The organism is Rhodococcus sp. NPDC056743, assembly GCF_042790355.1.
Classification (GTDB): domain Bacteria; phylum Actinomycetota; class Actinomycetes; order Mycobacteriales; family Mycobacteriaceae; genus Rhodococcus_F.
In genome coordinates this window covers 283,811-341,481 of the sequence record NZ_JBHTZI010000008.1, presented here as the reverse complement: position 1 = coordinate 341,481, position 57,671 = coordinate 283,811, and the positions used below count along the sequence as shown (strand labels likewise).

The 57,671-nt window shown below is 62.3% G+C and carries 45 protein-coding genes (2 of these 45 running past the window's edge); 28 read left to right on the top strand and 17 right to left on the bottom strand.

Annotation, left to right across the window (positions count from 1 at the left end; all coding sequences use genetic code 11):
- The 8 genes from ACFRFQ_RS20310 to ACFRFQ_RS20275 form a co-directional block, all read left to right on the top strand.
- Positions 1–64, top strand: the end of a protein-coding gene (locus tag ACFRFQ_RS20310) for a hydrogenase maturation protease (protein ID WP_378661382.1). Its footprint begins 455 nt before the window's first position; only the last 64 of its 519 coding nucleotides appear in the window; its start codon lies beyond the left edge, outside the window; it ends in the stop codon at positions 62–64.
- Positions 65–67: 3 nt separating this feature from the next.
- Positions 68–325 carry a HypC/HybG/HupF family hydrogenase formation chaperone gene (locus ACFRFQ_RS20305; protein ID WP_378661379.1) on the top strand — a complete coding sequence of 86 codons (258 nt, stop codon included), beginning with the start codon at positions 68–70 and terminating at the stop codon, positions 323–325.
- Positions 322–2,616: a carbamoyltransferase HypF gene (gene hypF, locus ACFRFQ_RS20300; RefSeq protein ID WP_378661376.1), complete on the top strand. Its 2,295-nt coding sequence runs from the start codon at positions 322–324 to the stop codon at positions 2,614–2,616. The genes ACFRFQ_RS20305 and hypF overlap by 4 nt, the downstream gene beginning before the upstream one ends.
- A 16-nt stretch (positions 2,617–2,632) precedes the next feature.
- Positions 2,633–2,932 (top strand): HypC/HybG/HupF family hydrogenase formation chaperone, encoded by a 300-nt coding sequence (locus ACFRFQ_RS20295; RefSeq protein WP_138873140.1) that lies wholly within the window; start codon positions 2,633–2,635, stop codon positions 2,930–2,932.
- Entirely contained in the window at positions 2,929–4,041 is a 1,113-nt protein-coding gene (gene hypD / locus ACFRFQ_RS20290) for a hydrogenase formation protein HypD (RefSeq protein ID WP_378661373.1), read from the top strand. The genes ACFRFQ_RS20295 and hypD overlap by 4 nt, the downstream gene beginning before the upstream one ends.
- Positions 4,031–5,101 (top strand): hydrogenase expression/formation protein HypE, encoded by a 1,071-nt coding sequence (hypE, locus tag ACFRFQ_RS20285; RefSeq protein ID WP_378661372.1) that lies wholly within the window; start codon positions 4,031–4,033, stop codon positions 5,099–5,101. Before hypD ends, hypE begins: the two co-directional genes overlap by 11 nt.
- Entirely contained in the window at positions 5,101–5,853 is a 753-nt protein-coding gene (locus tag ACFRFQ_RS20280) for a DUF6390 family protein (protein ID WP_378661369.1), read from the top strand. The genes hypE and ACFRFQ_RS20280 overlap by 1 nt, the downstream gene beginning before the upstream one ends.
- 141 nt (positions 5,854–5,994) lie before the next feature.
- Entirely contained in the window at positions 5,995–7,338 is a 1,344-nt protein-coding gene (locus ACFRFQ_RS20275; RefSeq protein WP_378661367.1) for a glycosyltransferase 87 family protein, read from the top strand.
- 90 nt (positions 7,339–7,428) lie between these two features.
- Here the strand turns inward: ACFRFQ_RS20275 and ACFRFQ_RS20270 are convergent, their stop codons facing one another.
- Together ACFRFQ_RS20270 and ACFRFQ_RS20265 are read right to left on the bottom strand one after the other, a co-directional pair.
- Entirely contained in the window at positions 7,429–8,775 is a 1,347-nt protein-coding gene (locus ACFRFQ_RS20270) for a DUF222 domain-containing protein (RefSeq protein ID WP_378661364.1), read from the bottom strand.
- A gap of 153 nt (positions 8,776–8,928) precedes the next feature.
- Positions 8,929–9,084 carry a hypothetical protein gene (locus ACFRFQ_RS20265; RefSeq protein ID WP_185993179.1) on the bottom strand — a complete coding sequence of 52 codons (156 nt, stop codon included), beginning with the start codon at positions 9,082–9,084 and terminating at the stop codon, positions 8,929–8,931.
- Positions 9,085–9,286: 202 nt separating this feature from the next.
- Between ACFRFQ_RS20265 and ACFRFQ_RS20260 the strand changes: the two genes are divergently transcribed.
- A complete protein-coding gene (locus tag ACFRFQ_RS20260; RefSeq protein ID WP_378661360.1) occupies positions 9,287–10,336 on the top strand; it encodes a biotin/lipoate A/B protein ligase family protein in 1,050 nt (349 codons plus the stop codon).
- Positions 10,337–10,402: 66 nt separating this feature from the next.
- Here ACFRFQ_RS20260 and ACFRFQ_RS20255 read toward each other — a convergent pair whose 3' ends face one another.
- A complete protein-coding gene (locus ACFRFQ_RS20255; protein ID WP_378661357.1) occupies positions 10,403–11,563 on the bottom strand; it encodes a hypothetical protein in 1,161 nt (386 codons plus the stop codon).
- Positions 11,556–12,515 (bottom strand): metal-dependent hydrolase, encoded by a 960-nt coding sequence (locus ACFRFQ_RS20250; RefSeq protein WP_378661354.1) that lies wholly within the window; start codon positions 12,513–12,515, stop codon positions 11,556–11,558. The genes ACFRFQ_RS20255 and ACFRFQ_RS20250 overlap by 8 nt, the downstream gene beginning before the upstream one ends.
- A gap of 188 nt (positions 12,516–12,703) precedes the next feature.
- Here ACFRFQ_RS20250 and ACFRFQ_RS20245 point away from each other — a divergent pair, with 188 nt between their 5' ends.
- Positions 12,704–13,312, top strand: a complete 609-nt coding sequence (locus ACFRFQ_RS20245; protein ID WP_378661351.1) for a TetR/AcrR family transcriptional regulator — start codon at positions 12,704–12,706, stop codon at positions 13,310–13,312.
- A 12-nt stretch (positions 13,313–13,324) separates the two neighbouring features.
- On the opposite strand, the gene ACFRFQ_RS20240 is transcribed toward ACFRFQ_RS20245, so the two are convergent.
- Positions 13,325–14,053: an energy-coupling factor transporter transmembrane component T family protein gene (locus tag ACFRFQ_RS20240; protein ID WP_378661349.1), complete on the bottom strand. Its 729-nt coding sequence runs from the start codon at positions 14,051–14,053 to the stop codon at positions 13,325–13,327.
- Entirely contained in the window at positions 14,050–16,083 is a 2,034-nt protein-coding gene (locus tag ACFRFQ_RS20235; protein ID WP_378661346.1) for an ATP-binding cassette domain-containing protein, read from the bottom strand. The genes ACFRFQ_RS20240 and ACFRFQ_RS20235 overlap by 4 nt, the downstream gene beginning before the upstream one ends.
- A 103-nt stretch (positions 16,084–16,186) precedes the next feature.
- Between ACFRFQ_RS20235 and dapB the strand changes: the two genes are divergently transcribed.
- Positions 16,187–16,951 (top strand): 4-hydroxy-tetrahydrodipicolinate reductase, encoded by a 765-nt coding sequence (gene dapB / locus ACFRFQ_RS20230; protein ID WP_378661343.1) that lies wholly within the window; start codon positions 16,187–16,189, stop codon positions 16,949–16,951.
- 28 nt (positions 16,952–16,979) lie between these two features.
- Positions 16,980–17,447, top strand: a complete 468-nt coding sequence (locus ACFRFQ_RS20225) for a hypothetical protein (RefSeq protein WP_138873146.1) — start codon at positions 16,980–16,982, stop codon at positions 17,445–17,447.
- A gap of 6 nt (positions 17,448–17,453) precedes the next feature.
- Here ACFRFQ_RS20225 and ACFRFQ_RS20220 read toward each other — a convergent pair whose 3' ends face one another.
- From ACFRFQ_RS20220 to ACFRFQ_RS20205, 4 genes are all read right to left on the bottom strand, one after another.
- Entirely contained in the window at positions 17,454–18,116 is a 663-nt protein-coding gene (locus tag ACFRFQ_RS20220) for a DUF3105 domain-containing protein (protein WP_378661340.1), read from the bottom strand.
- Between the two features lie 51 nt (positions 18,117–18,167).
- Complete coding sequence (locus tag ACFRFQ_RS20215; protein ID WP_378661337.1) at positions 18,168–19,283, bottom strand: NAD(P)/FAD-dependent oxidoreductase; 1,116 nt, start codon at positions 19,281–19,283, stop codon at positions 18,168–18,170.
- Between the two features lie 49 nt (positions 19,284–19,332).
- A complete protein-coding gene (locus ACFRFQ_RS20210; RefSeq protein WP_378661334.1) occupies positions 19,333–20,289 on the bottom strand; it encodes a hypothetical protein in 957 nt (318 codons plus the stop codon).
- Positions 20,290–20,402: 113 nt separating this feature from the next.
- Positions 20,403–21,563, bottom strand: coding sequence for an isochorismate synthase MenF (locus ACFRFQ_RS20205; protein ID WP_378661331.1), 1,161 nt, complete (start codon positions 21,561–21,563; stop codon positions 20,403–20,405).
- A 151-nt stretch (positions 21,564–21,714) separates the two neighbouring features.
- On the opposite strand from ACFRFQ_RS20205, the gene ACFRFQ_RS20200 reads away from it, so the two are divergent.
- From ACFRFQ_RS20200 to ACFRFQ_RS20175, 6 genes are all read left to right on the top strand, one after another.
- The gene (locus ACFRFQ_RS20200) at positions 21,715–21,945 is read left to right on the top strand and encodes a phosphopantetheine-binding protein (RefSeq protein ID WP_378661328.1); all 231 of its coding nucleotides are present in this window, start codon (positions 21,715–21,717) and stop codon (positions 21,943–21,945) included.
- 22 nt (positions 21,946–21,967) lie between these two features.
- Positions 21,968–22,420: a flavodoxin family protein gene (locus tag ACFRFQ_RS20195; RefSeq protein WP_378661325.1), complete on the top strand. Its 453-nt coding sequence runs from the start codon at positions 21,968–21,970 to the stop codon at positions 22,418–22,420.
- Positions 22,421–22,676: 256 nt separating this feature from the next.
- Positions 22,677–35,135, top strand: coding sequence for an amino acid adenylation domain-containing protein (locus ACFRFQ_RS20190; protein WP_378661322.1), 12,459 nt, complete (start codon positions 22,677–22,679; stop codon positions 35,133–35,135).
- Positions 35,135–36,148 carry a Fe2+-enterobactin ABC transporter substrate-binding protein gene (locus tag ACFRFQ_RS20185; RefSeq protein ID WP_378661320.1) on the top strand — a complete coding sequence of 338 codons (1,014 nt, stop codon included), beginning with the start codon at positions 35,135–35,137 and terminating at the stop codon, positions 36,146–36,148. Before ACFRFQ_RS20190 ends, ACFRFQ_RS20185 begins: the two co-directional genes overlap by 1 nt.
- A complete protein-coding gene (gene entS / locus ACFRFQ_RS20180) occupies positions 36,145–37,428 on the top strand; it encodes an enterobactin transporter EntS (RefSeq protein WP_378661317.1) in 1,284 nt (427 codons plus the stop codon). The genes ACFRFQ_RS20185 and entS overlap by 4 nt, the downstream gene beginning before the upstream one ends.
- Positions 37,425–38,267 (top strand): siderophore-interacting protein, encoded by an 843-nt coding sequence (locus tag ACFRFQ_RS20175; RefSeq protein ID WP_378661315.1) that lies wholly within the window; start codon positions 37,425–37,427, stop codon positions 38,265–38,267. The genes entS and ACFRFQ_RS20175 overlap by 4 nt, the downstream gene beginning before the upstream one ends.
- A 41-nt stretch (positions 38,268–38,308) precedes the next feature.
- Here the strand turns inward: ACFRFQ_RS20175 and ACFRFQ_RS20170 are convergent, their stop codons facing one another.
- Together ACFRFQ_RS20170 and ACFRFQ_RS20165 are read right to left on the bottom strand one after the other, a co-directional pair.
- A complete protein-coding gene (locus ACFRFQ_RS20170) occupies positions 38,309–39,595 on the bottom strand; it encodes an alanine racemase (RefSeq protein WP_378661312.1) in 1,287 nt (428 codons plus the stop codon).
- Between the two features lie 23 nt (positions 39,596–39,618).
- Positions 39,619–41,094, bottom strand: coding sequence for an amidohydrolase family protein (locus ACFRFQ_RS20165; RefSeq protein WP_378661309.1), 1,476 nt, complete (start codon positions 41,092–41,094; stop codon positions 39,619–39,621).
- 188 nt (positions 41,095–41,282) lie between these two features.
- Here ACFRFQ_RS20165 and ACFRFQ_RS20160 point away from each other — a divergent pair, with 188 nt between their 5' ends.
- From ACFRFQ_RS20160 to ACFRFQ_RS20145, 4 genes are all read left to right on the top strand, one after another.
- Positions 41,283–42,128, top strand: a complete 846-nt coding sequence (locus tag ACFRFQ_RS20160; protein WP_378661307.1) for a M55 family metallopeptidase — start codon at positions 41,283–41,285, stop codon at positions 42,126–42,128.
- Between the two features lie 240 nt (positions 42,129–42,368).
- Positions 42,369–43,463, top strand: a complete 1,095-nt coding sequence (locus ACFRFQ_RS20155) for a M20 family metallopeptidase (RefSeq protein ID WP_378661304.1) — start codon at positions 42,369–42,371, stop codon at positions 43,461–43,463.
- A 68-nt stretch (positions 43,464–43,531) separates the two neighbouring features.
- Positions 43,532–44,404 (top strand): GNAT family N-acetyltransferase, encoded by an 873-nt coding sequence (locus tag ACFRFQ_RS20150; protein ID WP_378661301.1) that lies wholly within the window; start codon positions 43,532–43,534, stop codon positions 44,402–44,404.
- Between the two features lie 209 nt (positions 44,405–44,613).
- Complete coding sequence (locus tag ACFRFQ_RS20145) at positions 44,614–46,233, top strand: PucR family transcriptional regulator (protein WP_378661299.1); 1,620 nt, start codon at positions 44,614–44,616, stop codon at positions 46,231–46,233.
- Positions 46,234–46,302: 69 nt separating this feature from the next.
- Here ACFRFQ_RS20145 and ACFRFQ_RS20140 read toward each other — a convergent pair whose 3' ends face one another.
- Together ACFRFQ_RS20140 and ACFRFQ_RS20135 are read right to left on the bottom strand one after the other, a co-directional pair.
- Entirely contained in the window at positions 46,303–47,199 is an 897-nt protein-coding gene (locus tag ACFRFQ_RS20140) for a serine hydrolase (RefSeq protein ID WP_378661296.1), read from the bottom strand.
- Positions 47,200–47,333: 134 nt separating this feature from the next.
- Positions 47,334–48,233: a LysR family transcriptional regulator gene (locus ACFRFQ_RS20135; RefSeq protein WP_378661293.1), complete on the bottom strand. Its 900-nt coding sequence runs from the start codon at positions 48,231–48,233 to the stop codon at positions 47,334–47,336.
- A gap of 358 nt (positions 48,234–48,591) precedes the next feature.
- Here ACFRFQ_RS20135 and ACFRFQ_RS20130 point away from each other — a divergent pair, with 358 nt between their 5' ends.
- From ACFRFQ_RS20130 to ACFRFQ_RS20105, 6 genes are all read left to right on the top strand, one after another.
- Positions 48,592–50,022, top strand: coding sequence for an FAD-binding oxidoreductase (locus ACFRFQ_RS20130; RefSeq protein ID WP_378661290.1), 1,431 nt, complete (start codon positions 48,592–48,594; stop codon positions 50,020–50,022).
- Entirely contained in the window at positions 50,019–50,501 is a 483-nt protein-coding gene (locus tag ACFRFQ_RS20125; RefSeq protein ID WP_378661287.1) for a RidA family protein, read from the top strand. The genes ACFRFQ_RS20130 and ACFRFQ_RS20125 overlap by 4 nt, the downstream gene beginning before the upstream one ends.
- A 93-nt stretch (positions 50,502–50,594) precedes the next feature.
- A complete protein-coding gene (locus ACFRFQ_RS20120; protein WP_378661284.1) occupies positions 50,595–51,278 on the top strand; it encodes a type 1 glutamine amidotransferase domain-containing protein in 684 nt (227 codons plus the stop codon).
- A 222-nt stretch (positions 51,279–51,500) separates the two neighbouring features.
- Entirely contained in the window at positions 51,501–52,895 is a 1,395-nt protein-coding gene (locus ACFRFQ_RS20115; RefSeq protein ID WP_378661282.1) for a serine hydrolase domain-containing protein, read from the top strand.
- Positions 52,896–52,992: 97 nt separating this feature from the next.
- Complete coding sequence (locus ACFRFQ_RS20110; protein ID WP_378661280.1) at positions 52,993–54,087, top strand: dipeptidase; 1,095 nt, start codon at positions 52,993–52,995, stop codon at positions 54,085–54,087.
- Positions 54,088–54,103: 16 nt separating this feature from the next.
- A complete protein-coding gene (locus tag ACFRFQ_RS20105) occupies positions 54,104–55,036 on the top strand; it encodes an alpha/beta fold hydrolase (protein WP_378661277.1) in 933 nt (310 codons plus the stop codon).
- 16 nt (positions 55,037–55,052) lie between these two features.
- Here ACFRFQ_RS20105 and ACFRFQ_RS20100 read toward each other — a convergent pair whose 3' ends face one another.
- The 3 genes in view from ACFRFQ_RS20100 to ACFRFQ_RS20090 are tightly spaced (at most 22 nt apart) and all read right to left on the bottom strand, a layout consistent with a single transcriptional unit that may run on beyond the window.
- Complete coding sequence (locus ACFRFQ_RS20100) at positions 55,053–55,718, bottom strand: response regulator (protein ID WP_378661274.1); 666 nt, start codon at positions 55,716–55,718, stop codon at positions 55,053–55,055.
- The gene (locus ACFRFQ_RS20095) at positions 55,715–56,974 is read right to left on the bottom strand and encodes a sensor histidine kinase (protein ID WP_378661271.1); all 1,260 of its coding nucleotides are present in this window, start codon (positions 56,972–56,974) and stop codon (positions 55,715–55,717) included. Before ACFRFQ_RS20095 ends, ACFRFQ_RS20100 begins: the two co-directional genes overlap by 4 nt.
- Before the next feature lie 22 nt (positions 56,975–56,996).
- Positions 56,997–57,671 carry the 3' portion of a hypothetical protein gene (locus ACFRFQ_RS20090; protein ID WP_378661268.1) on the bottom strand. Its footprint extends 153 nt past the window's final position, so only the last 675 of its 828 coding nucleotides appear in the window; its start codon lies beyond the right edge, outside the window — the gene reads right to left on this strand; it ends in the stop codon at positions 56,997–56,999.

The following is a 57,671-nucleotide window of genomic DNA, read 5'->3' as shown; positions in this document are numbered from 1 at the left end:
GGTAGTTCTCGGTCTCGTCAGATCGATGGCGGCAGATGCTGCGACCGCTGATCAGGGGGCATGAGCCATGTGCCTCGGTATCCCAGGACGTGTCGTGGCGCTGCTCGACGGATACGGCGGGCAGCTCGCGCTCGTCGATGTGGAAGGTGCGACGCGCAAGGTCAATATCGGAATGCTCGACGAGAACACCGTCGACGCTGGTGACTGGGTTGTCATCCACATGGGTTTTGCCGTCGAGAAGGTGGACGCGAAGGGCGCCGCGGAGGCGCTGGCGGGCCTGGAACTGATGGGTCGGTCGCGGCCCGCGGTCGAGGGCGAGCCATGATCACCGCCATCCGACTGCAGGTCCAGGGAGTGGTTCAGGGAGTCGGATTCAGGCCGTTCGTGTATTCGCTCGCAACCGAATTGGGGTTGACGGGCACGGTGGGGAACTCGCCCCGTGGAGTGGTGATCGACCTGGAGGGTGAAGATCTGGCGCTCGCGGAGTTCGCGACGGGACTGCAGGTGCGCCGGCCGCCGTTGGCAAGGATCGACTCGGTGGAGTGTGAGCCGGCGCAGGCGTGCGGGCGGTCCGGGTTTCGGATCGTGGACACGGACACGACAACTGCTGGGAGGACGTTGGCACCGCCTGATGTCGCGACCTGCGACGATTGCCTCCGCGACATGGCCGATCCGGGGAACAGGCGGTATCGGCATCCGTTCGTCACGTGCACCAACTGCGGTCCGCGGTTCACGATAATCGAAGAACTTCCGTACGACCGGGCAGCGACAACGATGCACGGGTTTCCGATGTGCTCGGAATGCGCAGCCGAGTATGCCGATCCCGGTGATCGGCGCTTTCACGCTCAGCCTATTGCGTGCCCGCAGTGTGGTCCAACGCTGGCTTTTGTCGATGCAGATGCAGATGCCGTATCGGTGACCGGCGAGAATGCGGTGCGACAGGCGCGAGAGTTGTTGTGCGCCGGAAAGATTGTCGCCGTCAAAGGGATCGGGGGGTATCACCTTGCCTGCGATGCCCGAAACGAATTGGCAGTACACGAACTGCGACAGCGTAAGCACCGTGCGAGTAAGCCGCTTGCGGTGATGGTGCGAGACATGACCAGTGCGGACGCGGTCGGGCGGATCAACGAGGCGCAGTCGCAGGCGCTGACCGAATGCTCGCGCCCGATCGTGTTGGTGGACAAGGCGTCGGCATACAACCTTGCGCCTTCGGTGGCTCCGGGAATTCCGGATATCGGAATCATGCTGGCGTACAACCCGATCCAAAACCTCCTGCTCGGCCTTCCTGGTGATGCAGCCGGGCCGACAGTGCTGGTGATGACGTCGGCCAATCTTGGTGGCGAACCGATCCTGTTCCGAGGCAGCGATCTGATGAGGGTATGCGGGCTCGCGGACGGGGTTCTCACCCACGATCGCCCCATTCGGGTGCCGTGCGACGATTCGGTTCTCCGTGTGGTCGACGGTCGCCGAGTGATGCTTCGCCGCTCCCGTGGGTATGCGCCACTGCCGATTGAACTGCCCTTGGACGTGGAAGCGGTTCTGGCGGTGGGCGCAGATCTGAAGAATACGTTTGTGGTGGCAGACGGAAGATCCGCCTGGCCGAGTCAACATATCGGGGACATGGGCGATGTTGCTGTGCTGGACGGGTTCACGGCGGCGCAGACGCACTTCGAATCGATTACCGGCGTCACCCCGAGTCAGGTTGTGTGCGACGAACACCCCAGATACCACTCTTCGGCGTGGGCCAGACGGCATGCGGCGGGGCGCCCGGTCCGAACTGTGGGCCACCATCACGCGCATATCGCCGCGGTGATGGGCGAGAACGGCTGCGACGGCGCCGAGCCGGTCATCGGAATGGCTTTCGACGGAACGGGCTACGGAGCAGACGGTTCGGTATGGGGTGGGGAGATGCTGCTCGCGACGTACAAAGGCTTCCGTCGTCTTGCACACCTCGGTTGCGTAGCCCTGCCGGGTGGTGACGCCGGAGTGGAACGGCCGTACCGAATGGCGCTGTCGCATCTGCGTTCGGCGGGAATCGAATGGGACAGTGACCTTCCGCCGGTTGCCGCCTGCTCGGCACGCGAACGTTCCGTCCTCGATCATCAGTTGGAGACGGGCTTCGGCTGTGTGGAGACGTCGAGTATGGGACGGCTGTTCGACGCCGTCGCCGCACTTGCCGGTGTTCGCCAAAGTGTTGCGTACGAGGCGCAGGCAGCAATCGAATTGGAAGGTGTGGCTCGTGGAATCGATTGCGGCAGTGATTACTACGTTTTCGGCGAACGCGAAGATGCCGGCGGGGTGTGGATTGCGGATCCGGGTCCGGTCATACGTTCCGTGGTTGCAGACCTACGCGATGGTGTGTCGGCAGGTGTGATCGGTGCGCGTTTTCACGAGGGCGTCGCGCGTTTGGTGGTGACCTGGGCGCAAGCAGCGTGCGGTGCGGCCGGTGTGGACGACGTTGCCTTGAGCGGAGGGGTCTTCCAGAATCCGTTACTCCTGGCGCGGACGCGGGTATTGCTGTCGGACGCCGGTTTCCGCCCGCTGACACACCACGAATTGCCACCGAACGACGGTGGCCTTGCGTACGGCCAAGCGCTGGTCGGGAGTTCGCTATGAGGTCAGGAGGGTAGCCATGTGTTTAGCCGTACCGGGACGTATCGAGTCGCTCGAGGATCGTGACGGAACCACGATGTCCATCGTCAACTTCGGGGGAGTCCGCAAAGAGGTCTGCCTCGAGTACATTCCCGGCGCCGCGGTCGGAGAGTACGTCGTCGTCCACGTCGGCTTCGCAATTCAGAGGCTCGACGAGGAATCAGCGCAACGCACACTTGCGGAGTTCGAGCACCTCGGCGTGCTCGACGAGGAATTCGGTGACGGATTTGCTCGCGCAGCCAAGGCTCTGGGAGTCGATCAGAAGGAGAATCAATCATGAAGTATCTGGACGAATTCTCCGACCCCGAGTTGGCCGGCAAACTACTCGATCAGATTCGAACACTCGCCACTCGTCGATGGGCGATCATGGAAGTCTGTGGTGGCCAGACGCATTCGATCATCCGACACGGAATTGACCAATTGCTCCCTGAGCAGATCGAGATGATTCACGGGCCGGGATGCCCGGTCTGCGTCACGCCGCTGGAGATCATCGACAAAGCGCTCGAGATCGCTGCACGACCGGAAGTGATCTTCTGCTCGTTCGGCGACATGTTGCGTGTGCCGGGTAGTGAGTCGGACCTCTTTCGGATCAAGAGCGCTGGTGGTGATGTGCGCGTGGTCTATTCGCCGCTCGACGCGCTGACCATCGCAAAGGAGAATCCGGATCGGGAGGTCGTGTTCTTCGGGATCGGGTTCGAAACTACCGCGCCCGCAAACGCGATGACCGTGTATCAGGCACACCGACTGGGCATCAAGAACTTCTCGTTGCTCGTCTCCCACGTTCTCGTCCCGCCCGCGATGGCGGCGATCATGGACTCCCCGGAGTGTCGGGTGCAGGCGTTTCTCGCCGCAGGCCACGTGTGCAGTGTGATGGGAACTTCGGAGTACCCCGCTCTGGCGCAGAAGTACCGGGTTCCTATCGTCGTCACGGGGTTCGAACCTCTCGATCTGCTCGAGGGCATCAGAAAGACCGTGCTGCAGTTGGAAACCGGCAGGTACGAAGTGGAGAACGCCTATGCGCGGGCTGTGACAGCTCAGGGCAACGTCGCCGCCAAGGCGATGCTCGACGACGTGTTCGCGGTATCCGACCGGACCTGGCGCGGCATCGGTCCCATCCCGGACAGTGGGTGGCAGTTGGCGCCGAAGTATGCGGAATTCGATGCGGAACAACGGTTCTCGGTTGCCGATATTCATACCGACGAGTCGTCGGTCTGCCGTTCCGGGGAAGTGCTCCAAGGCTTGATCAAGCCGAACGAGTGCGCTGCCTTCGGAAAGGAGTGCACGCCGCGCAATCCGTTGGGGGCCACGATGGTGTCGTCCGAGGGCGCGTGCGCCGCCTACTACCTGTATCGACGCTTGGAATTGCAGGAGGCGGGTCATGGGAGCTGACAACAGCGCGGTGGTAGACCCGGGGGCGTGGGTCTGTCCGTTGCCGCTCCGCGATTCGCCGAACATCGTCATGGGTCACGGCGGCGGTGGAGCGATGTCCGCCGAGCTGATCGAGCATCTGTTCCTTCCGGCATTCGGCGACGCGGCCGACGCGGAACTCGGCGATTCCGCTGTGCTCGACATCGGCGGCGTTCGGGTGGCGTTCTCGACGGACTCGTACGTGGTCAAACCGATGGTGTTTCCGGGTGGAAACATCGGCGATCTGGCAGTCAACGGCACGGTGAACGACCTCGCTATGGCAGGCGCACAGCCACTGGCAATGTCGACCGCTTTCATTCTCGAGGAGGGAACACCGCTCGCCGACATAGCGACGGTGGCGGCCACATTGGGCGACGCGGCTCGCCTTGCGGGAGTTCGACTGGTGACAGGCGACACCAAGGTGGTCGACGCTGGTCACGGCGACGGAGTTTTCGTCAACACTGCGGGCATCGGCATCGTTCCCGCCGGGGTCGACATCCGGCCGACCCGGGCCGAAGTCGGCGATGTCGTGATCGTCAGTGGTGACATCGGAGTTCACGGCGTGGCGGTGATGAGTTGCCGTGAGGGCCTGGAGTTCGGCACCGAGGTGCGCAGCGACTGTGCCGCACTGAACGGCCTGGTGGCGGGCATGATCGCCACCGGCGTGGACATCCACGTCCTTCGTGATCCGACGCGCGGCGGGGTTGCGGCCACGCTCAACGAGATTGCCCAGGCGTCGAATGTCGGAATTGCGCTCGTCGAACGGAACCTGCCGATTCCCGACGCCGTTCGGGATGCCTGTGGACTGTTGGGCTTGGATCCGCTGTACGTGGCCAACGAAGGCAAACTGGTTGCGTTTGTAGCGCCCGGCGACGTCGACCGCGTGCTGGACGCCATGCGTGGGCACTCACGGGGTGTCGGTGCGACGGTGATCGGGGAGTGCGTGCGCGCGCATGCCGGAATGGTGGTTGCCCGAACCGCACTAGGTGGTAACAGGGTAGTGGATCTCCCTGCCGGTGAACAGCTTCCGCGGATCTGTTGATGACCGGCGTTCACGTTGCCGGCCCGGCACTGTTTGCGAGGTACGCGTATCCGCCGAACGAATTGGGCTATTGCGGGGCCGACGATCCGTCGGCGCTGTTGCGTCAGGCGACGGGAACGGTCACAGATCAGGACCGCAGCCGGGCGCAACAATTCGATGGTGCGTGGCCGTATCTCGAGGCACTGGCCCGGGGAGTGGGTGTCGACGATCCACTCGACCCGCGAGTGATCGAGGCCTACTGGTTGGGTGGGCCACTTCTGGATTCAGTGAATTCGGAAGAGCTGGTGGCGTACCTCCGAAGCGAGTTCGGGAAGCGCAACGACATTGGATTGCTCTCGGATCTGGATGGCCGAGATCGTGCTCTTGCGCATCACAGTTTTCATGTTCTTGTGGTGTATCCGTGGGTGCGGCTACTTCGGAAACACGGTGCGGTGCCACTTTCCGTCCTGCAGAACTGCCGAATCAGGTGGGGGGAAGTGTGCGACGTAGGTGACGAGTATGCCGAGGTGATGTCGTCGCCGCTCGTATTCGACGGTAACCAACTCACCCGCGGCCCTGAGACGATTGAACCCGTGCGGTGGAACATCGACGGCATTCCGCTTGGTCCCGCTCCCGTGCGAGGGAACCTGGTGGCACTGCACTGGGATTGGCTGTGCGACACCATTTCGGCGACGCAAGCTGGTGCGTTGGATCTTGCCGAAGAGTCGGCCCTCGAGATCGTCAACCTGCGACTACGCGAGCGCACAGTGTAGACGTGTGCCGGTCTGGTCCGGTAGCGAATCAACGCGCCTGGAACGCCCATAATTTCCTATTCGCTGTTTCGGGTCGTAACTTTGTCCTGGAGTCGTCCGTGTCACGGGGTCGAGACGGCATCCAGGAAGGGACTGTTGGGCATGCGCACCGGCACCAGAGATCTACGACCTTCGGAGTCCGCTGAACCGGGCAATCGCGTTAACCGGCAGTTTCCCGCTCGATGGTCCACGCTCGGCGTTGTTGCCCTGGTGTCCATCGCAGCGACGGTTTTGCTGTTCACGACCGTAAATCCGCGGACGCCGTTGACCGGTTTGTTCATGGGTGGTGTCGATCTGGACGTGTATCGCGATGGTGCCCGTCGTGCGGTATCAAATCTCCCGCTGTATACCGAACCGGTCATCCACGATCTTCTGTACACCTACACGCCGTTCTCGACGCTGATGTTCGTGCCGTTCGGCTTCCTGCCGGGTGGGGCCGACAAGTACATCTGGATGGGATTCAACGTCGTTCTGCTCGTCGCCATCATTGCGTTGTGCTGGCGAATGCTCGGATATCGCATCGACCGCACCATCGTTGCAGTCTCGATCTTGTTGGCGGCTGCGTCTGTGTTCTTCGAACCGGTGCGATCGACGCTGTACTTCGGACAGATCAACCTCGTGCTGATGGCACTTGTCCTGTGGGACGTCTCGCGCAGTGAGCAGAGTCGCCTCAAAGGCATCGGCGTCGGCATTGCGGCCGGGATCAAACTGACCCCCGCGTACTTCGTGCTCTACTACCTTGCTCTCCGGCAGTGGCGCGCCGCAGCGGTTGCCACCATGACGATCGCCGCGACCGTCGGGGTGAGTTGGGCGGTGCTGCCGAAGGATTCGTGGCAGTACTGGAGTGAGACGTTCTTTGACTCCACGCGCATTGCCGACGAAGGCCACGCAGCAAACCAGTCGCTGCGCGGGGCACTCACACGGATTATCGGCGGACCCGCACCCACCTGGTTGTGGTTGCTTCTTGCAGTGGTGGTCGTCGCCGCGAGTATGTGGGTAGCGGCCCGTCTGCATCGGTCCGGTGAGAAGCTGCTTGCGGTCACCGTTGCCGGTTTCACGGCAGTAGTGGTCTCACCCTTCTCGTGGAGCCATCACTGGGTGTGGTTTGTTCCACTGCTCGTCTGGTGCGTGCACCGAGCCCTGACAAACGCGTGGTGGTGGCTGGGCGTGGTATCGCTGTTCGGTGTTGCGGGATCCTGGGCATATCAGTTCCCGGGCAGGTTGGTTGTCGGGTTCTATCTGTTCCCGGGGACGTGGGTGCCCTGGAACGTTGTTGTGAACCTTTACCTCTGGGTCTATCTGGCGGTTCTCGCTGTTGCCGCCGTTGTTGCCATTCGCTCGACTCGGGATGACTCGCAGAACCTCGCACTCGCCCAGGCCGTGCAGGCACCCGTCGTAGGAATTGTTGTTCCCGTGCCCACGCCGACTGGCGAGATTCCCGCCTGATTGAGGCGATGCGCATGCGTGTGGGCTTCGCATCGTCTTAGCTGGTGATGCGAAGCCTTCACGCGGTACGTGGTTCCGGCAGAGCCGGTTTCAGTCTCGGTGGACTGGTCCTTGGCGGGTGGTGGAGCGTCGGCGTCGTTGTTTCGGGTCGATCGCTGCTGGTGGGATGAACCAGGGTTTGTGATCGGAACCCATTTTGATTTCCCAGATACCGCGGAACCCGCTGGTGCTGTGAATCAACGTGTGGTGGCTCCGGCAGAGCAACACAAGGTTGTCCATGACAGTCAAACCGCCCGTCGACCAGGGTTCTATATGGTGCGCGTCGCACCAGGCGGGGACGGCATCGCAGTTGGGGAATGCGCAGCCTTTGTCGCGGGCGATCAACGCAATGCGTTGCTGGGCTGTGACAAGGCGTTTGAGTGGGGTCACATCCAGGGGTGCACCCGTGCCGTCCATCAGGACGGTCGAGAGCATGCAATCGCACGCGAGCATCCGGGTTCTGCTCACACTCAGTGGTCCCATCCACGGCATGTACCCGACATCGAGATCCTCCAACACAGACTCGTCGTCGACATCCGGCGCGTCTTCATCCTCGGCTCGCACGGTGGCGCATTCATGATGCTCGGCAAGGTCTTTCGCGGTGATGTGCACATTCACATGCGGACGTTGACCACCGTCAATGCCGGTGGCGGCGTTGTCCAGATAGCGGCGGATCAGTTCCGTGAACGCGTCGGCGGTTCGTTTTGCTGCCGACCGCGCATCCGGGGTCCCGTCCGCGGCGGGTTTGGGCATCGACAGACCTGACAGCGCAGACAGGAGCATCTCGCCGGTGAGTGCGTCGAAATCGCCCTTGATCACGACCCGACCGTTCAACGTCGGCGCGATGCGTAACGCATTCAGATCATTATCCTCACCGGGCGGAGGCTCGTCGGATTCGAAGATCCGCTCCAGAACAGCAATCGCATACCGCACCTTGACAGTCGTAGCCTCTACTCCGGATGCGGCGGCAAGAAGAGTTTTCAGGCTTGGTATTAATGCGATGTCCGGCATCCCTTTTGGCGGGGATTCACAGAACGCGGCGATCAATGCCGCATGATCGAGCGAGAGATCACCGGCCTCGAACTGCGCCGCAATATCCGGGAAGCCGCGGAGTGCGGCACCGAGAGCGGCGATCTTGTTGCCGGCCGAGTTCTGCAGCATCGTATTCGCCGCCAACCACCGACCCACACCCCGGTAACAGAGCACCTGCTCATCGGGATTGAGTGCCAGCTCGTCGATCGCGGCAACCCGAATTGCTTCCAACCGAAGAATTTCCGCAGACACCGACACCGCAACATTACGAACCTCAGCCGGACGTAACCGCCACAACCTGCCACGCACACCCACAGCAGAACCGGCTACAACATCCCCCACCGCAATAGAATCAAAAACCGTCATCAAGGCCTCCCCACCCGTGACCTCAATCATACTCGAACATTCATTCGAATCAAGGGATATATCGGGCACATTTGGCCCAGGGTGCTATGTCGACGTGGTCAATGAAGTGAGGCGAATGATGTTCGCATTCAAAAGTGTTGGCAGCAGTTTCGGTCAGTCCAACGACGCGCACGCGGTGCACCATGGCCGACCGTCGACACCGTCGATTCGATGTGACGGATCGATGCGCGCGGCAAGAATGCAGCTCTCGTTGTCGTGGTAGACATCGAGATCGGAAGGAACCGTCGAGTGAAACGCCGGGACCTTCATGTGCACCTCCGTTGTGGCTCGTCAGGATTCGAGCCGAATCTGTCAATGGTCCCACTGCCGGGATCGTTTCGCGCAGCGCGCGGCGCGGACCACCGGGTGCTTTGTCTCACTGGCGCTGCGATGTGTGACCCCGCCCTCCGTCTCTTGCGGTGGTGCGCAATGTGGGTTCCTCGGTGAAACCGAGCGGCGCTAGGCTGAACAAATGCGCGGAGAGTACAAGGTTCCAGGCGGCAAGCTGGTTGCAGTCGATGTCGAGGTCGAGGACGGGCAGCTGTCCCAAGTCGCAGTTTCCGGTGATTTTTTCCTCGAACCGGACAGTGCGCTGGACGACATCAACGGAGCGCTGACGGGTATGCCGGCAGATGCCAACGTCGAACAGCTCGCGGACGCCATCATCGCCACCCTCGACGAGTCTGTGTCGATGATCGGGTTCACCGCGGAGTCGGTTGGCATTGCGATTCGTCGCGCCCTCGGTCACGCCACCAGTTGGGCGGACCACACATTCGACGTCATTCCGCCGGTGGTCCTCGATCCCGCGATGCACGTGGCGTTGGACGAGGTCATCGCGCGTGAGGTGGAGTCCGGTGAGCGTCCACCCACTTTGCGCTTCTGGGACTGGGATTCGCCGCTGGTCGTGATCGGCTCGTTCCAATCCGTACGCAATGAGGTCGACTCGGAGGCCGCTGCGCGCCACGGTATCGGTGTTGTGCGCCGAATCTCAGGCGGCGGTGCAATGTTCATGGAGCCGGGCAACTGCATCACGTACTCGTTGGTGGTGCCCGCGTCGTTGGTGGAGGGACTGAGTTTCGAACGGTCGTACGCCTTCCTGGACCAGTGGGTGATGGGCGCACTTGCCGAAGTCGGAATCACCGCGCGCTACGTGCCGCTCAACGACATCGCTTCGGACAAGGGCAAAATCGCGGGCGCCGCGCAGAAACGGTTCGCAGACGGGACGGTTGTCCATCACGTGACCATGGCCTATGACATCGATGCGGAGAAGATGACGCAGGTTCTGCGAATCGGCCGAGAGAAGATGTCAGACAAGGGAACCAAGAGTGCGGCCAAGCGAGTAGACCCGCTCCGTTCCCAGACCGGAATGACGCGCGCTGCGATCCTGACTTCGTTCGAAAACTACTTCCGATCGCAGCACGACACCCGCACCAGTGCCTACACCGAATCCGAGCTCGCACAGGCACGTGAGCTGGTGGAGACCAAGTTCAGCACGGAGAAGTGGACGCACCGCGTGCCGTAAGGTGCGTCCACTGAACCTGTGCGTCTAGCCCTGTGCGTCTAGCAAGACCGGGGCGTCCAGCTCGAGTTAGGCAGTGTGAGGAGCGGGTTGCTCCGCAGTGGATGGAGTGACGCCCGCCGCGGCACTGCGACGCGTCACGGTGAATGTTGCAGTGACGCACAGTATTGCGATGACAAAGCACGCCAGCGTGTACCAGAGATTTCCGATCGGGTCTCCATTGCTGGTGGCACCGTCGACCGCACCGAAGAAATCGGGTAGGGCCGTGGCCCAGAGAATAGCCATGATGCACAGGTACACCACGCTGTAGTACTGGACGAACGTGTTGGTGTACGGGGGAGCGTCCGACGGTTGCGAGCGCAATCGCGTCCATTGGCGGACCAGAAGCACAATCGCAACGACTGTGAGCACCGCCAGTTCTGCGGCGTAGAGGAACCCGCGGAGGGTGTCACTGCCCGCGCCGAATACCGTCGCGGGTATCGGCAGGATGAAAGTGCCCAATGATGCCAGGACGCCGATGACGATTGTGCGCCAGACCAATTGGAGCCCGGTGAAGTGTGTGCCGCTGTCGACGTGTCGGCCGACGAAGAATTGCACGCAGAATGCCAGCGACATCGGCCACAAGGCTGCGAAGACAACCACGCTCGGCAGCGGAACAGCGTCGAACATCGGTTGGTTGATCGGGTTTTCCGTCGACCACTCCCACCAGCGAAGCTGCGGTCCGAGGTGGTCGAAGATCTCGTAGAACGCATGGTGGACGAAGCCTACGCAGACTGCGCCGGCGAGCACACCGTAGCGGCGGAAAACGCCCAGCATCTTGACGATTTCGAAGGCCAGCGTGGCCATTAGCGGATAGATCGCGACGATGTAGAGGGGGAGTCTGCCCCACAGGAAATCGACGGTGAACACGTTGTGCGCAAACATCGTATCCACGTGCTGCTCGATGCCGAATGCTGCGGGAAAGTACAGCGGCGGTTCGATGATGAAGAGGTAAGCGGTGGCGCCGAACCAGAGTACGAGGTTGGTGGGATCGCCGTTGCGACGCAAGCGCACTATCGCGAGGATCAGCGCGAGCACCGAGCCGATGATGATGGTCCACTCGAGGACTGGCAGGGTCCAGTTCTCCAACCCGAATGGATTGCGGAACTCGACCAGTCCGCCCGCTTCCGCACAGGAGAAGCCGAGCTCCGTAGCGAGTTGATCGAACGTGGGTGAACAGAGGTCAGCCATTAGTCGACCGCCCTGCGGTAGTCGATTCAGTACCGTTCGATTCGGCTGTGTACCAGCGTGTTACGTCGTAGCCGGCTTCGAAACGCTTGAACCACACGTCGGCCAAGGCGGGCAAGTTCTCGTTGGCGGGGTTGTGTTTGGGCAACTGGCTGCGAATGACTCCCTTCAAAGCAGTGAGTTGCTCGCCGAGTGGCAGGACGTCGAACGCGCGAGACATCGGGCCGTTGTCCTGCGCTTCGAGCATCGGCAATCGCCTGCGTAGAAACTGCATGTTGCGGTACGACGCGAACATCGCCATTGCGTCGACCTGCCGATCTTCCAGTGGCACATGCTTGTTGAAGCCCAGCGAGGCCAGTCGGATCACCTTCATGACATGCTGGAAGATCGACGGGGCCATGCGCATTCGGTAGAGATCGCTGCCGACAACGGAGTCGAAGATGATGAGCGCCGAACTCCGGTGTTCGACTTCCTCGACGAAGTGCCAGATGAACAGTGAAGCAACCCTGTCGTCTCCGGGGCGGAAGAGTGCTGCTTCGTTGTCGAGCATCAGCTTGAATACCGAGGTGAAGGTGGCTTCGAGGTCGGCGGTGTACGCCAGTCGGTAGTTCACCGACTTCTCTGCTGTGAGCTTGTCGAACTCTCCGACAACTTCGTCGAGAGTTTCCTGCAGGCCGGGGTATCGCCTGATCAAGCCTTTGACGTGCTGGCGGTGAGCCGAAGAATGCTGCCCCTCTTGGCGCATGAAGGCGTCGGCCTCCTCGGCGACTGCTCGATCCTTCAATAGCGGTTTTGTTTGCAGGATGAGCTTGACGATCATCTTCTCGAAACCGATGGCCAGGAACGAGACGGCATTGGCCATGCTCGAGAAGGCTGGATTCTCCTCGTTCCACAGGAAGGGGACGTCGTAGTCCTCGAATGCAAAATTCATCTTTCGGACGTGTAGATCAGTCACTTCTCGAAACCTCGTCTTTCCGGAAGGGTCGGGTAAGTGGCCACCCGGATGCCCCGAAAGCCACGCTTTTATTGTGACCATACACAAATTGGTTGTTGTGTATGGTCACAATTCCGTGATGCGCGCAGAAATGCTGCCGACGGGCAGTGTTAGCCTGAGATTCTCGATTCGAGTGAGGAACACAGGCAGTGGCGCGAAGACGTGGGTGGGGCGGAAATCCGCCAGTCGATGATGACGACGCAACTCATCGAATCGTCACCGCAGCAGTCGATTTGATCGGACAAACCGGTTCGGCAATCAGCATCGCCGATATCGCGGAGTCACTGGGCGTGATCCGTCAAACGGTGTATCGGTACTTTCCCAACTCCGATGCCCTGATGCGCGCAGCGGCAATCGCATCGGTCGCCGGATTTCTCGATCGGCTCACTGCACATGTGAGCGGCATCGAAGATCCCGTCGAGGCGATGACCGAGGGCGTTGTCTACACGTTGACCGAGGTCCGCAGAATCCCGCATCTCGGCATCTTGCTGACGGGAACGTATTCGAATCTTCACCCCGACGGCCTTACGTCCGATGAGGCTCAAGCCTTCGGAATCGCGATGATCAACCGCTTCGACGTTGATTGGCAGCGGTACGGGTACGACGACGCGGCGCTTCGCGAACTCGTCGAGTACGTCCTGCGCACCATGCAGTCGTTTTTCATCTCCCCTGGCAACCCACCTCGGAGTGACGACGAACTGCGGCAATACCTGCGACGCTGGATGGGCGCTGGGATTACTGCCCAACCAAAGTCCTAGGTGGCCGAAGTCTCAGATAGCGGTCAGTGCGATCGCTCCGGCGCATGCGATAACAACGATGGTGATGGCGACCAGATCGGCCCGACGCGGGCGCTTCGGATAGGCGGCGATCAAGCCGGTTCCACCGCGTGCGGAGATAGCCTCACCCATTTCGGCGGACCTGCGGATCGCCACCGACATCGTTGTCGTGATCAAATCGATGATCGTGTTGTCTGACGCGCTGTGCACCACACCCTTCGGACGGAGTCGGCGAGCAGCGGCCAGGGTGACCATTTCCTCGATCAGAAGAGGGAGTGAGCGAATGCAGAGCGCTGCCGTTATGGCCCACTCGTCCACTGGGATTCGCAGGAACCGTAGCGGGCGGCCCAAAGTCGCCAGCGCGGGAGCGACGTCGCTCATCGACGTGGTCCATGCCAACATCAGTGAGGCGCACAGCAATACGATCCCGAAGGTGATCGCCCGAAGATAGAGGTATACCGCGTCGAGCCCGATCGGGAGATTGACCAGGGCGCCGCCCAGAAGAAGCAGCCCGATCCACCACGGTGGCCGCGGGATTGCCGTCGGAGGTATACGACCGATCGCGGCGGTGGCGACCAGCAGTCCGGTGATCACGGCAATGGACGGCCACGACGGTGCAATCACCATGACCAGGCTGATGAGAACCACGGCAATGATCTTCGTTCCCGCCCACAGGCGGTGGATCGGTGATGTGGTGGGGACTTCGCGCAGGAGTGTAGTCATCGCCGGGTCTCCTCCAGTGTGACGGGGTTTTCGGTCAGGACACCGTCACTGAGATGAATTGTCCTGCTGCACACACTGTCCATGCCGTCGACGTCGTGTGAAATCACGACCAGCGCGGTGCCGTTGCGCCTGATCCAGGTCAGGACGTTGATGATGGCTGCTCGGCCGGGTGGGTCGAGGCCGGCGAGTGGTTCGTCGAGAATGAGCATCTGTGGCTGACGGACGAGCAGACCGGCGAGCACCACTCTGCGCATCTGCCCGCCGCTGAGTTGATCGATGCTGCGACTGGCGAGGCGACGGTCGAGTCCGACGGCGTCGAGTGCCCAGGAAACCTGGGTGGACCCGATTTCGGGCCCGCCCGCGGCTTCGATGTCTTCGGACACTGTTCGACGTTGCAGTTGCAGTCGCGAGTGCTGGAAGGTCAGACCCACCGCACCCACCTGGCGGGCAACGGGTTTGCCGTCGAACAATGCCGTGCCGGACGTGGGGACGGTCAATCCCGCCATGATCCAGGCCAAGGTGGACTTTCCAGAGCCGTTGCCGCCCAATACCAATACGCCGTCACCGGAGCCGATGGTGAGATTGACATCGGACAATGCCGTACGCGACCACGGAGTGCCATTGTTGTATGTGTGCGAGAGATGCTTGATCTCGAGGAGAGCTTTGGTGCTGCGCTGCCAGTAGGCGGGCGAAGCAGGCTGTCCGGTGCCGACCATCCAGCCCGGCTCATGTTCGATCTGCCGACCGTTCTGTAGCTGGATAACGCGGTCGGCGCGGCGGGTGTCTGCCTGATGATGGGTGACCAGGACAACCGCCATGTTGTGGCGGCGGGGGAGTGCTGCGAGCAGTTCCACCAGTTCTTCTCGTCCGGTGCGATCGACCATCGCCGTAGCTTCGTCGGCGATGAGCAACGCGGGACGCCGCGCGAGGGCTGCGGCGACGGCCAGACGTTGCATCTCGCCACCCGAGAGTGACGACGTTTCACGCATCGCCATTCCGCCCAGTCCGACCTCGATCAAGAGCGCTTCGATGTCCGGAAGGTGCTCGGGTTGCAGGCCCCACACCACGTCGTCGGCGACGCGGGTTCCGAGGATCTGGCTTTCGGGTCGCTGCAGGACCACCGCTGTACCACCATGGTGTCCGAGACCCGCGGAGCCAGGTCGAACCAGGAGGCCGCTCGACGGTGCCCGTCCGGCGAGAAGGCGCGTCAGAGTGGATTTTCCGGAACCGTTGTGGCCGACGACGGTGACGAATTCGCCGCGGTCGATCGAGAAGTTGATGTCCGTCAATGCCGGAGACTGCGAACCCGGGTAGGTGAAGCCGACGTGTTCGAGTGTCAGCGGCAGCGGGTTGATCGCCCGGTCGTCGGGCGTCGTTGCCAGCGGATCCACCGTAGGCAGTGCAGCCAACCGATCGAGAACGGCGCCGAGAACAAAATAGGAGACGACGGTACTGATGATGATGCCCAGCGTGGCGGACGCGGCAATCCAGATCCACCAGTAGTCGATGACGGCTCCGATGCTGTTTTCGATACCTTCCGCGACCCCAACCAAAGAGGGAGATTTTTTGAGAATTGCCGCGACACCGCGAACTGTGTTGTCGAGTGAATCCAACAAGAGGTTTCGCAGGGGCGAGAGAATGAGGAGTACAACGATGGAGAACAGGGACAGGAGCGGCCCGACGACACACGACGCCAGTAGTGCGGAAAGGAATCCGCGTCCCCGCCGTTTCACATTGCCGATAATTCCGCCCAGCAAGGCGCAGAGTGCAACTGCAGAGGCAGAACCCGATCCGGCGGCAACAAACGCGACCGCGGTGGCAGCAACGCCGGACGCGACGACAGCGCGGATCCGGAACCGTTGAGCAACGATGCCCATCGGAACAGCGGCAACAAGATGGAGTGCACTTGCCAGGGGAATAACCGTCGCGATGACGGAAAGAGCGACCGTGAATCCAGCCATCACGGCACCGGTCGCCACCTCGAGTGGACGCAAGTTGCCGGTTGGCTGAGTTTCTGGGCGGTTGCTCACCAACTCCAGTGTGCCAGTCGTGACGAAACTCCTGTTGCACTGATGGTGAGCCCATCTGCCCGGTTGCGTAGGCTTTACCTCACAACAATGCATCGGACGGAGCGTGGAAGACGTGAGTGCAGCACCCATCAGGGTTGGGGTTCTGGGAGCCAAGGGCAAGGTCGGCCAGGCAATCTGCGCAGCAGTCGAGGCTGCAGCTGATCTGGAACTGGTTGCGCAGGTAGATACCGGCGATCCGATCGAGACGTTTGTCGACACCCGCACTCAGGTCGTGGTCGACTTCACACATCCTGATGTCGTGATGGGAAACCTGGAGTTTCTCGTAGCCAATCGCATTCACGCCGTGGTCGGCACCACGGGCTTCGACGAGAGTCGGCTTGCCGCGGTGCAGTCGTGGGTCGACGCCCAGCCCACCACCGGCGTCCTGATCGCCCCCAACTTCGCGATCGGCGCTGTGCTGTCGATGCGCTTCGCGGCCGCTGCGGCCCGGTACTTCGATTCCGTCGAAGTTATCGAACTGCATCACCCATACAAGGCGGACGCCCCGTCGGGCACCGCGTACCGAACGGCGGCGATGATCGCAGCGGCGCGCGCCGCAGCTGGTGTCGGCCTGAGTCCGGACGCCACGACCACCGAACTCGACGGCGCCCGCGGCGCCGACGTCGACGGTGTTCGCGTGCATTCGGTGCGCATGGCCGGGATGGTTGCACACCAGGAAGTCATTCTGGGCACGCAAGGCGAGACGCTCACCATCCGTCACGATTCCATCGACCGAACCTCGTTCGTCCCCGGAGTGCTGCTCGGTGTTCGCGAGATCGCGGCCCGTCCCGGACTCACCGTTGGCATCGATTCGTTCCTGGATTTGTGAGCACTACAGACTTGTGAGCACTACGAACATGAACAACAAGACCACTCGCACGCTCATCCTGATCACGGCGATCTGCATTGCCCTTGCCGTGTACTTCGTGCTGCTCGGTCAACGCGGAATCCAGCTCATCCAAGATGGGGGCGGCGCGGCCATCGGCCTGGGAATCGGTGTGCTCATCCTGCCGTTCCTCGGGCTGTGGCTGGTCATTGCGACGCTGCGGGCGGGATTCACCCACCAGCGCCTGGCTCAGCAGATCCACGACGAAGGTTTGGCCGTCGATGCGTCGACGCTCCCGAAACTGCCGTCGGGCCGGATCGAACGTGCTGCCGCCGACGAACTGTTCGCAAAGATCAAGGTCGATTGGGAAGCTGATCCCGACAACTGGAAGCAGAACTTCCGTCTTGCTCGCGCCTACGACTACGCGGGCGACCGGAGCCGTGCCCGCGAAACCATGCGCCGGGCAGTGGAATTGGAACGACGCGAGCGCGGCAAATAGACCCGTCTACTCCGGAACGGTGGTGGGGGATGCCGGATCCGGAGTGGTGGGATCGAACGGCGGCGGGTTGTCGGGGTTGAATATCGACGGCGGAATCGAGCACGTGGCTCCCACTTCGGGATACGTTGCGGGATTGAGTCGAAGCGCCGAGATGAACTGATCGATTCGGACGTCGGAGGCCTGATCGAGTTTGAGCTGATGTCCCCACGACTGTAACGAGATCGGTGCGTCGAGCGTCGGATACGGAGACATCAGCATCTGGCTGGTTCCGCTGACCCGTTCGGCGAGAAGTTCGACGTCGCCGGCGGAAACCAGGTCAGGGTTGTACGTGATCCAGACCGCGCCGTGTTCGAGTGAATGAACCGCATTTTCAGTCCGAATTGCTTGCGGATACACAATTCCGGTGCACTTGGCCCATACCCCGTCGTGCCGACCACCGAACGGCGGCGAATGCGTATATGCCACACGTTCATCGGGGCTGACGTGTAGTGCCGTCGGGTACTCGACAATCGCAACTCCGTCGATGGCTTCCGACGGATCGGGGTTATCGATGCTCGGAACAAACGAATCGGGGCGAGGCGTGCCGTCAACGGGGTTTGCGCACCCTGCTGTCACGACGACAGCTGTGCAGGCAATCGCAGCGCCGATTGCCTGAATTCGTGTATTCACTCAGCGATGATAGCGGGTGTCGATCGTCGAGAATCACGCAGTGACAACCGCTCACGCCCAACTGTAGAAGAACCCACGGCCCCGGGTGATCCCCAAGAGAGTGGTGGACAGACAGATGCCTTCCTTGACGAACGCACCCAGGCGGCCGGAGACTACTAGCCTCGCTGCGACATCGGAGCGGGTAGTGCGTTGAAACACCGCCTGCGAGCGTCCAAGACTGATGCACTGCCCGACGAACTTGGGAATTACCGGAGTCGGCGTTGACCCCTGGAGTCTGAGTTCGACGGTTTCTGCGGCGTGAACTCCCAGAGGAATTGCAGACTGACAGCTCATTCGTAGAGAAAGATCACTGATCACCATTGCATCGCCCGCGCCCACGATGTTGGGGTGCGTCGTGCATTCCAGGTGTCGGTTGACCCGCAACCGGCCACGGTTGTCGACGGGTAGTCCACTGCGGCGTGCGAGTTCCGGGACGCCGAATTCCGTGGCGAGTACCGCACACTCGGTTGCGATGGTGCGACCGTCGTCAAGTGTGCACGACTTCTCGTCGATACGTACTACGCGCGATCCTGTGATGATGCGGATGTCGAGAGCCATCAGCGCCGCGGCGATACGTGATCTGGCCTTCTTTGAAAGCTCCGGGGCGATCTCGCCTCCCGTGACCAATGTGGTTGGACCCGTGCGATTCTCGGCCAATTCAGCCGCAGTCTCGATTCCGGTAAGTCCACCGCCGATGACGGTGATCGCGGCATCGGTGGGTAGTGTCGCCAGCCTCGATTTCAGACGCACGGCGTCCTCGTATTCGGAGACTGCGAAACCGTGCGTGGCAGCACCGGAAACAGTGCTTCCCGAGTGGCGGCTTCCCGGGGCGTAGACAAGATAGTCGTAGGGGAGCGTGCTCCCGTCCTCGAGCACGAGATGGTTTGTGGCAGTGTCGATTCTCGATACCGTTGCGATGACGAGCGTTGCCTGCGGTGGCAGCGCGGCCTCCAGTGGAATCGTCACGTCGTAATTGCCGGCGATCATCTGATGCAGGCGAATTCGTTGTACGAAATGCTTCCTCGGGTTCACGACGGTCACCGTGATGTCAGTCGGCTTGTGCAGCAGTCGTTTTGCTGCCATGACCCCTGCATAACCAGCTCCGACGATAACAACGCGCGCAGCCATGTTTCCCCGTTTCGTCATTTGCCGTGTGAGCCAAGGACGCGCCTCGAGTCTACGAACCCGTCGAGCCTAGCGGTCCGGCGGAGCCTCCTGTCACGGCAAGGGCGGTCGCTCCGCGAAGGATGAGCAGCGGCGGTAGCGGACCCTGGTAGGCCTCGGATCCGCTGATCAGGTCACCGTCGTTATTGAACGTGATTGCCTCGCCCTGTGGCTCGTTCGGGAGTGGAACTCGAACAGCTTTGGTGGACAGGGCTTTCACTACGTCGCCGTCCGGTGCTGAATACAGGTAGACGTCGGTGTAGGTGCGCAGAGCGACGACGGTACCGTCGGCGCTGACCGCGCCGCCGGTGACGGCCATTGTTCCCGCTCCGTTGACCGGGCCGCCCGCAGTGCTAGTCGGGGAGAATTGCAGGTGCCCGACCTTGCTCAGTTGTGTCGGAACTGTGGTGCTCAGGTCATGCACACTCTGGTTACCGACAGGAGTATAGATATCGCTCGACCCGAGATAGTCCTTTGTCACGATGACAGGGAGTCCGTTGTTCGAGATGAGCAAGGTTTCGGCGTCATGGGCGCCGTCCGGATATGTCAGCACACGTGGCGTGGCCGCTTCGGCAGCGGTCGGATCGAATCCGATCAATGCCACGGACGGACGGACCTTGTTGTTGTCCCCGATGTCGGCAAGCCACAGGATCCCGTCAGGAGTGGAATCGAGATCTTCGACGTCGTAGGTGGGAGTCCCCACCGGGATCCAGCGAGTGACCTGACAGGTCGCATCGAGTTCGGCAACGTGGTCGTCGGCGCCGCTGTCGCCGAGTGCGTACATTCCGGCGCCTGTGTCTGCCAATCCGGACAGCTCGGTGAGACCGGTGTCAGTCGGGGTGCACAACACTTCGAAGGTGGGAGATACTTGCTGCGCAGTCGCGGTTCCGAACTGAATTCCGGTGACGAGAGCTGTCACTGCACCGGCGACTATCGCGGCGCGGCAGGTCGACGTGTGTTGTCGATTCACAGGTAATCCTCCAGGCGAGAGGCCAAGGGGCAAATTCGGGCGTATTACCCAAAAGGGTACTGAACGACCGACCTGTTGGTATCAAAATGACTCTATCGACTAGAAGTGGGTCACTACTCGGCTATCTCTTCGGTGAGGTCGAATGCACTGAGAATGGTCCGGAACTTGGTACTCGTTTCACGCAATTCCGTCTCGGGATCCGACGACGCAACTATTCCGCCACCGGCATAGGCCTTCGCCGACAGGCCGTCGGCCGCGATCTCAGCGCATCGGATGGCAACCATCCATTCTCCGTCTCCGGTCCGGTCGCACCACCCGATGGCACCTGCATAGAAACCGCGATCGTCCTCGGTCTCGGTGATGTGATCGCGAGCGGCATCGGTTGGCGTGCCGCAGATTGCCGGCGTGGGGTGCAGTGCGAGTGCGAGTTCCAACGCCGTTGTTTTCGGGTCGGCCAGTACCCCTTCGATTCTGGTTCCGAGGTGCCAGAGTTGAGGCGTGCGGAGCAATTCGGGAGTGCTTGGCGCTGAGAACGATCGGCACAGCGGTGCGAGAACCGCGCTGATCGAATCGACGACAAATTTGTGCTCGGACAAATCCTTGGTGGATGCCAGGAGTTCCTGGGCGTGTTCTTCGTCGCGCTTCGAATCAGGGTGTCGTGCAATCGAACCCGCGAGCGGGTGGCAGGTGACAATGTCTCCGCGACGTTCGATCAGGACTTCCGGCGTCGAACCGACCAAGGCTCGTCCGCGGTATTTCCCACCGGCGGGAGATAAGTCGACGCAGAACCCGTTGTGCGAGTGATCGAGCTCGATCAATTTCCTCGTCAGTGCAGTGGGCGAGATCGGCGATTCGGTTTCGATCGCGAGCGTGCGGGCGAGAACAACTTTGTCCAATTCGCCCGCCTGCAGTCGCGCGATCGCACCGCGAACTCGCCGGGTGTGCTCGAGGTGGCTCGGTTCGAATCCGGCAACTGTGGCAGGGGGAAGAGCGACGGTGCCAGAGTGATGTAAATCACCCCTGATCCGGGTGAAACTGAGTGGCGCGGTGAGTGCGCACGGGGTTGACGGAGCGAATGGAATGGCGCCGACGACTGAGTCGATCCGCCCAGTCTCGAGTGCCTCCACGGCGTCGAACGCCGAGTCGAATTCTTCCACCACGCCGGAGGTCTGAACCGAGGTCTGCCTGCGGGAGAGCAGGAAAACTGAATGCGCCCCGTTGTCAGTTCGGTTGGTGTGCAACGGGTATTCGGCGACTTCGGCCAGTGCAAACATGGACGCCCTTCCAGATTGTCCGGAACTATTGCTATGTTGAGGCTAGCCTTAGTTGAGCGAGAATTGTGTGTCCAGTTCCCGGTTGGGTACTAACGTGCCAATGTGGTTAGGCTGGCCTAAAGTTCAGTTTTCGTCCTACGTGGGGAGATCGATGAGCGGCACTGTGGACCGGGCCAGGATCGTGCGTGACGTCGCCGAAGTTCTGTCGATGAGGGCAGAACAACTCGGCGACGACACGGATCTGACCGATGAGGGTCTGGACTCGGTGCGGCTCATGATGCTGGTCGAACAATGGCGTGCGGACGGCGCGGATGCGGATTTTGCCGAGTTGGCGGAAGAGCAGACCATTAACGCCTGGGTTGAGGTTCTCTGCCCGCAGTAGGAGTCGTCGTATTGTCGTGGGCGTGAAGACTTTGTTGGTAGTTCACCATTCGCCCTCACCTGCGACGCATGAACTGCTTGATGCCGTGCTGGCCGGCGCCCGTGATCCGGAGATCGAGGGCGTCGAGGTCAAAGCGGTCCCGGCCTTGGCGGCGACGGTGCCCGATGTACTCGGTGCTGACGGCTATATTTTCGGAACTACCGCGAACTTCGGCTATATGTCCGGAGCGCTGAAGTATTTTTTCGACACCACGTATTACCAGTGCTTGGGTGCGGTTTCGGAGCGTCCATATGGATTGTGGGTGCATGGAAACAATGACACCGCCGGCGCTGTGTCGTCGGTGCGGGCTCTTGCAACCGGTCTGGGACTGGTTCCGGTGGCCGACCCACTCGAAGTGATTGTGCCTGTGGACAAATCCATCCGTGAGCAGTGCTACGAGCTGGGGGGAACCGTCGCTGCCACGGTGATGGGCTAACGCGTTTTCTTTGTGGCTTTTGTTATCGAGTCGATCCCACATTTTGATACAACAACGGCTTGGTCGGAAATGAAGTAGTTGCTACTTCAATAAGATTCGGTATTTCACCTGCGGTAATTGACGGAATATGTCAGCTTGGCGCAAGTTGTGAAAATTGTCGTGAATGAGTCTTCCACTTTCCCGCATATTTAGTTTAGGCTGCCCAAAATGAGGTTAGGCCACCCTTGCGTGGCACGTCCACGGCGAAGGGATCAGTGTGAGCGTTTTTCCAGGTTCGAACTCCATCGAGGCAAGTGAAAATCTGCTTGCATTGACAGGAGCTCAGCTCGGAATCTGGAACGCGCAGAGACTTGATCCGGAATCGCGGAGCTATCTCGTCGGTGAGGTGCTCGAGATTACCGGCGACGACGCTGTCGACACCGCACTACTGGCCGAAGCCATCAGCGCGACGATCGGCGAAGCCGAGACCATGCGGCTGCGAATGATCGAGACGCCGGACGGGCCTCGTCAGATCATTTCCGACGCTCCCGTGGGGGACATCCCCGTTGTCGACTTGCGGGCGGAGCGCGACCCCGTTGCGGTTGCGCACGCTCTTGTCGACGCCGAACGTGCTCGGGCGTCGGAGTTTTGCCGGGCGATGGTGGAACGCCCGCTGTACACGTACTCGCTGATCAGACTGACAGATCGCGAAGTCTGGTGCATCCAGCTCTATCACCACCTGATCGTCGACGGATACAGCGCCGCAATGATCTCGCGTCGAGTGGCCGACCACTACACCGCACGCAAGCGCGGAAGCGACATAGCGCCAACACGATTCGGTTCGATCGAACAGCTGATTGCCGAGGACGAGGAATATCGCGGTGGTGAGCAGTTTGCCGATGACCGGGACTACTGGCGTGACGCTCTGACTCCGTTGCCGGCGTTGGACGGTCGAGGAAAGCAGGTCGCCGGGCCAGCAGAGCGCACCGTTGCGGTCCGAAGCGTGATGTCTGCCGACACCCTGACCCAGCTCAAGGCCGTAGCCGCCAGGACCGGGACGACGTGGGCCGAAGGCCTCATTGCGTGCTACGGCGCCTTCCTGCATCGACTGCTCGGTGAATCGGATCTGGTTATCGCGATGCCGCTCATGGCCAGGGTCGGGCGCACGGCACTCCGGACTCCTGCTATGGCCGTCAATGTGCTGCCATTGCGCCTGACGGTCCGCAGCGGTGACAGACTCGGTGACCTGAGCCGGCAGGTCGCGGCGTCGATGAAGGGTATGCGTGCTCATCAGCGTTACCGCGGAGAGAACCTGGCCCGCGATCTCGCGGTTGCCGGCAGTGGCGCGTTGCTTCACGGAATCGGTATCAATCTCAAGGCATTCGACTTCGCATTGGATTTCGCAGGCGCTGTGGGCGTGTTGCGTAACGTTGCGGGCGGTCCGCCAGAGGACCTCGGCTTGACCGTCACTCCGATTGCAGACGGTGAAGTGCTCCTCGGGTTCGAGGTGGACGCGCGCACCAACACTCGGGAATCGGTGGAACGACGGCTAGCGGGATTTGTCAGCATCATCGACGCGATGGTGGGGGAGAACGACCCGGCCGTCGGGCAGGTGGACATACTTTCCGCGGCCGAGAGCGACCGACTCCTGGTCGACCGCGACAGCGGGCCGACCGCCGAACCGATCGACCACGTCGCGGACGTGTTCGATCGTGTTGTCGCCCAACAGTTCGAGGCGACTGTCCTCGTGTGTGGCGACGATCGTTTGACCGGCGGCGAGTTGGGCGCGCGGGTGTACTGTCTGGCTCGCGCGTTGCGGGCCCGCGGGGTCGGACCCGACGACATCGTCGGGATCGCACTGCCGCGTACGGCGGACATGGTTGTCGCGCTTCTTGCCACGCTCGAAGCCGGTGGCGCCTACGTCGCACTTGATCCCGAGCATCCGGCGGAGCGTCTGCGATCTCTGATCGATGATGCGCAGCCGAAGGTTCTGCTCACCACAGATGCTCTGGCGGATCAGCTTTCGGGGGATTCCCGGCCGGGTTCACTGGTCGTGGACTCCGAAGCACTGCGAGATGAACTCGCGGATTACTCCGATCTTCCTCTCGCCGCGAGTGAACTGGCTGCCCCGCGCCACGCGGACCACCTTGCTTACGTCATTTACACGTCCGGATCGACCGGCACACCGAAAGGTGTTCTGGTGCGCAGCGGCGGCCTCGCGCATTTGCTGCATCACCACAGTGCAACGATCTACCGTGACGCCGCGAATCGCGTGGGCGAGCGCCAACTGCACACCGCTCATACGGCGTCGTTTGCCTTCGATGCATCTCTCGACCAACTGCTGTGGCTCCTGTGTGGTCATCGAGTGCATGTGTACGACGAAGAGCTTCAGAAGGACGCAGACGCACTGGTTTCCGCGTTCGCGCGTGATCGGATCGACGTCGTCGACACCACCCCGTCGATGGCTACGGCACTGGTCGATAGTGGATTGCTGACCGGCGCGCACCCGCTCGCCTTGTTGGTTGTCGGCGGTGAAGCAGCGCCGCCGGCGCTCTGGGACGCCATCATCGCCGCAGACGTGCCGGCTCAGAACCTGTACGGGCCCACGGAAGCGACCGTCGACGCGATTGGTACTGCCGTTCAAGGCACCGAACCCCGAATTGGTTACCCGCTCGCAGGAACCCGCGCGTATCTCCTCGACAGTGCGTTGAAGCCGGTGGCGGACGGAGAGCGCGGCGAGCTCTATCTGGCCGGCCCTCAGTTGGCCAGGGGATACCTCGGGCGGGAAGCCGCGACGTCGGAGAGATTTGTCGCAGACCCCTACGGTGCTCCCGGTGACCGCATGTACCGGGCCGGAGACCTTGCACGTTGGGTACCTGGTCGTGGATACGAGTTCATCGGCCGCGGCGACAAGCAGGTCAAAATTCGTGGTCATCGCATCGAACTCAGCGAGGTCGAAGCGATTCTGGGTAGCGTGCCCGGTGTCGGCGGTGCTGCCGCCGTTATCCGCACGGACGGTGGTCGGCCGAGTCTGGTCGGCTACGTCGTGGCAGTGGCCGGTGCCACTCTGCCGCCGCAGGATGAATTGCGCCGTGATCTTGCGACCCGGGTGCCGGATCATCTGGTGCCTTCAGTCGTCGTGGTGTTGTCCGAACTCCCCGTCACTGTCAACGGGAAACTCGATCGTGCGGCGCTACCTGCTCCAGTGCTGGAATCGGAAGGCCGCGCAGCATCCACGCCGCGTGAGCAGATTCTCTGCGCTGTTGTCGCAGAAGTTCTGGGACGAGAACGAGTTGGTGTCGACGAGGATTTCTTCGGTCTCGGTGGCGACAGCATCACTGCGATCAGTGTCAGTAGTCGACTGCGTGCCCGCGGAGTGATCATTGCTCCGAAAGAACTTCTGGCGCAGCGCGATTTGGGGACCATCGCAGCGGCGGCCCGCGAGGTGGACGAGGGCGACAACCGTGCCGCTGCGGTAGTCGATGTTGCGACGGGCATGGTCATCGCGCCACCGATTGTGCGCGCACTCACCGGCAAGAACCGCACAGACGAGTCCATTGCCGGCTACGCACAGTGGACAGGCGTGCGTATCGACGAAGTGGTTGCATTCGACGACATCCGATCAGGGGTCCAGACGATCCTCGATCGACACGATGCATTGCGACTGCTGTTGCGGCGGGGGTCCGACGGCGGCACTACCGAGTTGATCGTTCGCGATTCCGGAGCAGTGGTCGCGCAGGGACTCGTCAGTGAAATAGCCGGAAGTGGTGACGCTGAACTGATCCGGCGGACCGCCGAAGAATCTGCGGCGCAACTCGATCCGCGCGCGGGCCACCTCCTGCGCGTCGTGTTGCTGCGAACCCCCACCGATCAACCTGATCAGTTGATCGTCATCGCGCACCACTTGATCGTCGACGGCGTTTCCTGGCGGATTCTGCTTCCCGACCTGCACGAGGCAACCGATGCAGCGCGCGAACGCCGATCCGCCGAACTCGGCGTCTCAGGAAGTTCGTGGCGTCGACACGCGGGCCTGCTCGCGGAGTTCGGGGCCGCGGGCACACTGCGATCCGAACTGGACTACTGGAAATCGGCTGCCGGCATTACGACAGCCGGCAGCGCGGGCACTGCACCGATCGGCGCTCGTCGGCTCGATCCCGCGACAGACACTGTCAGCACGGCGGCTCGCACCACTACCGTGGCGTCGTCTGCAGTGACCGAAGCGGTTCTGGCCACGCTTCCTGCGGCATACCGGGCGCGGGTGGACGAAGTCTTGTTGGCAGCGTTGATGTTGGCGGTCCGGTCGTGGCAGAACCGTCGTGGGCAGGAACTGGGTGATGCGCAGGCAGTGACGGTCGAAGGACACGGACGTGATCCGCTGACCGACGAGACCGACTTCGCCGGAACGGTCGGCTGGTTCACCAGCGAGTTCCCCGTATCGGTTCCCACCGGCGCGATCTCGAGTCGCGACGCACTTGCCGACGCTCTGAGCGGCGGTGCGGCGGCCGGGGCATTGCTGCGTAGCGTCAAGGAGTCGAAGCGCGCTGTTCCGGGGGGCGGTGTCGGCTACGGAGTGCTGCGCTACCTGGATCCTGTTGCAGCGCCGGAATTCTCCGACGCCGTTGGGCCTGAACTGTTGCTCAACTATCTGGGGCGCTTCCCGTCGTTGCCGGGAAGTGGGTGGAGGTTACCCGAGCAGGACGCGTTCTCCGTGATCGAACCGCCGTCCAAGGCGATGTCGGAAGTACTGGCGCTCAACGCGTTTATCCGTGAGGACGGTGAACCTCACCTTGCTGTCGAGTGGACCGCCGCGGGTCAGGTGCTGGGCGCCGCGGCCGTCGACGAATTGCAGTGGCATTGGGATCAGGCTCTCGCTGCACTCACCGCGCATGCGGCGCTCTGTGCCGGCGGATTGACTCCCTCCGACTGCTCGGCTGATTGGGTCGATCAGGACGGCATCGACGAACTGGAGTCGATTCACGGCCCGCTTGCCGATCTTCTCCCGTTGTCCCCGTTGCAGGAAGGCTTGCTGTTCCACGCCGTTCGTGACGGCGTTGCCGACGTCTACACCCTCACCGCTAGATTTGATCTCACCGGCCCACTCGATGACGGACGACTGGCCGACGCGTTCGAGAGGGTCATCGACCGGCACCCGAACCTGCGCGCCGCGTTCCACTACGAACAGTTCGATCGGCCGGTACAGGCAATTCCGCGTTCGGCCAAGGTCTCCTGGAGATCGGTTGATCTGACGGCGGTGCCCAAGACGGCGGCGCTGCGGTCGGCGCAGCGGTTGGAAGACGAGGCTGCCGGGCATATCTTCGACGTCGGAATGCCACCGCTGTTGCGCGCCCTTCTGATTCGGCTACCCGGTGACGTCCATCGGTTGATCCTCAATGCGCATCACCTGCTCACCGACGGCTGGTCAACTCCTATCGTCCTGCGCGAGTTGATGAACGTCTATCACGACGGTGACGCTGGTCTGCCGACGCCGACTCCGTACCGGGACTATTTGGCGTGGATCGCCGGCCGTGACGAGGATGCGCAGCGGGCGGCGTGGAGCGAGCGTCTGCGTGGGCTCACCTCTTCGACGCTCGTTGCGGATGGGCGACCGGAACGAGGAGTGCCGGTGCAGGTCCAGGTTCCGCTGTCGGAAACGAACGCCGCAGCGTTGATCGAACTCGGACGAGTCCGCGGTTTGACTGTCAACACACTGGTCCAAGGGGCTTGGGCTGCAGTCCTTGCCGAGCTGACGGGGCAGTGGGACGTTGTTTTCGGAGCCACAGTCTCCGGTCGCCCTGCCGATCTTTCCGGTGTGGAAGCAATGGTCGGATTGTTCAGCAACACGATCCCAGCGCGACTCGACATCGTTGCCGACGAGCCTCTTCTCGATCAGTTTGCCGGTCTGCAGAATGCACAATTCGATATCCAGGACGTCGAGCACGCGAGCCTCGCGGAGATCGAGCGAATCGCGGGGATCGGGCAACTGTTCGACACCCTTCTCGTATTCGAGAATTTCCCGAATTCCGGAGCCGGTCAGCCCAGTTCGCACGAGTTGCGAGTCAGCAGCTTCACGAACCGTGGTGTCACGCACTACCCGATGACGCTGATGGCACCGCCGAGCCTGGGTCTCGAACTTGTGCTCTATCACGACCCTGCTGCCATTCCCGTAGACGTCGCTGCGCGGGTAGTGACGCGATTGGGTGAGATTCTGGCGAGCATTGTTCATTCGCCGTCGTTGCCTGCGAGGGACCTCCTGGATGTCGTGAAGCGCGCGCCGGTGCACAGAGCCTCCCCGGCGCCGATCGGGTCGGACGCGTTAGCTCCCCGCGGCGTCGACCCTGTCGTCGTGGATGTGCTGTGCCGTTGCGCTTCAACAGTGTTGGATCTTCCCGTGGTGCGCCCGGTCGACAACTTCTTTGCGCTCGGCGGCCATTCACTGACCGCCATGCGTTTGGTGGGAAGCCTGCGCAAGTTGGGCTTGCGCGTGTCGGTGTCGGATGTGTTCGACACGCCGACCCCGTTGGGTCTGGCCGCAGTCGCGCGGATTGACAACGCGAAGTTCGTTGGGCTCGAGCAGGGCTCGGCCGGGACACCCGCTGTGGACGTCGTCGAGGATCAGAGCGAGGTAGGGCGCCGCAGCGCAGCCCCGGGAAATCCTGACGACGAACGGTATTGGGTTCAGGAGCTCGGTGACCTGCCACTCGAAATGGATCTTCCGTACGATCGAACGCCATCTGCGGCATACCGCGCCCACACGTATATTCGGCACCTGGGCGTGAGCGTCGACAGCGATTCGGTGCTGCTCGCCGCTGTAGCCACCACACTGAGTACCTTCGGCGCGGGACGCGACATCGCTGTGGGGTTGGCAGACGCCGAACGGGAGTCGATCATTCGGGTCGACCTGAGTGGCCGGCCGTCCTTTGCCCAGGTCGTGGACCGCGTCGAGGATGCCATGTCCGGCGCCCGCGCCCATAGTGATGTGAGTGTCGATCGGCTTGCGAACCTTCTGGATCGCTCGCGGGCGAGCCTGTGTACCGCTCGGGTGGGGTACAACGACGAGGCGGTCGTCGACCTCGAGTTCAGCCGCTCAGGCTCCGAGGTACACCTGACCGTCAATGCCGAGGTGTTCGACGGATCCACCGCTGATGCGCTACTCGACACCGTGGTGTCGGTCCTCGAACGCGGTGCTCGATGCGCGGATGTTGCTGTCGCCGAATTGATACCGACAGGGGATCATCCGCATAACGACCCGCCCCGGCGGCTAGAGGCTCCTGCGGGAATCTCGGTTCTGTTTCAGCGGAACGTCACCGCGGCGCCCGACGTGGTTGCGCTGGTCTCCGGCGATTCGACGCTTACCTACCTCCAACTGTCCCGTCGGGTGGACGAATTGGCGCGCGAACTTGTTGCGGCCGGCGCTGGGCCGGAGCAGGTTGTCGCCGTTGCCCTGGACCGATCCGCAGACCTGGTAGCTGGACTGCTGGCTGTGCTGCGGATCGGTGCGGTGTACTTGCCACTCGATGTCGATTATCCGGTCGAGCGACTCGAGTTCATGATCGAGGACGCGGCGCCTGTCTGTGTTCTGACGAGTTCGGACGTCGCAGGGCAACTTCCGTCGACTGCGCCCGCGGTAGTGCTCGTGGACAATGCACTGACGAGTTCGGATGTTGCGCTCGCAGAACCACGATCGGCCGGCGAGCACCTTGCCTACGTCATTCACACCTCGGGTTCGACAGGGCGACCCAAAGGCGTCATGGTCAGCACCGCCAACCTTGCGGCATTCGCCGAGACCGTGATCGGCGATCATTGGATCAGGCCGGGTGATCGCATTGTTGCGGTGACCACGGTGTCGTTCGACATCGCCGTGCTGGAACTGTTGTGTCCGCTGGCTGCCGGTGCCACCGTTGTTCTTGCCGATCGCGGGACGGTCCGCGATCCGGATGCCCTGCTGGACTTGATGACGCGAAGCGGCGCCACCGTCATGCAGGCAACTCCGTCACTGTGGCGAGTTGTCACGGAGCACGAGCACGCGTACCGGCTTCGCCAGGTTCGAGCGTTGGTGGGAGGAGAACCACTTCCACAGGACCTGGCAGACGATCTCGTGACATTCTGCCCCTCGGTGCGCAACGTGTACGGACCCACGGAAGCGACGGTGTGGGCGACGTCGGCGGTACTCGAACGCGATGATCGAGTCACAATCGGGCGACCGTGGCCCGACGTCCACGTCCGGGTGCTCGACGACGATCTCCGGAACGTTCCGGAAGGTGTTGCCGGCGAACTGTATCTCGGCGGTGCGCAGGTTGTTCGTGGATACCTGAACCGGCCGGATCTGACGGTAACCAGATTTGTGGCGGATCCGAGTGTGCCGGGTGCCCGCCTGTACCGCACGGGTGATCTGGTGCGACGCAGGAACGGTGTGTTGCACTTCTTGCGGCGCGCAGACGATCAGGTGAAGGTCCGCGGATTCCGGATCGAACTCGGTGAGGTCGAGGGCGCGCTCTGCGCGGTGAGTGGTGTATCCCGTGCGGCGGCCACCGTCCGCTTGGACGCAGCCGGCATCGGGACTCTGCACGGATATGTCGTGGCTGAAGTAGGTACCGGCCTCGATTCGGCCCTCGTTCGTAAGGAAGTTGCGTTGCTGCTTCCCGAACACATGGTGCCGCAAACGCTTACGGTGTTGGACGAGCTTCCGCTGACGCTCAACGGGAAGGTCGACCGCAAGGCGCTTCCCGAAACGGCACCGGAACGGTTGCGCCAACCGTTGGTGACAGTCGACTCCGATCGGCGGACCCGCCTCGACATCCTCAGTCCCGGTTGGCGGGATGTGTTGCCTCTCGGTCCGTTGCAGGAAGGCATGTACTTCCAATCGGTACTCGACGGCGCCGGCGGAACTGACGTGTATCACATGCAGCCGCGGTTCGAGTTCTCGGCGGAAGCCAATCTGGACGTGTCTGCTCTGCGTGCGGCGGGAGATGCACTTCTGCGTCGTTACCCGAACCTACGGGCCGGCTTCACTCACGCGGGTTTCGACGCACCGGTTCAGTTTGTTCCGCAGGCAGCCCGCCTGCCGTTCCGGGAAGTTGATCTGAGCGACACCGCAGTCGGCCAGATCGACAGTGCAGTAAAGGCACTCGACGAAGCAGAGTTCGCCACCGTTTTCGATCTGAGCGCTCCACCGTTGATCCGAATGGTGCTCGCGCGGTTGCCTGGCGGCGGCGCGCACCTTGCCTTCACCCAGCACCACCTGCTGACCGACGGCTGGTCGCAGACGCTGATGTACGCGGAACTGTTTGCGCTGTACGAATATGCTCGTTCGAACGGCACAGATCCGGTCCAGCTGGATTCGGCGTTGGAAACTCCGGCAGATTTCCGTGATCACCTGCGCTGGATCACCGAGGCAGATCGCCCGGAGGCGCTTGCATCGTGGCAGCGGTATCTGGCCGACCTCGAACAGCCGACTCTCGTCGGCGGTACCGGCTCAGGCGGTAGTGCGCCGCTTCCGGTGTTCACCCGAGTTGTGTTGGACCAGAGCATCAGTCGTGACGTGCGGGACCTTGCCCGCAAGACAGGTGTGACTCTGTCCACGGTTGTCTCCACGGCGTGGGGCCTGGCGCTGCGCACGGTGACCGGTCGCGACGACGTGGTCTTCGGCTCGACTGTGTCAGGGCGCACACCCGAGGTGGACGGCGCCGACCGGATGGTGGGTTTGGCGCTCAACACCATTCCGGTGCGCCTGAATGTCCGGCCGGGGGAGCGGATTTCCGACCTGCTCGGGCGATTGTTCCGCGAGCAGGGATCACTGCTCGAACACCACCACGTCGGGCTCGGCGACGTTCAGCGCGCTGCCGGATTTGCCGCACTGTTCGACACGCTCTACGTATTCCGCAATACCCCCCGCGACGAGCAGGCACGCCAGGACACATTCGGGCGCAGCGGAATCGTCGGATTCGACGCGGTAGACGGCACCCACTACGCACTCACGCTGGACGTTGATCCCGGTGTGGGCGACGCGTCGATGGCTCTTGTTCTCGAGAATCGACCGGATCTGGTTCCGGACGACGTGGCGCACGACGTTCTGGCTCGAACCGAATCCATCCTGGAATTGATGGCACGTTCCGAGGCGGCGACGGTGGCCGACTCGGCTGTTCCGCGTGCACAGACGCCCACCGAGTTCATGTCGCAGCGCGTCACGATGCCCCTTCCCGGCGAGCCCGGCGGCAGCGTCGACGCGTTGCTGCGAGAACGAGCGACGGCGACACCCGACGACACAGCTCTCGTATTCGGCGACGTCACATTGAGCGCCGCGCAGATGAACACGCGAGTTGATCGGTTGGCGCGAATACTGGCGTCGTCCGGTGCGGGCCCGTCCAGCGTGGTTGCGCTTGCACTTCCGCGTACAGCGGATCACGTCGTGGCGATCTTTGCCGTCATGCGAACCGGAGCTGCTTACCTTCCGCTGGATCTGGCGCATCCCGCTGCCCGACTGCAGGAGTTGATCGAAGACAGCAATGCTGCCGTGGTGATCACCACGGCCGACCAACGCGATCTCATTGCTGTCGATGGTCGGACCAGCATTGTCATCGACCTGCCGGATGTCGCTGACATCCTTGACGGCCGCGTAGGCGCACCCACTGTTGCCGATGCAGCTGTAGGCGGTCCGATATCGGGGGATCAGCCTGCATACGTGATCTACACGTCCGGCAGCACCGGAAAGCCCAAGGGCGTTGTGGTGGGCCACCGCGGACTGACCACGATGTACCACAACCACAAGGCCGAAATTTTCACGCCGACCGAGAACAGTGCTGCGGGGCGACGCTTGCGCATCGCGCACACGGTGTCGTTCTCGTTCGACATGTCGTGGGAAGAGCTGTTCTGGCTCCTCGCCGGCCACGAGGTCCATGTGATCGACGAGCAGGCGCGGCTGGATCCGGTGTCGTTGGTCAAGCACTACCAGTCCGTCGGCATCGACGTCGTGAACGTGACACCCTCGTACGCACGGGAATTGATGGCGGCCGGACTTCTCGACGGTGATCACACCCCGGCGCTGGTCATGCTCGGCGGCGAAGCAGTTCCCGCGGAACTGTGGTCGCGGCTGCGAGATCAGGACGGCGTCGACGGCTACGACTTGTACGGGCCCACCGAGTTCACGATCAATGCGATGGGCTCGCCGGTTCGGGCAAGCGCCACCCCGTGCTTGGGCCGGCCGATTCTCAATGCGTCGGCGCGGGTGCTTGATTCAGGCCTGCGCGAAGTCCCGATTGGCGCCGCGGGGGAGTTGTACATGTCCGGTGACGGAACGGCACTGGGCTACCTCGATCGGACTGCACTGACGTCGTCGGTATTTGTCGCGGACCCGTTCAGTATCGGCGGGCGCATGTACCGGACCGGCGACGTAGTGCGCCGACGACGCGACGGAGAACTCGAATACCTCGGACGCGCAGACCATCAGGTGAAGATCCGAGGAATCCGGATCGAGTTGGGAGAAGTGGAATCTGCACTGGCAGCGTGCCCAGGAGTGCTTCGCGCCGCGGCAACCGTTCGGCGTGACAACGGCGCGGCTCCACGGCTGGTCGGCTATGTGATACCTGAAACAGGTTGTGTGCCGGTAGATCTCCGATCCGCACTGCGGGAACGTGTACCAGCGCATCTGGTTCCGTCGGATATCGTCACGGTCGATTCGATTCCACTGACACCGAACGGAAAGCTGGACCGGGCGGCGTTGCCTGCGCCGCCGACGAGGGCTGCGGCACGCGAGCCGCGTACTGAGACCGAAAGGCAACTGTGCCAGGTCTTTGCGCGTGTTCTCGGTGTCGACGGCGTCGATCCGGAAGAGAGCTTCTTCGACCTGGGTGGAGACTCGTTGCGCGCCATGCGATTGGTGGGGGAAGTGGAACACGAACTCGGAATCGGAGTCGGTGTGGGAACGCTGATGGCACGTCCGAGCGTTGCCGAACTTGCCGTCCATATCGCAGACGGTCCACTTGACATGGACTTGCACCGTGATCACCTGGTGTCGCTACGGGCCGAAGGCGCCGCCGAACCGTTGTTCTGTGTTCACCCGGCCGGTGGATTCGCGTGGCCCTTCGCTCCGCTGGCCGGTGTGCTCGAGGCTGATCGTCCGGTGCTGGGCCTGCAGTTGCCGACGCTCGCGGGCGAAACCCTCGAGGCTACTAACGTGGATCAGCTGGCCTCGATGTACGTCGAGACGATTCGCAGTGTGCAGCCGGACGGTCCCTATCACCTTCTCGGATACTCGTTCGGTGGCAACGTCGTTCACTCGATGGCGGCTCAACTGGTGACAGCGGGATACACGGTAGCGTTCACCGGGCTGATCGATACGCACCCGCTCGGAACGTCGTCACGTGAACACCTCGAAGACCGCGGCGCTGAACCCGATTTGGCCGCAGCCTTGCCGCCGGAGCTCCTCGCGCAAGCGCCCGCCCTGGTGGAGTTGGTGCACGCCGGGTTTGATGCCACTCGTTCACTGGCGTCGGGTTCGGTGGACCCGAATTACGCTGGGTCAGTTACTCTGATCACCGCCGACGCGGGTGTGTCCGGGGAAGTGCTGGCCGATCGCTGGCGCAGAATCCGGGGCGACCAGGAACTTTCAGTCCACCACCTACCGTTCGACCACGCCGGATTGGTGACCCCAGCCGGATGGGCGGCAATTGCGCCACTGCTCGACAGTCATCTGTCGCAGCCCACAAACCACACAGTTGGAAACACAATGGGAGTTGAATGATGAAGTCCACACCGCCCTTCGCGATTCGGAGTTGGCGACGATTCGTCGCGATTGCGGGCCTGTTGATCGTCGCCCTCGTCGCGATGATCGGATGCAGCAGCGCGTCCTCGGACGAGCCTGCCAAGGCAGATGAACCTACGACGCGCGTCATCGAAACCGAAAAGGGTTCCGTCACCGTACCGGCGTCGGCCGAACGCATCGTAGTGCTCAGCGGTGGCCTCGCCGGTTACCTCTACGCGCTCGACGCACCCGTAGTTGCAACCGACACACGCGTTTTGGGTGTCACGAACCTCGACGGCGGCTTCCCGCCGGCCTGGTCGGACGCCGCAAAGGCTCAGGGCACCAAGGAATTGCCTGCCGGTGAGCAGCTCAGTGTCGAAGCTGTCGCGGCAGCGCAGCCCGACCTCATCATCGGTGGTGGACAGGGTGTCACCTCGGTGCAGGCTGAGGAACTCTACGACCAGCTCACCGCAATCGCACCGACCGTCTTGGTCCCAAGGACCGTTGCCGCGTGGGACAAGCAGCTCGAGATCGTCGCCGACGCAGCCGGCCGCTCCGACCAGGTCCCTGCCCTGATGGATGCCTACAACGCGAAGGTCAAAGAGGTCAAGGGCAAGATCAAGGTCCCCGAGGGCAACGTCGTCTACATCCTCTCGCTCGCGAACAACAAGCCGTACCTCGTTCCGCCGACGGCAGCTCTGCCCGCCATGCTCGCCGAACTCGGATTCAAGGCCGACGACGTCATGACGAAGGCCGGAAACCCGCAGCTCTTCGGTTCGGGTGACTCGTTCGAGGTCAGTCCGGAACTGCTGTCGCAGGTTGCCGATGCTCCTGTCGCGTTTGTCATTCCGGTGTCCGGTCGCCCGATGGCCGAACTTGCCACCGATCCACTGTACTCGCAGCTGCCGTCCTTCCAGGCCGGAAAGACGTTCGAGCTCCCCGCCACCAGCTACCGTCCTGACTACGACGGCGCAATGGCAACGCTCGACCTGATCGGTCAGACCTTCGGATGACCCGACTCGGTGGGCTGGTGATCGATGTATCACCATTGCGGACCAGCCGTCCCTTCCGGTACGCGTTCTCCGCACGAATGATCTCGCTTCTCGGGATCGGATTACTTGTCGTAGCCGTTCCCGCGCAGACGTACCAGCTCACCAAGTCGACCTTGCAGGTTGCCGGAGTATCCACGGCGATGGCCATCGCCATGTTCGTCGGCAGTCTGTTCGGTGGGGTGCTCGCCGATCGATACGATCGGCGACGCACTATCCAACTTGCCCGCAGCGCTGCGGGTCTCGGTTTTGTGATCCTCGGGTGCAACGCCCTGCTTCCGGATCCGTCGATGTGGGTCATCTATGTCGCAGCGGCGATCGACGGCTTGGCCGGTGGCGTCAGTAGCTCGGCATTGATGGCCTTGATGCCGGCGCTGCTGCCTCGCGAGAAGATGGCGGCTGCCGGCGCACTGGTGGCGTTGACCACCGATGTCGGGACGATGATCTCGCCGGCGATTGCGGGCGTGATCATCGCTTCCGGCGGGATCCCTGTGACGTACTTCGTCGCTGCAGCGGCAACGGCGGGCACGGTCACTCTCTTTCAGGCGATCGGACCGGCGCCGGCACCCGGAACCAACCACGAAAGCCCGGTGCGCGCTCTTGTCACGGGAGTGAAATTCGCGGGAACGCACACTGTGATCCGCGGAATCCTGATCAGCGGATTGCTGGTCATGTTCGTCAGTGGTCCGATGGTGTTGCTTCCGGCCTTTGTCGACGACGTACTCGGCGGCGGCCCCACGATGCTGGGTCTGCTGTACGCGGCACCGGCGGTAGGCGCAGTGATCGGTTCGCTGACCAGCGGGTGGACCGGGCGCGTTCACCGCAATGGCGCGGCCATGCTGATATCGGTCGCGTTCATGCCACTCGGCTTGGTGATTCTCGGGGCTTCAGGGGCGGCATTCCTCGCCTTCCTCGGCCTCGCCGGATTCGGGCTCGGCCGAGCCCTCAACGACATCTTGCGGTTCGCCGTTCTGCAACAGAACACGCCGGACGAATTGCGTGGACGCGTGTCGAGTCTGTGGATGGTGCAGGCAGTTACGGGTACGGCGATCGGATCCATGGCAGCGGGATTCCTCGGGCAGTGGCTCGAGCCGGGAACTGCGTTGCTGGCTCTTGGTCTCGCAGGCCTGGCGTTGGGACTGATACTCCTTGCAACCTTGGGCTCGGTGCGACGGGTAACTTCGGAGGTAATCGCGCTCGATCGCCCCGAAACTGTGGTGCGGGAAAAGGAAGGTAGTTCATGAATCGAGGAGACCACCTCGCGACCATCGCTGATGTGCTGGCGGGAACCAGCGGCGCAAAAGTGCCGTACCCCATCGGCATTCGTGAGCTCGAGGTTGTTCGTAGCACCATGGTCGGATCGGGGTTGTTGCGGTTGACGTTGGGTGGACCCGAACTCGACGGGTTCGAGTCGCATGCGCCGGATGAACATGTGCGGCTCGTCTACCCGAACGAGGACGGAACTCTCCGTCTACCCGAGCGCGATGGGGACATGCTGAAATGGCCGAGGCCGCTTCCCATCTCGCGTGAATACACCGTACGCCGCTACGACGCCGAATTGGCGGAGCTGGACATCGACTTCGCCCTTCACGAGGGCGGCTTCGCCTCCGATTGGGCACAGGCCGTGGCGCCGGGAACCCGGATTCATGTGGCGGGACCGCCCGGTGGCGTCATCGTGCCGTGGACGTACGACCGGTACCTCCTCGCGGGCGATATCACGGCGCTGCCGGCGATTGCCCGGTGGCTCGAAATGCTGCCGGAAGCTGCATCGGGGTGGGCTTTCATCGAAATTACCGACGCCTCACAGGAAATCGAGTTGACTGTTCCCGAAGGTGTCGAGGTCCGGTGGTTGCATCGCGGTGACGTCCCAGCGGGACATTCCGATCTGCTCGAGCAAGCAGTGCGAAGCGTCACCGTGCCCGAGGGCGAACGCGTCTACGCCTGGATCTCCGGGGAAGCCACCAGCCTCAAGCCGCTTCGCAGGTTTGTTCGCGACGACCTGAAGTTGGACAAGGGCGACTACCTGATCACGGGTTACTGGAAGCGCGGCGTCGCTGATTTCGACGAGGACGACGAAGACTGAACCGAGAAAGGCGTCCCTGCGGGGACGCCTTTCTCGAGATCTCAGAAGAACGTATGGACCGATCCCACGACACGATAGTTCGCATCGACCTCGGGAATCAGTGACCACTTGTCGAACGTGGTGCACGGGTGCGAGATCCCGCACCCCAGGAGATCACCTACCTGCAAGTCGAAATCCGCCGGCAGATCGACGTACGCGTGCTGGTCGTTGAGGGCAGTGATCGTCAGTTTCCGAGCCGGCTGATTGGAGCCGTCGCGCCGTCGCAGGAGGACTTTGGGGAAGCCGGCGTCGGAACCCACGTCGCGACGACCGAAGCCCAGGATCGCACGGCCTGGCTCCGGCAGCGAGAGCACAACACCCCAGACTTCAGCGGCCGCCCGCAAGGTGCGAGGACCATCCGCCCATGGCGAGGTTTCGGCGTAGAGGCCGTGATCGTGAGTGATATAGCAACCACTGCGCAGTACGACGCGCACGCCGTTGCTCGTCGCCCAGCGACCGGCGAATTCGCGGACAACCAGATCGTGGAATGCGCTGCCGCCGAAGGTGACCAGAGGGAGCGGGGCTTTCGCAGAGGTATTCTCGAACAGGTGCTCTGCTAAGCAGATTTCGGTGAATACCCGCGCGGATGCGAGGTACGAATCGACGGAGATGCGACGGGCAGCAACTGAAGTGCCCGGCATCATGCCCTCGAATCCTTCGACTCCGGTGAGGACTAGAGACTGCGCGTGTGACGCTGCGCGGGCAACGTCGAGAGCCTGATCGAGTGTGCGCGTCCCGGCGCGTCCATTGTCGTATCCGAGCTCGACGAGAACTCTGATGCTGCTGTTCGGTGAGACTCTTGCGATCAACCTCTCCATCAGCTGGACGCTCTCGACGGAGTCGACCAGGGTGGCGACGAAGAAGTCGGGATCGTCTTCCTGCTCGTCACAGATCCATCGAATACCTGCTGGGTCGAGGACTTGGCTCGCGATGATGATGGACTCGACGCCGAACTCGCGGAGAATGCGGGCCTGCGCAACAGTTGCCGCGGTCATCCCCCACGCGCCCGCGCCTAGTTGTCGGCGAACCAACTCCGGACTCATCGTGGTCTTGGCGTGCGGTGCCAGGTCCACGTCGTGGTCGGCACAGAACTGCGCCATGACAGCAACATTGTGTGAGACCGCTTCACTATTGAGTGTCATCAGCGGGAATGGAAGGTCGCCGTCGAGAGCGGAGATTCCCAGACTCGCGAGGTCGGAGCTGCGCAAACCTTGGAGGTCGGCTCCGAAGGCTTTGTGCTCCCAACTGATCGGGGGGTTGGTGTGGTCGGTCATACCGTCGATGTTCATGAGTGAAAGACTTTCTTTTCCGGTCACGAGCGGCGAATTGGTCGACCCGGCAGTGCATCCTCGACCAGGATGCCTCCATCTACGACGGGTATTCCGCCGACCAGTACCCGGCTGATTCCACTGGAAGGCCGGATACCGTCGACGTAGGTGGCGTTGTCGGTAATTCTATCGGGGTCGAAAATGACGATGTCAGCGTCATTGCCCGGGCTGATACGGCCCTTGTACGACATTGCGGGAACTGACTCCTCCAGAATTTGTGCGGGGATCAATGAGCAGCGAGCGATGATCTCCGACAGCGACAGGAGTTGGCGCTCGCGGTACAGCGTGCGGATTGCGCGTGCATAGGTACCGGCGCCGCGCGGATGGCCGAGTGCAGCCGGGGGCAGCGGCCACCGCAGTGCGTCGGACGGGGTGCGCCCGGGCCAGGTCAGTGGCATGGCGTCGCTGGCAATTGCAGCTCGATCGAAAGTCATTGCCCGTTCCAGGATCTCGCGCGTGGGATCGTCGTTCTCGTCGAGGAACTCGACGAGAACCAATGCGCCCGGGTCGGTGGCACGCAGATGCTCCAGCTGCTTGCGGTCCGCGATACGTTCACCGGTGGGGACGAATGTCAGCGATCGCGGTGTCAGATTCATCAGGTGCAGCGCGTCTGGATCGAGAAACGCAGCTCCGACGGCAGTCGACCCGGAACCGTACGGATACGCCTCTGTCGTGACCCGCGATCCGGCTGCCTGGACCTGCGCCACCACCGACAGCGCCTGGTCGACGTGCGCACCCGAGGTGCTGTTGACGTGGCAGTAGTGCATATGTGCGCCGGTTTCGGCTGCAGCACGGGCGATTTCGGCGGCGCCGTCCACCGGACTCGACGGATCCATCGAAATGAGCGGGCGTGCATGGGTGTAGGTAGGCACACCCGCCCGGGCGGCGAGTGCCGCGATCTGCAGGTACTCTGCAGGATCGGATTTCGGGGCGTATCCGACCACGACTCCGATACCGAGAGCTCCTGCGGCAAGATCGTTTTCGAGGAGTTCGAGAATGTGTGAGCGCTGGGACAGTGTCGGCTCACCCTGCCAACCGGGTGCACCGACGTGATGCAGAAGCGTTCGGATATCGCCGTCGGGATCGGCGCCGGCGAGCTCGATCATGCGGGCGTGTGCCCACGATGTTGCGTAACCGTAGTTGATCGGACGTCCTTCGGAAGCCGCACGCGCGTACGCCTTCGCGACGGGTATGACGCCGGCCTCCAGTTCGAGGGCCGTCGTGACGCCGTCCATCGCCTGCAGTCGTTGTTCGGCGATTTCCTGTCCGTGGCTGTGCATGTCGATGAATCCGGGGCAGATCACCTGACCCGTCACATCGATCGTCCGGAGGGCTTCGATCATGTCGTGACCCCAAGCGGAAACCGTGCCGTCGGTGATCGCGATGCTGCGAACTTCGTCGATACCCGATGCCGGATCGACCACGCGGCCGCCGGTGAACACGATGTCGTGGACCTGCATAAGTGTTGCACTCCTGTCGTCGGTCGCTAGTGTCCCGATGGTTTCACGGGCTCCGCTGCGGATTCTGGTGTGAACGTCCCAAATGGAGGCGTACTCACCGTTCGACAGAACAAGATTCTGACGCGCACGAGTGTGAAGGTGAGGGGGATCGACCAACACGGCTGATTCGGATTTGATGGAGGGCACGAATGCACGTCTATATTTCGGTGGACATGGAGGGTATCGCGGGTATCGCGACGCTCGATCAGACGGTCCGCGGTGGTAGCGGATATCCGCGGGCGCAGGCGCTCATGACCGCCGAGACCAATGCTGCAATCGCCGGTGCGTTCGACGGCGGCGCGACAAGCGTCCTGGTCAACGACAGCCATGGAACGATGGACAACCTGATTCATGCTGATCTGGATCCTCGGGCACGGGTGATTTTCGGTTCTCCGAAGTTGCAGTGCATGGCCGAGGGTTTGACGTCGGATCACGACGTCGCACTGTTTGTGGGCTACCACGCGCCTGCAGGTGGGCCCGGCGTTCTGGCGCACACGTTTTCGAGCATGTTCGCTGACGTCCGACTCGACGGCAAGTCGGTGTCCGAAACGGATGTCAACACTCTGTACGCAGCAACGCAGGGTGTTCCGGTGGGGCTGGTGACAGGCGACGACATCATCTGCGGGTTGGTGGACGCAGCCTCGCCGACGACGGAGACGGTGGAGGTGAAGAAGGCGCACGGATGGTCGGCCACAAACTCGCTGCCCCCGTCGCTCGCATGCGAGCACATCCGGGCAGGGGCGGAACGTGCGGTGCGCAAGGCCGACACGCTCGAGCCCGTGGCGCTGCGTGACGAATGGACGCTCGAGATCGTTCACCCCACGACTACAGCTGCCGAACTTGCGGAAGCTGTTCCCGGTTCGAGGCGGACGGCGGACCGTACTATCGCGCACACGCTGGGCAGTGTCGACGACATACTCGGTTTGATCACCGTCAACTCACGCCTGGCCGCAGTCGGGGTCCAGACGATTGTGACGGTTGCCAATCGAACCTAGTACCGCGCTCCCTACGAACGCTCGACATGCCGCCGGCACACCGTTGCCGGCGGCGTTTGTCGTCCAGCGGTGGACGTGCTTGCTTCGCGGACGTCGGAGACAGTCCGCATCGGTGCTGGGAATTTGGTGGCGCGCGACGAATTCGAGCCGGAAGGACAGTAGTCCTGGACAAGATCGCCAGGGGCCGGCTGGGCCAAGCTTGGTTGACATAGTCGAGGTCGGTGACGGGAGAACGTGGGAGTGGACAAGAAGACAATGGTGGCGGACTTGGCTGCTTTGGTGATGGCCGAGTCACCCAGCTCGGATCTCGCGGCAGTCGACGCATGTGCGGACGTGCTGGCCGAGATGGGGGAACGTCATCTCGGACGCGCGCCGGAACGCATCCGTATCGGCGGGCGGCAGCACTTGCGGTGGGCATTCGGCCGGGAGCCGAAGATCATGCTTCTCGGGCATTTCGACACCGTGTGGCCGCTCGGAACGCTGGCCGAGATGCCGTGGTCCGTGACCGACACCGTCGCCACCGGGCCCGGAGTTTTCGACATGAAGGCAGGGCTTGTTCAGCTCTTTCACGCGCTGGCCGAACTCCCGTCACTCGACGGCGTTGTGGTGCTTCTGAATTCCGACGAAGAAATCGGATCCCCGACTTCGCGGGCCTTGATCGAGGATCATGCCTGTCGGGTCGACGCGGTGCTCGTGCTCGAAGCGGCCGCCGACGGCGCTGTGAAGACCGCACGAAAGGGCATGTCGCTTTACTGCGTGGAAATCGAGGGTCGTGCCGCCCATGCCGGTCTCGAGCCGGAGCGAGGCGTCAACGCGGTGGAAGAGCTTGCGGCTCAAATTCACGCGGTAGTGGAGCTTGCTGATCCGGTCGCGGGAACTTCGGTGGTTCCGACGGTGGTCAGTAGCGGAACGACTACCAATACCGTTGCAGCGCAGGCAAAATTGTGGTGTGACGTTCGCATGTGGTCTGCGCTGGAACAGGAGCGCATCGATCGTTCGATTCGCGCATTGGCGCCGGTACTCGCGGGAAGCCGAATCTCGGTGACCGGCGGCCCGAACCGGGGCCCACTCGAAGCAGCGTCATCGGAGAAGCTGTTCTTTCTCGCGCATCAGGTCAGCCGTGAGAGTGGGCTCGGGATGCTGCGCGACTGTGCCGTCGGCGGCGCCTCCGACGGAAATTTCACCGCCGGCGTCGGAACGCCGACGCTGGACGGTCTCGGTGCAGTCGGCGGTGGCGCCCACGCAACCACAGAACATGTAGAGATCGACCAGATGATCCCGCGCGCAACATTGTTGGCCGCACTGGTAACCCGAGTCCTGGAGGGAGGACTGTGACGATGACGTCGCCGAACAACGTACAGCGGAAGATTTCTCGATCGCCCGGAGGTGTCACGCCCTCACGGATGCATCAAGCGATCGACCAAGCCACGCAGGCCGCCCTACGCGCCTGTGTAACCATCGATACCGTCACCGGCCACGCCGAGCTGGAGCAGGTTTTCGGCCTGTTCGAGAAGGTGTGGCAGACCGAGAGCGGAAATCCACCCGTACACCGGGACATGATGAAGGCGCTCTCGCATTCCGGAAACTATGTGGCCGGCGCGTTCCGTGGTGGCAAACTGATCGGCGGTTCGGTCGCGTTCTTCGAGGAACCACAGCATCGCTCTCTGCACTCGCACATCACCGGCATTCTCCCCGACGTCCAGAACGGTCACATCGGCCTCGCTCTCAAACTGTTCCAACGGGCGTGGGCGCTGGAGCGGGGAATCCTCCACGTGCGGTGGACTTTCGACCCTCTTGTCGCGCGCAATGCGTACTTCAACGTTTCGAAACTCGGCGCCTTCCCGATTCAGTATCTTCCGCGCTTCTATGCTCCGATGAACGACGGTCTCAACGGGGGAACAGACAGCGACCGATTGTTGATCGACTGGGAGATCGGCAGCAGCAGAGTCTGTGACGTGGTCGCAGGTCTGGGAGCAATTCCGACGCCCGAGTCGTTGTCTGCGACGGAATTGCTTGCCGTGTCGAAATCCGGACTGCCCGTACTGAAGTCGACCGAGAGTCGATTTGTCACCGTCGCGACGCCGAAAGACGTGTACGCGCTCCGTCAGGTCGATCCGGCCGTGGCGAACGAGTGGCGCCTTGCGGTCCGCGACGCGCTCGGTGGCGTACTTGCCGAGAATGGGGTGGTTGTCGCAGTCACCAGGAATGGACAGTACGTGCTGGACCGGGCGCCGGGAACCTCACCCGTGAAGGCGACGGCGCAGGTTACGCCGTGACGATCAACTGGATCGAATTATGAAGAGCTACAAGGTCATTGAATGAATCCTTCCGGACGTCCTTCGTGCCGAACGACGTCCGGAAGGCCCCGGTACCGGCGTCGAACCGATCCCGGAACTTCTCGAAGCAATGACTACGACTAGTGAGAGGTTCGATTTTGACACACCACTATGACACACTTCGTTCACGCGACGAGGGAGTGACAGACGTGAGCACCGTACGGCCCCGGATCAGTTTGGTGCGGCTTCTCGAAGATGTCGGAACCACGGTGCTGAACCCGGTTGTCGGTGATCCGCAATCGATGGACGAGGTCGCGTCCGTGGTCATTCACGATCCCGATGACGAGTTGCCGGCGACATCGGACGTGATGGTGCTGCTGGTCGGGATAAGTGGCGGTGAACGAATCGCGGAATCCGTCGTCGATTTGGCCGAGCGTGGCGTGGCAGTGGTGGTCGCGCGTGTCAACTCTGACCTGACCACTGCGGAGCGGGAGACAATCGAGGCCTCCGGTGTCGTCGTGTTGGCGCTTTCCCGGGGAGTCACGTGGGTCCAGTTGACGAGCCTGCTGCATTCGGTGTTGGCAGCTCGCAACGAAGTCGGCCACATACATTCTCGCGGGGGTGGCCCGGCCGGCGATCTGTTTGCCTTTGCCGACGCCGTCAGCGCACTCCTGGACGCGCCGATCACGATCGAGGACCGAAGCTCGCGGGTCATCGCGTTCTCCGGCCGTCAGGAGGAAGGCGACGGTCCGCGTATCGAGACCGTGCTCGAGCGTCAGGTCCCTGACCGGTACATTCGGATACTCGAGGAGGCAGGAGTATTCGACCGGCTTTACCGCAGCGACGATCCCGTGTGGGTGTCGGCCGAGACCCTGGGTACCAAAATGGGACGTATCGCAGTGTCCATTCGAGCTGGCGACGAGTTCCTCGGTTCCATGTGGGTGGCAACCGGTGCGCCGATGTCCGACGATCGAATGCGAGCGTTGCGCGATTCGGCCGGGTTGATCGCGATGCAGATGTTGCGGTTGCGAGGCGGCGCGGATGCCGAGCGGCGGCTTCGTGCCGATCTGATCGCCACCGTTCTGGACGGTGGTCCGAGTGCGGTCGACGCCATGGGCCGATTGGGTCTCGGTACCGGACCGGCGCTGGTCATGGCTTTGGGTCGACGGTCTCTCGAGGGGTACTCCAAAGCGGAGGACGCGGCGCATGTGGTGCGGCTGACGGACGCCTTGGCGATGCACCTCGGTGCCGTCCACTCCCAATCGGCAGCCGCTCTGGTCAACGGAACGGGCTATGCGGTGCTCTCGGTGCGTGGGAACAGTGCCTCGGACGCCGAGATGCAGGCCTTTCGGGTGGCCTCGGATTTCCTGGACCGTACCGGCGCGTCCGCTGACACGATCATCGGGATCGGGCGGTTGGTGACCAGGCCGTCTCAGCTGAGTCGATCGAAGCGCGATGCCGAACACGCGCTCGAGGTTCTGTTGGCGGGACGGGCGTTGGGCAGCGTTGCCACCTTCAGTAGCGTCCACGTGGATGCGATTCTTCTGGCGATCGCGTCCGAGTCAGCGGCGGAAGGGTTTTCGGACCTCGGTCCGATAGAGGCGATCGCCAGTCACGACGCCGCTCATTCGACGTCGTTTGTCGACACGCTCGATGCGTGGCTCAATGCGTTCGGCGACGTAGGTGACGCGGCAGCATCACTGCATGTGCACCCCAACACATTTCGCTACCGACTCAGCAAGTTGAAGGGTCTCGCGGCATTGGATCTCGATGATCCGAACGTGCGCTTTCGATTGATGGTGCATCTTCGTCTGCGGGGGCCGCGCTAGCGTGTGTTGCCGAAACCGATGCTGCGGGCCGCTCTGAGAAATCGGGGCGGCCCGCAGCATCGGTCGTTGTCAGTTGTTGTTGCGGAGTGCTTCGATTGCGATGCGACCGACGGTTCCGATCGAGGCGTCGATCTTCGGAGCGCGGTGGGTGAGTTCGTGGGACTTGGTGAAGACACCGACGGCGTAGCGCTTGCCGTCCGGGTATGTCACGACACCGGCTTCATTTCGCACCAGTCCCAGGGTGCCGGTCTTGGCGGCGACCGTCACCTCGTCGGGGAAACCGGAAGAAAGCCGGTGCGGCCAGACCTGCTTGCTCATGATCGTTCGGACTTCTTCACAGGCTGACGCGGGGCCGGCTTCGTCCTTCCAGATTGCAGCCAGCAACAGTGTGATCTCACGGGGAGTGCTGGAGTTGGAGCGGGCCGGATCCATGATGGAGATCGTCCGGAGAATTTCGATCGGGGGGTACTCCAGCAAGGTTTCCTTGTCGACTCCGAGGTCTTCGTAGACCGTTTTGAAGAGGCCACGGCAATCGCGAATCAAGTTGGTCTTCTCCAGCCCGAGGCTTCGTAGTGTCGCGACGATGTTGTCGAGTCCGAGGCGGTCGTACAAGCAATCCGTGGCGGCGTTGTCGCTGAAGCTCATCATGAGCAGAGCGAGGTCTCGCCAGCTGGCGGTGACGTCGTCGGCGCAACCGCCGATACCGATGCCACCGGAGCGGAACTCGGCGGTCACCGTGGCGTGCTCGGTCGGGTCAAGGGTGCCTGCGGCTACTTCGCGGGCGTACTGGAGTACGACCGGAATCTTGAAAACGGAGGCGAGGATGACACCTTCGTCAGCGCCGTAGCCGAACTCTTCGCCGGAATCGATGTCACGTGCGTGGACGAAGGCATCGGTCTTCGCTTCGGCGAGTACAGCAGCGATCTCCTGCTGTGCGACGTCGGCGTGGGTGGCAGTTTCGGTCATTTGAGGGCCCTTTCGTCGGTTTTCGTAGGTCTGACGATAGTGACGTCGTGGAGACTGGTCTTGTGTGAACCGACGAAGGTTGGCAGCGGGTTCAGTGGTGATCTACGGACACCGGCCGCGACGGGGTCGACGCATCACCGCACCAGAAGCGACGTGTCGACCACCTGGTCCACCACGTCGAGGAAAAGCCGGAGCGCGAGGTTCGAATTGTCTGCGCGGAATGCGACACCGACCGGCAGATACTGTGGCGGGCCCTCGATCTCGCACATATGAACGCCGGGTACCCGGTAGGTTGCGGCGCGGCCGGCCGGCATAGGCGCGACCCCGACGCCGGCTGCCACGGCATGCAGTACCTGCTCGTCGTCGGCCTCGCGGCGAACCACGTTCGGTGCCGTTGTGGGCCAGAATATTTCGACGATCGCGTCGTACATGCCAGGCCCGTTCGCCCGGGGCCAGAACACCACCTGCTCGTCGGCCAGCTGCGCCCGGTCGACTGCATCGAGTGCAGAGAACGGATGCCCGGACGGTACCGCGAGCAGCAGTCTCTCCTGATCGAGAATCCGGACCGTCAGTTCTGGCTGGTCGACGGGTGGCCGCACCACCGCGATGTCCACGGTGCCATCGGTGGCAAGTGCCGTGTTCCGGGTGGTGTAGCCGCGGTGCTCGGTGATCGCGATCCTGGGGTACTTGGAGCGAAATTGGTTGACTGCCAGTGCAACTGCACCGCCTGCCCACGACCGTGTGTGGACGATGCGCAGTTCGCCCTCGGACCCGAGCGCGGCGGCTCGGATCCGTTCTACGGCTCTGTCGGCCGATTCGAGCAGGAATGTGGCTTCGCGAACCGCGACGATTCCGGGAGCTGTCAGGCTGATTCGGGGCCCGCGCCGATCGAAGAGAATCACGCCGAGTTCACGTTCGAGCACTTTGATCTGCTGACTCAGCGCGGATTGCGCGACATGGAGTTCGGCGGCCGCACGTGTGAAGTTCAGGTGGTCGGCGATTGCCACCAGATACCGCGCCCGTTGCAGGTTCACGCTGTAACTATAAGTGAAGGTGATCGAATAAGCGGGAATGTGACTTGGACTTTCGTGTGTGCGCTGAGGCATGCTCGGTGCTGATCGGCACGCTGCCGAAATCGGATGGGCTGAATCCCTCGCGGACCCCACCTGGCAGAAGACTCCCACGTGTACCTGCTGATCACGGTCATCGAATCACGTTAGGAAACAGCATGGACTACGACTTCACGATTGCCGGTGGGAACGGTGATCGCCGAAACGCAACTGGCACACGGTGTCACGACGTTCGTCACCGGCAATTGCGGTCTGTCGCCGTTCCCGGTGCCTGCCAGCGGGCAGGCCGCCGTGGTGGCCGTCTCCTGGAGAGGAGCGCAGCATGACCACTCGCACCGTCAGCGGACTTGTCGACGAACTGGCCCGCATTGTCGGGCGGGCGCACGTACTGACGGAACGCGACACGGTCGCGGGATACGTCACCGACTGGACCGGGCACTGGCACGGCGTCACGACTGCCGTGGTCAGGCCCGCCGACACCCGACAGGTGTCCCAGGTGCTCGCCTGTTGTCACCGTGCCGGCGTCGCCGTTGTACCGCAGGGCGGCAACACCGGTCTTGTCGGTGGGTCGGTTCCGATGCGCGGTGAGGTGGTGCTCAGCACGACTCGCCTCGACGTCGTCGAGGAAGTCGATCCGGTCGGTCGCACGCTGGCAGCCGGCGCCGGTGTCACCGTCGCCCAGGCTCAGCAAGCCGTGCGACAGCACGGGCTCGATCTCGGAATAGACCTGGCCTCGCGTGATTCTGCGACGCTCGGCGGCATCGTCTCGACCAATGCGGGCGGCGTGCGAATGATCAAGTACGGCAATACCCGATCACGGTTGCTCGGCGTCGAAGCGGTTCTCTCCGACGGTCGGGTACTCACCCGATGGAAGGCCTTGACCAAGGACAACGTCGGCTACGACCTGCCGGGTCTGTTGGCCGGTGCCGAGGGCACCCTCGCCGTCGTCACCCGTGTCTTGATGCGTCTGGTTGTTCCGGCCGCCCGGACACAGGTCGTGATGATCGGGGTCGACTCGGTGGGTGCCGGTTTGAAACTGATCCACGGGCTCGAGCGCGCGGGACTCACCCTTGAAGCTGCCGAGTTGATGACGCGCGCCGGTATCGGCCTGGTTCGCACGCATCGGAAGTTGCGGCTGCCGCTCGATGTGGATGCGCCGTTCTACGTGCTCGTCGAGGTTTCCGGCCCGGCGGAGGCGCAGTCGCTCCTGTTCGGTGTGCTCGCTGACGCTGACGACATAGTGCTCGACGCGGTCGTCGAGGACGGGCCGGCGCCTAGGCTCTGGCAGTACCGTGAGAGTCACACCGAATCGGTCAGTGCCGAATCATCCACCCCGCCAGTGAAGTTGGACATTGCGACGCCACTGCGGGAATTGGAACCCTTTCTCGGTGTCTTGACAGCGGGGCTTGCCCGCTCGTTCCCCGGCGTGCGCGCGATTTGCTTCGGTCACATCGCTGACGGCAACATTCATGTCAACCTGCTCGACGTCGAGGACAGCCACCGAGACGCCGTCACCGACTTCGTGCTGCGTCTGGTTGCCGGACACGACGGGAGCATCAGCGCCGAGCACGGAGTAGGCCGCGCGAAGGCTCCCTGGATCACGCTCGGGCGGAGCGGGGTGGACCTCGACCTCATGAGCTCGATCCGCGCCGCGCTCGATCCGACCAACATACTCAACCCACACATTCTCCCGGGATCATCGGATTCCGAGGGTAATTCACCGATACAACTCGAACGAGAGGTTGCCCGATGACAGGCACAACGACTTGGACCGACCGTATGCGCGAACTCCGCTTGTCCCTGCCGCCGGTCGCGGCACCGGCGGGCGCGTACGTGCCGGCTGTGCGAACCGGAACCCTGGTCTTCACGTCGGGGCAGCTACCACTGGTGGACGGTGTCAGCACCTGTACCGGCAAACTGGGGGAGGACGTCTCGGTCGATGACGCCGTCGCGGCTGCGCGACTGTGTGCACTCAACGGACTTGCCGCGGTTGACATGCTCGTCGGCCTCGATCGGGTCGTCCGGGTCGTCAAGGTCGTTGGTTTTGTTGCATCCGGTTCCGGGTTCACTCTGCAACCGAATGTCGTCAACGGCGCCTCCGACCTGCTCCTCGAAGTGTTCGGTGACGCCGGTCGGCACGCACGCTCCGCGGTCGGCCTGGCCGAACTGCCACGTGGTTGCGCCGTCGAGGTCGAATTCGTCTTCGAAATCGACGTCGACGGACTCTCGTAGCTGCTTGCACGACCACCCGGTGGTGCGTAGCGACGGGACAGTACAAAGGTGGCGTAATCTCCGAGTGAGCGTGCAACAAGAGGGAGATCTCCGATGGCGAAGCGAATCCTGAACGTGGTCACCAATGTCGGACACTACGACGATCCGTCACACGAGACCGGATTGTGGCTCTCCGAACTCACTCACGCCTGGCAGGTTTTCGAAGACCACGGCTTCGAGCAGACACTCGTCAGCCCTCGCGGTGGCGCAGTGCCCTTGGAGCTGCGATCTCTGAAATTTCCCAACTACGACAAGACCGCAAAAGCCTGGCGAGCTGACCCGGCGCGAATGGCTCTCCTCGAGACCACTGCCAGCCCGGATCAGATCGACTCGGCGCACTACGATGCCATCTTCTTCACCGGCGGGCACGCGGTGATGTACGATTTCCCTGACAGCGACGGCCTGCAGCGCATCACCCGAGAAATCTTCGAGCGCGGAGGAATCGTCGCCTCTGTCTGTCACGGCTACTGCGGACTCCTCAACACCACCCTTTCCGACGGTACGTACCTCGTAGCCGGACGACGTGTCACCGGATTTGCCTGGCTCGAGGAAGTGCTCGCCCGGGTCGACAAGCTCGTCCCCTATAACGCCGAAGAAGAAATCAAGAAGCGTGGCGCACTGTACGAGAAGGCCCGATTGCCCTTCGTTTCCTACGCCGTAATCGACGGTAACCTCGTCACAGGCCAGAATCCGGGTTCAGCAAAAGAGACGGCTCACAAAGTTGCAGGCCTTCTGTAACTTCTTGTACTCCACAAATCGTTCGAGTGTCGCTTTCTGAGGTCGAGCTCGTCGAATCACACCATTTTCGGGTGCAAGTTCGGTGCAATCGACCAGGACGCTACTGCAACGAGACTGAGATCATGGACTGATGGTTTTACCGAACCGATTTTGTGAGACGTCCTGTGCCACAGGGTGGATCGCATCCACGGTATTGACTTCATCCTCGAAGGAGTTCGACCTGTGACCGAATTGCCCAAGGACCTACTTGTCGATCCGAAGTGGCAGGCCCGACTCGACGAACTGGCCGCCAAGTATTCGGTGCCAGGCGCCCAAGTGGGTGTGATTGCGTTGGCTGACGACGGAACTGCGGACGTCCGCGTGATCACCACCGGACTGACCAGTTCGAGCACCCGCGTCGAGGTCGACGCCGACACACTGTTCCAATACGGATCCGCCAGCAAGATCTGGACGACGACGCTGATCATGCAGCTCGTCGACGAGGGCAAGCTGACACTGGATACCCTGGTGGTGGAGGTACTTCCGGAGTTCGGGATCGCGGATCCTTCCAACACGAAGGAAATCACGATCCGCCAGTTGCTCACGCACACAAGCGGTATCGACGGAGACCTGTTCAACGACACCGGCGACGGCGACGACTGCGTCGAGAAGTACGTCGACGAACTCGCGACCGCAATCAGTGTCACCGAGCCCGGCGGGCATCTGAGTTACAGCAACGCGGGTTTTGCCGTTGCCGGCCGCGTCGTCGAGGTCCTTCGCGAGATGACGTGGGACGAGGCGCTGGTCGAATACCTCTGGAAGCCACTCGGATTGACGCACATCATCACCAAGGCCAAGGACGCCCCGCTGTTCCGCACCGCCGTCGGCCATGTGGCCAACCCGGATCGGACGTCGCCGGACAAGGTGGTTCCGACCAAGCAGTGGCTGCTTCCGCGCGGTATCGGTCCGGCCGGGATCATCACCGGATCCGTCAGCTCGCTCCTGACCTTCGGTGCTGCACATATGCGTGACGGCCTCGCATTGACGGGCGAGCGTATTCTCTCCGAAGAATCTGCCCGCCTGATGCGCACCCCACAATTCGACTTGACGGCGGTGTCGAGCGTCGACCAGGCGTGGGGTCTGGGGTGGATCCTGTCCGATTGGGGCGGAGTCACGTCTGCACAGCACGGCGGTGCGACGATCGGCCAGATCACCCGCTTCCACACGTTCCCCGAGCTCGGTCTCGCCATGGCCGTAGTCACCAACTCGCGTGGCGGCGGTGCCCTGGCTCACGACATCGAGAAGGAGATCGGTCAGGAGTTCGGTCTCGTTCTGCCCGAGCCCAAGTCCGAACCGAACGCGGCAGACATAGATTTGTCGCCCATTCTCGGTGTCTACGAATCGACCACTGTGCGAATTGAACTCACGCGCGGCGATGACGGCGGGTTCCAGGTCCAGAACTTCGCCAAGGTCGAGATCGACGGCGAGCCGCCGGCTCCGCCCACCAAGGTCGTGCCTCTGTCTGCTTCCCGGTTCTCGATCAGTAACGAGAGCGCTTCGGGCGAGATGGCTCATCTGACGATCGACGGTGCGGAATATCTGTACATGACAAGGCTTTTCAAGAAAGTGTCCGCTTAGCCGCGCAGAGGTGTTGTTTCCGCTGGCTGAGAACTCGGGCAGGTCGAGGGCGACGAGGGCGCTCGACCTGCCCGCCCTACCTTCTCGAGGAGTACACGTGTTGAAACCACTCGCTCCCTTTCCGGATGTGAATCACCCAGCGGCACTGGATGCTTACGGCCTTGCGCCGGTCATCGACGGTCACAACGATCTGGCCTGGGCCGCTCGTGAGACTGCAGGCTATTCGGTGGAGAATCTCGAGAAGGATTCCATCTTCCACACCGACATCGACAAGCTCGGTCGTGGTGGCGTCGGTGCGCAGTTCTGGTCGGTGTACGCGCCGTCCGACATGGCCGAGCCAGAGGCGGTTCAGTACACACTCGAACAGATCGACTACGTATACCGGATGATCGAGCGATACCCGGATACTTTCGAATTCGCGCGAACCGGTGACGACGTGCGCCGGATCTGGAGCGAGGGCAAGGTCGCATCCTTGTTGGGTGCGGAGGGCGGTCACAGCATCGGCAGCTCGCTCGGTGTCCTGAGAATGATGGCGCGCCTTGGTCTTCGGTACTTGACGCTGACGCACAACGACAACACCGGGTGGGCGGACTCCGCGACGGATACGCGAGTGCACGGCGGTCTCACGGACTTCGGCCGGGAGATCGTGCGCGAAATGAATCGGGTCGGCGTACTCGTCGACTTGTCACACGTCTCGGTGGAAACGATGAGAGATGCCATCGAGACGTCGTCGGCACCGGTGATCTTCAGCCATTCGTCGTGCTCGCAGCTATGCGGTCACCCCCGCAATGTTCCCGACGACGTCATGCGGTTGCTCGCGGACAACGGCGGGGTCATCATGATCGCCTTTGTGCCCATGTTCCTTTCCGTCGACTACAACGAGTGGTTCGAAGGCGGACGGGTGGGCCCACGGCCCGCGATGACGGTGGACCAGCTGGCCGATCACGTCGAACATGCCCGAAACGTCGCGGGCATAGACCACATCGGTTTGGGTAGTGACTACGACGGATTCGACGACTTTCCGGACGGCATGCAGGACGTGTCCGGGTTCGCCGTGTTGATAGACCGTCTGGCGGAACGTGGTTGGCCCGCGGAAGACTTGGCAAAGCTGATGGGCAACAACGTGTTGCGCGTACTCGACGAGACAAGTGCCGCCTCGATATCGAGTTTTTCCGGCCGTACCGACACCTGAGAAGATGAGGATGAACATGAAGAAGATTCGTACCGTTGCGCTGAAGGCTCTTGCCTCGGTGTCCGTCGTTCTGGTTGTGCTGGTATCGATTGTGCTCGTGCTCAACGTCGGCTCCAGCCGAGCGAACGTTCCGACCGGGGAAGCGGGCGGCCAGTTCGTGTCCGTCGACGGAAAGAACATGAGCTACTCGATCCGCGGCAACGGAGATCAGACCATCGTGCTCCTTCCCGGGTTCGGAACGTCCGCACCGATTCTCGACTTCACACCGCTTGTCAACGAGCTAGCGCCCGACTACCGCGTTGTCACGATCGAGCCATTCGGCTACGGGCACAGTGACGGAACGGACAAAGACCGCACGACAGCGAACATCGTGGAAGAAATACATACGGCGGTACAGTCGCTGGGGATTGACGAATACATCCTCATGGGGCACTCGATCACCGGTCTCTATGCGCTGGACTACACCGCGAAGTACCGCGACGAGGTCACCGCATTCGTGGGTATCGACAGCAGTGTTCCAGGTCAGCCGAAGATGGATACCACATTCCCGATCGAAGCACTTCGACTGGGCAGACAATTGGGCTTGGCGGAATTGCTGTCCAAGTTCGTCGGTGGTGAAGCGTCAGACGCGTACCTCGACCCCGCCGCAAAGGAAGAGCTGCGACTGTTGACTGCGAAGAACAACTTCAGCGATACCTACCTCAACGAGATGGATCATCTTTCCAGTAACTTCGCTGACGCAATCGGCACGACGTTCCCGGCCGATCTTCCGATTTTGTTGTTCGCCGTACGGAATTCAGAAGTACAGGGCTGGACAGAACTGCACGAAATGCAGGCAGCCTCCGTCGATCATGGTGAGCTGGTGATGCTGGACGGGGACCACTACCTGCACCACACCAGGTCGAAGGAGATTGCCGAACACCTCGAGTCGTTCCTGGACACAGTGTGAGTGGCGTTGATCAGCACTACCCGACCAGGCCTATTCCGTAGGCGAAGATCACCGCGTGTACCCGGTTACGCAGATCGAGTTTGGTCAGGATGTTGCCGACGTGAGTCTTGACAGTGACCTCCGATACCACCAACTTGCCTGCGATCTCGGTATTGGACAGCCCGGTTGCCATCGCGAGCAACACTTCTCGCTCGCGCGGGGTGAGTTGCCCGAGAGTGGCATCCGCTGACACTGTCTCGCCTCCCACCGCCGGCAGGCGAGGAGCGCAGACGTCGAGTAGTGCCCGCGTCGCTCGCGGCGACACGACGGCGTCACCGTTCGCCACGGCGCGGATTGCACGCGCCAACTCGTCGACTGCGACGTCCTTGAGAATGAATCCGCTGGCGCCGGCTCGTAACGCCGAGAACGCGTACTCGTCGAGGTCGAAGGTGGTCAGGACGAGTACCCGCGCCGACGCGTCGCGGGTCATGATCTGCCGGGTGGCCTCGATGCCGTCGAGGCCGGGCATCCGGATATCCATGAGGATCACGTCCGGGTTCAGCTCGGCTGACAACCGAACAGCCTCGATCCCGTCCTGAGCCTCACCGATGACGTCGATCTCGTCGGTCTCCTCGAGGATCATCCGAAACCCGGCGCGAATGAGAGCCTGGTCGTCAACCAACAGCACACGGATCCTGCTCACGGGGCATCCTCTACTCGAGTAGTGACGGGGAGGTGGGCGTGGATTCGCCAACCACCGGCGGAATCCGGACCGGCATTCACCGTGCCACCGTAAACTGCGGCTCGCTCCCGCATACCAATCACGCCGTGACCGGCGGTTTCGGCGCTGACACCCGCAGTGGCAGCGCCGTCGTCACGCACGTCTACCGTCACCGCGTCAGTCCCATAAGAGATGCCGATACTGACACTGCTGGCGTCCACGGAATGTTTGAGGGTGTTGGTCAGCGCTTCCTGCACGATGCGGTACACCGCCAACTCCGCGCTCGGCGGCAACGCGTCGGGAGCGCCTGTGACAGTGACATCGACATTCAAGCCCGTCTTTCGGACCCGCTCGAGCAGGGAGTCGATCTCCGCGACACCTGGCTGCGGCGAACGCTCCTGCGGTGCGGTTTCGGTGCGGAGCACTCCGAGCAGTCGTCGAATCTCCGTCAAGGTCTGCCTGCCTGTCGCCGATACCTGACGCATCGCTTCGCCGGCCCGCACCGGTTCGCGAGCCTGTTTCATCGCGGCACCCTCCGAGAGAGTCACCATGACCAGAAGACTGTGTGCCACAACGTCATGCATTTCCCGGGCGATCCGGGTCCGCTCCTCGGCCGCAGCGATCACAGCCTGCTGGTCACGCTCACGTTCCAACTGTTGTGCTCGTCCGACCAGCACGTCCAAGGAGTGTCGTCGGTGCCGCACGTATACGCCCAACAGCAGAGCTGCCACCACCGGCCCGGTCAGCAGAACGAGCATCTCCGTCCAATGCAGGTCACGCGGCCATCGAATCGACGCCAGCAGCACACCGAACTCCATGACCACGCCTGCAAGGACCGCCACGCGCATCGGGTATCGACTGGCCACGGTATACAGGTAGACCAACAGAGTGATGTCGGCCGCCAACTCGAGGCCGACGATCCACTGAACCAACGCGACTGCGGCAGCAAAAGCGAACGTGGACAACGGGAATCGTCGACGCCAGATCAGGGGTATCACCAGCAATACGCTCAACAACAGATAGCCGAAGAACGACGATCCGGAATGCCGGACGTGGTAAACCATTTGAGGGAGCGCCCACAAGCCCATCACCACGGCGAGCGCCGCGTCGGTTCTCGTGGGATGGCGACTGATCAATGTCTTCACAGTCAGGTAGGTCGACGCGAGCCGACCGGACATTGCAGCTCGCGGTGCGTCGGAGATCCACTCGCGCCACCAGTTGAGTACGCGGCCGGTCATGTCAGGCTCCCTTCAGTGACGCTCAGAGCAGTCCGCCGTCGAAGAAGCCTACGAGGGCCGGCCCCGGATCGGCCGCGGTACCCATGTTGGCTAACGCTGTGACACCGGTGGCCAGCATCAGGAGAACCGACAGGATGCCGAACAAACCCAGCACTCGCCTGGCCCGCCGATCTGCCGAATCCGTACGCACATACTTCCGTAGCAGCAGGGCACTCGAGCAGAGAAAGGTGACAGCGACCACGGCCGCGACCACCGCCATCACGGCGTGGTACCAACCGAAATCGCTGTTCATCATGTCGATGACAGGCGAGGTTCGACCGGCAGCCAGTTGTGCTCGCACGTCGGAGAGAGTTGCCCCGAGATCACCTTCACCACCAGTGAGGGGCAACATCGACAGTAGTGAGGAGAACGGGGCGAGCGCGCCCTGAATGTTGGCCATCAGAACCACGCCCGAGAATGCCGCGACCGTCGTGACCGAAACGCCGAACACCACAATGGCGCTGCGCCCGCCGACTCCGACAGCGCCTGTATGGGAATACGACGTCCACAGCCGAATCCCGAGCGGCACGGTCACCGCCAAGAGCAGCGCCGCGATCACGGCCTTGGCGATGTGGAAGCGAAACCAGTAATCGACGGCGCTCGCCAACTTCGGTGGAAGATCGGTGACACCCAGATTCCAGTATTCGACGAACCCGTC

Excerpts from the sequence above, each read along its gene's own strand:
- ACFRFQ_RS20305 (WP_378661379.1), top strand. The coding sequence starts at position 68 with ATGTGCCTCGGTATCCCAGGACGTGTCGTGGCGCTGCTCGACGGATAC.
- hypF (WP_378661376.1), top strand. The coding sequence starts at position 322 with ATGATCACCGCCATCCGACTGCAGGTCCAGGGAGTGGTTCAGGGAGTC.
- ACFRFQ_RS20295 (WP_138873140.1), top strand. The coding sequence starts at position 2,633 with ATGTGTTTAGCCGTACCGGGACGTATCGAGTCGCTCGAGGATCGTGAC.
- hypD (WP_378661373.1), top strand. The coding sequence starts at position 2,929 with ATGAAGTATCTGGACGAATTCTCCGACCCCGAGTTGGCCGGCAAACTA.
- hypE (WP_378661372.1), top strand. The coding sequence starts at position 4,031 with ATGGGAGCTGACAACAGCGCGGTGGTAGACCCGGGGGCGTGGGTCTGT.
- ACFRFQ_RS20280 (WP_378661369.1), top strand. The coding sequence starts at position 5,101 with ATGACCGGCGTTCACGTTGCCGGCCCGGCACTGTTTGCGAGGTACGCG.
- ACFRFQ_RS20275 (WP_378661367.1), top strand. The coding sequence starts at position 5,995 with ATGCGCACCGGCACCAGAGATCTACGACCTTCGGAGTCCGCTGAACCG.
- ACFRFQ_RS20270 (WP_378661364.1), bottom strand. The coding sequence starts at position 8,775 with ATGACGGTTTTTGATTCTATTGCGGTGGGGGATGTTGTAGCCGGTTCT.
- ACFRFQ_RS20265 (WP_185993179.1), bottom strand. The coding sequence starts at position 9,084 with ATGAAGGTCCCGGCGTTTCACTCGACGGTTCCTTCCGATCTCGATGTC.
- ACFRFQ_RS20260 (WP_378661360.1), top strand. The coding sequence starts at position 9,287 with ATGCGCGGAGAGTACAAGGTTCCAGGCGGCAAGCTGGTTGCAGTCGAT.
- ACFRFQ_RS20255 (WP_378661357.1), bottom strand. The coding sequence starts at position 11,563 with ATGGCTGACCTCTGTTCACCCACGTTCGATCAACTCGCTACGGAGCTC.
- ACFRFQ_RS20240 (WP_378661349.1), bottom strand. The coding sequence starts at position 14,053 with ATGACTACACTCCTGCGCGAAGTCCCCACCACATCACCGATCCACCGC.
- ACFRFQ_RS20225 (WP_138873146.1), top strand. The coding sequence starts at position 16,980 with ATGAACAACAAGACCACTCGCACGCTCATCCTGATCACGGCGATCTGC.
- ACFRFQ_RS20215 (WP_378661337.1), bottom strand. The coding sequence starts at position 19,283 with ATGGCTGCGCGCGTTGTTATCGTCGGAGCTGGTTATGCAGGGGTCATG.
- ACFRFQ_RS20205 (WP_378661331.1), bottom strand. The coding sequence starts at position 21,563 with ATGTTTGCACTGGCCGAAGTCGCCGAATACCCGTTGCACACCAACCGA.
- ACFRFQ_RS20200 (WP_378661328.1), top strand. The coding sequence starts at position 21,715 with ATGAGCGGCACTGTGGACCGGGCCAGGATCGTGCGTGACGTCGCCGAA.
- ACFRFQ_RS20185 (WP_378661320.1), top strand. The coding sequence starts at position 35,135 with ATGAAGTCCACACCGCCCTTCGCGATTCGGAGTTGGCGACGATTCGTC.
- entS (WP_378661317.1), top strand. The coding sequence starts at position 36,145 with ATGACCCGACTCGGTGGGCTGGTGATCGATGTATCACCATTGCGGACC.
- ACFRFQ_RS20175 (WP_378661315.1), top strand. The coding sequence starts at position 37,425 with ATGAATCGAGGAGACCACCTCGCGACCATCGCTGATGTGCTGGCGGGA.
- ACFRFQ_RS20170 (WP_378661312.1), bottom strand. The coding sequence starts at position 39,595 with ATGAACATCGACGGTATGACCGACCACACCAACCCCCCGATCAGTTGG.
- ACFRFQ_RS20165 (WP_378661309.1), bottom strand. The coding sequence starts at position 41,094 with ATGCAGGTCCACGACATCGTGTTCACCGGCGGCCGCGTGGTCGATCCG.
- ACFRFQ_RS20160 (WP_378661307.1), top strand. The coding sequence starts at position 41,283 with ATGCACGTCTATATTTCGGTGGACATGGAGGGTATCGCGGGTATCGCG.
- ACFRFQ_RS20150 (WP_378661301.1), top strand. The coding sequence starts at position 43,532 with ATGCATCAAGCGATCGACCAAGCCACGCAGGCCGCCCTACGCGCCTGT.
- ACFRFQ_RS20140 (WP_378661296.1), bottom strand. The coding sequence starts at position 47,199 with ATGACCGAAACTGCCACCCACGCCGACGTCGCACAGCAGGAGATCGCT.
- ACFRFQ_RS20130 (WP_378661290.1), top strand. The coding sequence starts at position 48,592 with ATGACCACTCGCACCGTCAGCGGACTTGTCGACGAACTGGCCCGCATT.
- ACFRFQ_RS20125 (WP_378661287.1), top strand. The coding sequence starts at position 50,019 with ATGACAGGCACAACGACTTGGACCGACCGTATGCGCGAACTCCGCTTG.
- ACFRFQ_RS20120 (WP_378661284.1), top strand. The coding sequence starts at position 50,595 with ATGGCGAAGCGAATCCTGAACGTGGTCACCAATGTCGGACACTACGAC.
- ACFRFQ_RS20105 (WP_378661277.1), top strand. The coding sequence starts at position 54,104 with ATGAAGAAGATTCGTACCGTTGCGCTGAAGGCTCTTGCCTCGGTGTCC.
- ACFRFQ_RS20095 (WP_378661271.1), bottom strand. The coding sequence starts at position 56,974 with ATGACCGGCCGCGTACTCAACTGGTGGCGCGAGTGGATCTCCGACGCA.